The 55,908-nt window shown below is 74.8% G+C and carries 52 protein-coding genes, 3 pseudogenes and 1 riboswitch (1 of these 56 only partly in view); of the genes and pseudogenes, 30 read left to right on the forward strand and 25 right to left on the reverse strand.

The window, feature by feature from the left end; translation table 11 throughout:
- Positions 1–296: IS200/IS605 family transposase (gene tnpA, locus HCJ94_RS18545; protein WP_205801515.1), on the forward strand; the 296-nt coding region annotated here is incomplete at its 5' end.
- Between the two features lie 150 nt (positions 297–446).
- Entirely contained in the window at positions 447–962 is a 516-nt protein-coding gene (locus tag HCJ94_RS18550; RefSeq protein ID WP_168002294.1) for an FxsA family protein, read from the forward strand.
- 63 nt (positions 963–1,025) lie between these two features.
- On the opposite strand, the gene HCJ94_RS18555 is transcribed toward HCJ94_RS18550, so the two are convergent.
- Entirely contained in the window at positions 1,026–1,367 is a 342-nt protein-coding gene (locus HCJ94_RS18555) for an RNA polymerase-binding protein RbpA (protein WP_046564157.1), read from the reverse strand.
- A 224-nt stretch (positions 1,368–1,591) separates the two neighbouring features.
- Here HCJ94_RS18555 and HCJ94_RS18560 point away from each other — a divergent pair, with 224 nt between their 5' ends.
- The gene (locus HCJ94_RS18560; RefSeq protein WP_168002295.1) at positions 1,592–3,073 is read left to right on the forward strand and encodes a peptide MFS transporter; all 1,482 of its coding nucleotides are present in this window, start codon (positions 1,592–1,594) and stop codon (positions 3,071–3,073) included.
- A 109-nt stretch (positions 3,074–3,182) separates the two neighbouring features.
- On the opposite strand, the gene HCJ94_RS18565 is transcribed toward HCJ94_RS18560, so the two are convergent.
- The 4 genes from HCJ94_RS18565 to HCJ94_RS18580 all read right to left on the reverse strand — a co-directional run bounded on the left by HCJ94_RS18565 (position 3,183) and on the right by HCJ94_RS18580 (position 7,246).
- A complete protein-coding gene (locus HCJ94_RS18565) occupies positions 3,183–3,773 on the reverse strand; it encodes a pyridoxamine 5'-phosphate oxidase family protein (RefSeq protein ID WP_168002296.1) in 591 nt (196 codons plus the stop codon).
- 108 nt (positions 3,774–3,881) lie between these two features.
- A complete protein-coding gene (locus tag HCJ94_RS18570; RefSeq protein WP_168002297.1) occupies positions 3,882–5,051 on the reverse strand; it encodes a hypothetical protein in 1,170 nt (389 codons plus the stop codon).
- Between the two features lie 127 nt (positions 5,052–5,178).
- A complete protein-coding gene (locus tag HCJ94_RS18575) occupies positions 5,179–6,618 on the reverse strand; it encodes a multicopper oxidase family protein (protein ID WP_309227336.1) in 1,440 nt (479 codons plus the stop codon).
- 403 nt (positions 6,619–7,021) lie between these two features.
- Positions 7,022–7,246: a hypothetical protein gene (locus tag HCJ94_RS18580; protein ID WP_168002298.1), complete on the reverse strand. Its 225-nt coding sequence runs from the start codon at positions 7,244–7,246 to the stop codon at positions 7,022–7,024.
- Between the two features lie 190 nt (positions 7,247–7,436).
- Here HCJ94_RS18580 and HCJ94_RS18585 point away from each other — a divergent pair, with 190 nt between their 5' ends.
- Positions 7,437–7,934: a DnaJ family domain-containing protein gene (locus HCJ94_RS18585; protein WP_168002299.1), complete on the forward strand. Its 498-nt coding sequence runs from the start codon at positions 7,437–7,439 to the stop codon at positions 7,932–7,934.
- Between the two features lie 57 nt (positions 7,935–7,991).
- Here HCJ94_RS18585 and HCJ94_RS18590 read toward each other — a convergent pair whose 3' ends face one another.
- From HCJ94_RS18590 to HCJ94_RS18605, 4 genes are all read right to left on the reverse strand, one after another.
- Positions 7,992–8,474 carry a GNAT family N-acetyltransferase gene (locus HCJ94_RS18590; protein WP_168002300.1) on the reverse strand — a complete coding sequence of 161 codons (483 nt, stop codon included), beginning with the start codon at positions 8,472–8,474 and terminating at the stop codon, positions 7,992–7,994.
- A 136-nt stretch (positions 8,475–8,610) separates the two neighbouring features.
- Complete coding sequence (locus HCJ94_RS18595; protein WP_168002301.1) at positions 8,611–8,781, reverse strand: hypothetical protein; 171 nt, start codon at positions 8,779–8,781, stop codon at positions 8,611–8,613.
- A 159-nt stretch (positions 8,782–8,940) separates the two neighbouring features.
- Positions 8,941–9,282 (reverse strand): cupin domain-containing protein, encoded by a 342-nt coding sequence (locus HCJ94_RS18600; RefSeq protein WP_168002302.1) that lies wholly within the window; start codon positions 9,280–9,282, stop codon positions 8,941–8,943.
- A 134-nt stretch (positions 9,283–9,416) separates the two neighbouring features.
- Positions 9,417–9,983: a maleylpyruvate isomerase N-terminal domain-containing protein gene (locus HCJ94_RS18605; protein WP_168002396.1), complete on the reverse strand. Its 567-nt coding sequence runs from the start codon at positions 9,981–9,983 to the stop codon at positions 9,417–9,419.
- 124 nt (positions 9,984–10,107) lie between these two features.
- Between HCJ94_RS18605 and HCJ94_RS18610 the strand changes: the two genes are divergently transcribed.
- From HCJ94_RS18610 to HCJ94_RS18640, 7 genes are all read left to right on the forward strand, one after another.
- A complete protein-coding gene (locus HCJ94_RS18610) occupies positions 10,108–10,473 on the forward strand; it encodes a nuclear transport factor 2 family protein (protein ID WP_168002303.1) in 366 nt (121 codons plus the stop codon).
- Between the two features lie 272 nt (positions 10,474–10,745).
- Positions 10,746–11,576, forward strand: coding sequence for a nitroreductase/quinone reductase family protein (locus HCJ94_RS18615; RefSeq protein ID WP_168002304.1), 831 nt, complete (start codon positions 10,746–10,748; stop codon positions 11,574–11,576).
- A 244-nt stretch (positions 11,577–11,820) separates the two neighbouring features.
- Entirely contained in the window at positions 11,821–12,396 is a 576-nt protein-coding gene (locus tag HCJ94_RS18620; RefSeq protein ID WP_168002305.1) for a radical SAM protein, read from the forward strand.
- 103 nt (positions 12,397–12,499) lie between these two features.
- Positions 12,500–12,991, forward strand: coding sequence for a DUF6069 family protein (locus HCJ94_RS30800; RefSeq protein WP_255481087.1), 492 nt, complete (start codon positions 12,500–12,502; stop codon positions 12,989–12,991).
- 114 nt (positions 12,992–13,105) lie between these two features.
- Positions 13,106–13,531, forward strand: a complete 426-nt coding sequence (locus tag HCJ94_RS18630; RefSeq protein WP_168002307.1) for an Hsp20/alpha crystallin family protein — start codon at positions 13,106–13,108, stop codon at positions 13,529–13,531.
- 115 nt (positions 13,532–13,646) lie between these two features.
- Entirely contained in the window at positions 13,647–14,645 is a 999-nt protein-coding gene (locus HCJ94_RS18635; protein WP_168002308.1) for a tyrosine-type recombinase/integrase, read from the forward strand.
- Positions 14,646–14,939: 294 nt separating this feature from the next.
- The gene (locus tag HCJ94_RS18640) at positions 14,940–15,398 is read left to right on the forward strand and encodes an Rv0361 family membrane protein (protein ID WP_168002309.1); all 459 of its coding nucleotides are present in this window, start codon (positions 14,940–14,942) and stop codon (positions 15,396–15,398) included.
- A 4-nt stretch (positions 15,399–15,402) separates the two neighbouring features.
- On the opposite strand, the gene HCJ94_RS18645 is transcribed toward HCJ94_RS18640, so the two are convergent.
- The 7 genes from HCJ94_RS18645 to HCJ94_RS18675 form a co-directional block, all read right to left on the reverse strand.
- Positions 15,403–16,101, reverse strand: a complete 699-nt coding sequence (locus HCJ94_RS18645) for an ABC transporter ATP-binding protein (RefSeq protein WP_168002310.1) — start codon at positions 16,099–16,101, stop codon at positions 15,403–15,405.
- Positions 16,101–17,072, reverse strand: a complete 972-nt coding sequence (locus tag HCJ94_RS18650; protein WP_168002311.1) for an ABC transporter ATP-binding protein — start codon at positions 17,070–17,072, stop codon at positions 16,101–16,103. Before HCJ94_RS18650 ends, HCJ94_RS18645 begins: the two co-directional genes overlap by 1 nt.
- A complete protein-coding gene (locus HCJ94_RS18655; RefSeq protein ID WP_168002312.1) occupies positions 17,069–19,822 on the reverse strand; it encodes an FtsX-like permease family protein in 2,754 nt (917 codons plus the stop codon). Before HCJ94_RS18655 ends, HCJ94_RS18650 begins: the two co-directional genes overlap by 4 nt.
- Positions 19,819–23,010, reverse strand: coding sequence for an FtsX-like permease family protein (locus HCJ94_RS18660; protein WP_168002313.1), 3,192 nt, complete (start codon positions 23,008–23,010; stop codon positions 19,819–19,821). Before HCJ94_RS18660 ends, HCJ94_RS18655 begins: the two co-directional genes overlap by 4 nt.
- Before the next feature lie 150 nt (positions 23,011–23,160).
- Positions 23,161–23,880: a thymidine kinase gene (locus HCJ94_RS18665; RefSeq protein WP_168002314.1), complete on the reverse strand. Its 720-nt coding sequence runs from the start codon at positions 23,878–23,880 to the stop codon at positions 23,161–23,163.
- A 145-nt stretch (positions 23,881–24,025) separates the two neighbouring features.
- On the reverse strand, positions 24,026–25,414 hold the full coding sequence (locus HCJ94_RS18670; protein ID WP_168002315.1) for an MFS transporter: 1,389 nt from the start codon (positions 25,412–25,414) through the stop codon (positions 24,026–24,028).
- A 17-nt stretch (positions 25,415–25,431) separates the two neighbouring features.
- On the reverse strand, positions 25,432–26,202 hold the full coding sequence (locus HCJ94_RS18675) for a glycerophosphodiester phosphodiesterase family protein (RefSeq protein ID WP_168002316.1): 771 nt from the start codon (positions 26,200–26,202) through the stop codon (positions 25,432–25,434).
- Positions 26,203–26,340: 138 nt separating this feature from the next.
- Between HCJ94_RS18675 and HCJ94_RS18680 the strand changes: the two genes are divergently transcribed.
- From HCJ94_RS18680 to HCJ94_RS18690, 3 genes are read left to right on the forward strand one after another with little or no spacing between them, the layout of a single operon-like run.
- Positions 26,341–27,018 carry a hypothetical protein gene (locus HCJ94_RS18680; protein ID WP_168002317.1) on the forward strand — a complete coding sequence of 226 codons (678 nt, stop codon included), beginning with the start codon at positions 26,341–26,343 and terminating at the stop codon, positions 27,016–27,018.
- Positions 27,019–27,023: 5 nt separating this feature from the next.
- The gene (locus HCJ94_RS18685) at positions 27,024–28,709 is read left to right on the forward strand and encodes an AbeC-like domain-containing protein (protein WP_168002318.1); all 1,686 of its coding nucleotides are present in this window, start codon (positions 27,024–27,026) and stop codon (positions 28,707–28,709) included.
- Between the two features lie 10 nt (positions 28,710–28,719).
- A complete protein-coding gene (locus tag HCJ94_RS18690) occupies positions 28,720–29,073 on the forward strand; it encodes a hypothetical protein (RefSeq protein WP_168002319.1) in 354 nt (117 codons plus the stop codon).
- A gap of 29 nt (positions 29,074–29,102) precedes the next feature.
- On the opposite strand, the gene HCJ94_RS18695 is transcribed toward HCJ94_RS18690, so the two are convergent.
- Positions 29,103–29,867 carry a lysophospholipid acyltransferase family protein gene (locus HCJ94_RS18695; RefSeq protein ID WP_168002320.1) on the reverse strand — a complete coding sequence of 255 codons (765 nt, stop codon included), beginning with the start codon at positions 29,865–29,867 and terminating at the stop codon, positions 29,103–29,105.
- 188 nt (positions 29,868–30,055) lie between these two features.
- Between HCJ94_RS18695 and HCJ94_RS18700 the strand changes: the two genes are divergently transcribed.
- The 4 genes and pseudogenes from HCJ94_RS18700 (at position 30,056) to HCJ94_RS18715 (ending at position 33,821) form a co-directional block, all read left to right on the forward strand.
- Entirely contained in the window at positions 30,056–31,468 is a 1,413-nt protein-coding gene (locus tag HCJ94_RS18700; RefSeq protein WP_168002397.1) for a cytochrome ubiquinol oxidase subunit I, read from the forward strand.
- A 13-nt stretch (positions 31,469–31,481) separates the two neighbouring features.
- On the forward strand, positions 31,482–32,480 hold the full coding sequence (gene cydB / locus HCJ94_RS18705; RefSeq protein WP_168002321.1) for a cytochrome d ubiquinol oxidase subunit II: 999 nt from the start codon (positions 31,482–31,484) through the stop codon (positions 32,478–32,480).
- 148 nt (positions 32,481–32,628) lie between these two features.
- A pseudogene (locus tag HCJ94_RS31515) lies at positions 32,629–33,150 on the forward strand (nitronate monooxygenase); the annotation flags it as partial.
- A gap of 218 nt (positions 33,151–33,368) precedes the next feature.
- Positions 33,369–33,821 carry an OsmC family protein gene (locus tag HCJ94_RS18715; protein ID WP_168002322.1) on the forward strand — a complete coding sequence of 151 codons (453 nt, stop codon included), beginning with the start codon at positions 33,369–33,371 and terminating at the stop codon, positions 33,819–33,821.
- Between the two features lie 42 nt (positions 33,822–33,863).
- Here HCJ94_RS18715 and HCJ94_RS18720 read toward each other — a convergent pair whose 3' ends face one another.
- Both HCJ94_RS18720 and HCJ94_RS30940 read right to left on the reverse strand, forming a co-directional pair.
- Positions 33,864–34,547 carry a hypothetical protein gene (locus HCJ94_RS18720; protein WP_168002398.1) on the reverse strand — a complete coding sequence of 228 codons (684 nt, stop codon included), beginning with the start codon at positions 34,545–34,547 and terminating at the stop codon, positions 33,864–33,866.
- Positions 34,548–34,697: 150 nt separating this feature from the next.
- A pseudogene (locus tag HCJ94_RS30940) lies at positions 34,698–35,072 on the reverse strand (redoxin domain-containing protein); the annotation flags it as partial.
- Positions 35,073–35,096: 24 nt separating this feature from the next.
- Here HCJ94_RS30940 and HCJ94_RS18730 point away from each other — a divergent pair.
- The 4 genes from HCJ94_RS18730 (at position 35,097) to HCJ94_RS18745 (ending at position 39,714) form a co-directional block, all read left to right on the forward strand.
- Positions 35,097–35,825, forward strand: coding sequence for an SDR family oxidoreductase (locus HCJ94_RS18730; RefSeq protein WP_168002323.1), 729 nt, complete (start codon positions 35,097–35,099; stop codon positions 35,823–35,825).
- Entirely contained in the window at positions 35,825–36,556 is a 732-nt protein-coding gene (locus HCJ94_RS18735; RefSeq protein WP_168002324.1) for a class I SAM-dependent methyltransferase, read from the forward strand. The genes HCJ94_RS18730 and HCJ94_RS18735 overlap by 1 nt, the downstream gene beginning before the upstream one ends.
- Positions 36,557–36,674: 118 nt before the next feature.
- On the forward strand, positions 36,675–39,092 hold the full coding sequence (locus HCJ94_RS18740) for a PEP/pyruvate-binding domain-containing protein (protein ID WP_168002325.1): 2,418 nt from the start codon (positions 36,675–36,677) through the stop codon (positions 39,090–39,092).
- A 13-nt stretch (positions 39,093–39,105) separates the two neighbouring features.
- Positions 39,106–39,714: a TetR/AcrR family transcriptional regulator gene (locus HCJ94_RS18745; RefSeq protein WP_168002326.1), complete on the forward strand. Its 609-nt coding sequence runs from the start codon at positions 39,106–39,108 to the stop codon at positions 39,712–39,714.
- Between the two features lie 41 nt (positions 39,715–39,755).
- Here HCJ94_RS18745 and HCJ94_RS18750 read toward each other — a convergent pair.
- Positions 39,756–41,354: pseudogene (locus tag HCJ94_RS18750) on the reverse strand (FAD-binding oxidoreductase); the annotation flags it as partial.
- Between the two features lie 811 nt (positions 41,355–42,165).
- On the opposite strand from HCJ94_RS18750, the gene HCJ94_RS18755 reads away from it, so the two are divergent.
- Complete coding sequence (locus HCJ94_RS18755; RefSeq protein ID WP_168002328.1) at positions 42,166–43,170, forward strand: tyrosine-type recombinase/integrase; 1,005 nt, start codon at positions 42,166–42,168, stop codon at positions 43,168–43,170.
- Between the two features lie 133 nt (positions 43,171–43,303).
- Positions 43,304–43,388: riboswitch (ZMP/ZTP riboswitch) on the forward strand.
- 15 nt (positions 43,389–43,403) lie between these two features.
- Positions 43,404–44,279 (forward strand): bifunctional 5,10-methylenetetrahydrofolate dehydrogenase/5,10-methenyltetrahydrofolate cyclohydrolase, encoded by an 876-nt coding sequence (locus HCJ94_RS18765; RefSeq protein WP_168002330.1) that lies wholly within the window; start codon positions 43,404–43,406, stop codon positions 44,277–44,279.
- 29 nt (positions 44,280–44,308) lie between these two features.
- Here HCJ94_RS18765 and HCJ94_RS18770 read toward each other — a convergent pair whose 3' ends face one another.
- Positions 44,309–45,088, reverse strand: coding sequence for an endonuclease/exonuclease/phosphatase family protein (locus tag HCJ94_RS18770; RefSeq protein WP_168002331.1), 780 nt, complete (start codon positions 45,086–45,088; stop codon positions 44,309–44,311).
- A gap of 202 nt (positions 45,089–45,290) precedes the next feature.
- Here HCJ94_RS18770 and HCJ94_RS18775 point away from each other — a divergent pair, with 202 nt between their 5' ends.
- The 3 genes from HCJ94_RS18775 to HCJ94_RS18785 all read left to right on the forward strand — a co-directional run bounded on the left by HCJ94_RS18775 (position 45,291) and on the right by HCJ94_RS18785 (position 48,865).
- Positions 45,291–46,064: a sulfite exporter TauE/SafE family protein gene (locus tag HCJ94_RS18775; RefSeq protein ID WP_305070258.1), complete on the forward strand. Its 774-nt coding sequence runs from the start codon at positions 45,291–45,293 to the stop codon at positions 46,062–46,064.
- Positions 46,065–46,137: 73 nt separating this feature from the next.
- Positions 46,138–46,908, forward strand: coding sequence for a GNAT family N-acetyltransferase (locus HCJ94_RS18780; protein ID WP_168002332.1), 771 nt, complete (start codon positions 46,138–46,140; stop codon positions 46,906–46,908).
- A 379-nt stretch (positions 46,909–47,287) separates the two neighbouring features.
- The gene (locus tag HCJ94_RS18785; protein ID WP_168002333.1) at positions 47,288–48,865 is read left to right on the forward strand and encodes a VWA domain-containing protein; all 1,578 of its coding nucleotides are present in this window, start codon (positions 47,288–47,290) and stop codon (positions 48,863–48,865) included.
- A gap of 70 nt (positions 48,866–48,935) precedes the next feature.
- Here the strand turns inward: HCJ94_RS18785 and def are convergent, their stop codons facing one another.
- Both def and HCJ94_RS18795 read right to left on the reverse strand, forming a co-directional pair.
- Positions 48,936–49,445 carry a peptide deformylase gene (gene def, locus HCJ94_RS18790; protein WP_168002334.1) on the reverse strand — a complete coding sequence of 170 codons (510 nt, stop codon included), beginning with the start codon at positions 49,443–49,445 and terminating at the stop codon, positions 48,936–48,938.
- A 10-nt stretch (positions 49,446–49,455) separates the two neighbouring features.
- A complete protein-coding gene (locus HCJ94_RS18795; protein ID WP_168002335.1) occupies positions 49,456–50,268 on the reverse strand; it encodes a TetR/AcrR family transcriptional regulator in 813 nt (270 codons plus the stop codon).
- 76 nt (positions 50,269–50,344) lie between these two features.
- On the opposite strand from HCJ94_RS18795, the gene HCJ94_RS18800 reads away from it, so the two are divergent.
- Both HCJ94_RS18800 and HCJ94_RS18805 read left to right on the forward strand, forming a co-directional pair.
- Positions 50,345–51,319 (forward strand): ATP-binding cassette domain-containing protein, encoded by a 975-nt coding sequence (locus tag HCJ94_RS18800; protein WP_168002336.1) that lies wholly within the window; start codon positions 50,345–50,347, stop codon positions 51,317–51,319.
- Entirely contained in the window at positions 51,316–52,122 is an 807-nt protein-coding gene (locus tag HCJ94_RS18805) for an ABC transporter permease (protein ID WP_168002337.1), read from the forward strand. The genes HCJ94_RS18800 and HCJ94_RS18805 overlap by 4 nt, the downstream gene beginning before the upstream one ends.
- A gap of 90 nt (positions 52,123–52,212) precedes the next feature.
- Here the strand turns inward: HCJ94_RS18805 and HCJ94_RS18810 are convergent, their stop codons facing one another.
- Positions 52,213–53,388, reverse strand: coding sequence for a chorismate-binding protein (locus HCJ94_RS18810; protein ID WP_373684345.1), 1,176 nt, complete (start codon positions 53,386–53,388; stop codon positions 52,213–52,215).
- A gap of 147 nt (positions 53,389–53,535) precedes the next feature.
- Between HCJ94_RS18810 and HCJ94_RS18815 the strand changes: the two genes are divergently transcribed.
- The gene (locus HCJ94_RS18815; protein ID WP_168002400.1) at positions 53,536–53,736 is read left to right on the forward strand and encodes a DUF5999 family protein; all 201 of its coding nucleotides are present in this window, start codon (positions 53,536–53,538) and stop codon (positions 53,734–53,736) included.
- A gap of 125 nt (positions 53,737–53,861) precedes the next feature.
- On the opposite strand, the gene gcvP is transcribed toward HCJ94_RS18815, so the two are convergent.
- A protein-coding gene (gcvP, locus tag HCJ94_RS18820; RefSeq protein ID WP_168002339.1) for an aminomethyl-transferring glycine dehydrogenase crosses the window boundary here: on the reverse strand, positions 53,862–55,908 show its 3' portion. 770 nt of this gene lie beyond the right edge of the window; 2,047 of the gene's 2,817 nt are visible here — the last part of the coding sequence; its start codon lies beyond the right edge, outside the window — the gene reads right to left on this strand; it ends in the stop codon at positions 53,862–53,864.

A 55,908-nucleotide genomic window follows, 5' to 3' on the forward strand; every position in this document is an offset into this window, starting at 1 on the left:
TCGTGAACTTTCCGCCCAAGGTCGCCCCGGCCAAGCTGGTCAACAGCCTCAAGGGCATGTCCAGCCGCCGGATGCGGCAGGAGCTCCCCGACCTGCGGCGGCACTACTACCGGGCCAACAAGCTGTGGTCGGGCTCGTACTTCACCGGGTCCGTTGGAGGGGCGCCGCTGAGCGTCCTCCGGCAGTACATCGAGCAGCAGAACCGCCGGTCTAAGGCACGCTCGGGCCTAGCCGGCCCTCCCGCGCGGACCTTCACCCCCGCCGAAACGGCCAAGCACTGGCCCGCATCTTGGTAGCCGGGCCGGGCCGGGGCGCGACCGCCGCGGTCCCGTGGCGCGCGGGTCGGCGCGTGTCATGCTGGACAGGCGTGGACGACGCCCCCGGGCCGCGCGACAGCCGGCAGAACCGACATTCGGGGGCACCGCTACCGGGCGGGGTGAGGTGAGATGCGCCGAGGACTGAGGTTCGTCCCGTTGGCCCTGCTGCTGGCGGTCGTCGCGGAGCTGGCGGTGTTCGTGGCCGTCGGCCGGGCCGTCGGGTTCGGGGTGGCGGTGCTGGCGGTGTTCGCCGCGTCGCTGCTGGGGTTGGTGCTGCTGCGCCGCGAGGGCATGCGCGCCTGGCGGGGCTTCCGGTCCGCCGCGCAGGCTGGGCAGCCGCCGGGCCGGCAGGTCACCGACGGGCTCGTCGGCCTGGCCGGTGCGCTGCTGCTGGCCACCCCGGGCCTGCTCAGCGGGGCGCTGGGCCTGCTGCTGCTGGTGCCGCCGCTGCGGAGTTTGGCCCGGTCCGGGGTGCAACGCGCCGCCGAGCGCCGGGTGTCGTCGATGGTCGCCGGTGACCTGTTCGGCCCGCGCCGGGTCCGGGTCCACCGCGGCACGCCGCAGCCGCCGCCCACCACCGAGCCGACCGTGGTCGACGGTGGGCGGGCCATCGAGGGGGAGATCGTCGAGCGCCGCCAGGGCTGATCGCGTACGCGAAACGGCGCCCCCGGGGATTCCTCCCCGGGGGCGCCGTGTGTCCGGTGTCGCTCAGGCGCGACCGCGGCGGGTGCGGACCTCCTGCAGCCGCTCGGCGAGGATGTCCTCCAGTTCGGCGATCGACCGCCGCTCCAGCAGCATGTCCCAGTGGGTACGCGGCGGCTTGGCCTTCTTCTGCTCCGGCTCGCTGCCGTCGACCAGGCGGGCGACGCTGCCGTCGAACTTGCACTCCCAGGTCGTGGGGACCTCGGCGTCGACGGCGAACGGCACCTCGAACTGGTGGCCCTTGGCGCACAGGTACTCGCGGGTCTGACGCGGCGCGAGCTCCGTGTTGCGGTCGGACTCGTAGCTGACCGCCCCCAGGCGGCTTCCGCGCAGCATGCGCTCGCCCATGATCGTCTTCCCCTCGTTCGTGGTGCTGGTCTTCTCGGTGTAACGGTTGGTGTCCCCCGCACCATTCCCGCCCAGGGCGCGCTGCCGCGGCACGGGCGGGGCCGGAACAAGGGTAGCCGGCCATGACGACCGCCCGGCGGGGTCGTCCCCGGCCGGGCCGAAAGGGTGGAGTGTTTCCGCTGTCAACGGGGATGTTAGCCGCCCCAGCGACAGCGGAGGTTGCCATGGCCCGTGACGCGCCGGTCGCCGCCCGCCGACCCACCGGGCGGACCTTCTTCGGTCACCCGCCGGCGCTGGCCACGCTGTTCCTCACCGAGATGTGGGAGCGGTTCAGCTTCTACGGCATGCGGGCCATCCTCGTGCTGTACCTGACCGCCTCGCTGGCCGACGAGGGGCGGGGCCTGGAGGAGTCCACCGCCAACGCCGTCTACGGCACCTACAACGCGATGGTCTACCTGATGGCGCTGCCCGGCGGCTGGGTGGCCGACCGGCTCATCGGCGCCCGCCGCAGCGTCCTGTGGGGCGGCGTGGTCATCGCCGCCGGCCACTACGTGATGGCGATCCCCACCCGGTGGAGCGTCTTCGCCGGCATGACCCTCATCGTGGTCGGCACCGGCCTGCTCAAACCCAACATCTCCACCATGGTCGGCGACCTGTACGACCGGGACTCGCCCCGCCGCGACGCCGGCTTCGCCATCTTCTACATGGGAATCAACCTGGGCGCGTTCATCGCGCCGCTGATCTGCGGCTTCCTCGGCGAGAAGGTCAACTGGCACCTGGGGTTCGCGGCGGCCGCCGTCGGCATGACCTTCGGCGTCCTGCAGTACGTGCTGGGCCGGCGTGGCCTCGGCGAGGCCGGCGCCCGTCCGGCCGACCCGCTGCTCGGCGCCGACCGCCGCCGCGCCCTGACCCGCATCGGGATCGCCGCCGCCGTCGTGGTGCTGGTGGTGGCCGCGCTCGCGCTGGCCGGCCTGTTCACCGTCGACACCGTCGTCAACCTGCTCACCGCGGTCACCGTGCTCATCACCATCGGCTACTTCGCGCGGATCATGGTCGACCGGGAGCTCAGCCCCACCGAACGCAGCCGGATGAAGGCGTACGTGTGGCTGTTCGTCTTCGCCGCCGCGTTCTGGCTCATCTACGACCAGGCCGGGTCGGTGCTCAACGTCTTCGCCGCCGACAACACCGACCGGTCCGTCGCCGGGTTCACCTTCCCCGCGTCCTGGCTCCAGTCGGTCAACCCGATCCTCATCATCGTCGGGGCTCCGCTGGCCGCGCTGCTGTGGCTGCGCCTCGGCCACCGGGTCTCCACCCCGCTGAAGTTCGCCGTGGGTCTGGTGCTCAACGGTCTGTCGTTCGTGCTGATGGCCGCCGCCGCGCAGGCCGCCGTCGGCGGCGACCTGGTCTCACCGTGGTGGCTGGTGGCCGTGTACGCGATCCAGGTCGCCGGTGAACTGGCGCTGAGCCCGGTCGGCCTGTCCGCCACCACGAAGCTGGCGCCGGTCAAGTACGCCAGCCAGATGATGGGCCTGTGGTTCCTCGCGACCGCCGTCGGCGACGCGATCGGCGGTCAGGTCGCCCGGCTGGCCGACACGTGGGCGGCGCCCACCTACTTCCTGACCTTTGGTCTGGCGTCGGTGGCCCTCGGTCTGGGCGCGGTCATGTTCACCCGGCACATCGGCGACCTGATGGCCGGCATCCACTGACCCGCGCCGGGGCGCACCACCGCGGCGCGCCGAGCAGCCACGGCCGGCCCCTCGCACGGTCGACCTGGTGCCCCGTATGCCTCGGCGCCGGCCGCGACGCGCCGCCGGGTCAGCGGGCCGGGGTCGGCGGCAGCGGCAGCGGCAGCCCCGGCAACCCGTCGATGCTGGTCGCCACGTGCTCCTTGCCGGCGAAGTAGGCGTCCAGCGACGTGTCGTCCTCGCGGGCGAACCGCCGCGCGTGCAGATCCCGGTCGGCGTCGTAGCTCATGAACGGCACGGCGTAGCCGCACGTGTCCCGGATCAGCTCCGCCCGCACCACGACGATCGCCCGCAACCCGTGCAGCGTGGTGTCGATGTCCGGGAAGTGGCCGATCAGCTCCCGCCACCGCGGGTCGTCGCGGAACACCGGCTCGCCCCGCCCGTGCACCCGCACGATGTTCGGCGGGCCGGCGAACGCGCACCACATCAGCGTGATCCGGCCGTTCTCCCGCAGGTGGGCGACGGTCTCGGCGTTGCTGCCCGCGAAGTCCAGGTACGCCACCGTGCGCTCGTCCAGGACGGCCCACGAGCCGCGCAGCCCCTTCGGGGACAGGTTGACCGTGCCGTCGGCGGCCAGTGGCGCGGTCGCCGTGAAGAACATCGGCTGGTCCTCGATGAACGTCCGCAGGCGACCGTCGATCCGCTCGTACGTCTTTCCCATGCACGCCATCGTCCTCCCCGCCGGTCGGGCCGCGCTGCCCCGCCGGTGGTGACCCCGGTCGCTAGCGGCCCGACTGCGCTGACACCGCCGTTCCACGGGAGACGACGGTCAGCCGGCCGGTGTCGCGGCTTCGCGGTGGGCCAGGGCGGCGGCCAACTGGCCGACCTGGTCGGCGAGCTGGGCGACGCGCCGGTGCGCCTCGTCCCGGTCGGTCTCGGCGGCGCGCAGCCGTACCGTCAGCTCCTCCAGCCGCCCCTCGGCGGCGGCCGCGACCTGCCGGGCGGCGCCCAGCTCCGCGCGCAGCGCCTCCCGCGCCTCGACCAGCGCCGCCGCGTCCGCGCGGGCCCGCTCGGCGTCCGCCGCCACCTGCCGGCGTTCCGCCTCGGCCCGGTCCCGGTCGACCACCGCCCGCTCGCGAACCTGCACCGCCGCCTCCGCCTCGGCCCGGGCGCGTCCAACCTCCGCCCTGGCCCGGTCCGCGTCGGCCCGCGCCTGGACGGCCTCCTCACGGGCCTGTACGGCCTGCTGACGCGCCTGCGCCGCCTCGGCGCGGTGGCGCTGTGCCGCCTCGACCGCCTCGGCCGCCGCCCGGGTGGCCCGGTCGGCGTCGGCGCGGGCAGCGTCGCGTTCCCCGGCGAGGTCGGCGGCTCGCCGCCGCTCGGCCTCCAGGTCGGCGCGCAACGTCCGCAGCTCCGTCCGCGCGGCGTCGCGGTCCCGCTCCGCCTGCACCCGCAGCGCCTCGGCGGCGCCGGCCTCCCGGCGCGCGGCGTCCCGCGCCTGCTCCGCCCGGTCGGCCCGCTCCACCGCCGCGGTGGTCTCCTCGGCGGCGCGTACGGCCTCGGCGCGGGCGGCGTCCCGCTCGGCGGCGGCGGTCCGCGCGGCCTCCCGGGCGCGGACCGCGGACGCGGCGGCGTCCTCGGCGTCGCGGCGCGCCTCGTCCCGTTCGGTCTGGGCCGCCGCCACCGCCGTGGCCGCGTCGGCGCGGGCCTGGGCGAGCTGCCGCTCCACGCCGACCGGCGACAGTTCGGCGTGCAGCGCCTCGGTCAGGCTGTCCACGATCTGGTCGAGCCGGTCCACCGCCTCCCAGGTGCGGGCCACCTGCCCGGGCAGGCCCGGGGCGTTGCGGTGGCGCATCCGGCTGTTGCGGGCGGCCCGCTGGCAGGCGCCGTCGTTGTCCCGGCAGTAGCGGAACGGCCGGCCCGCGCCGGCCCGCTGCGGCACGTCTCGACCACAGTGGGCGCAGGGACGGGTGTCGGTGAGGGCGGCCTGCTCGTCCATGGGACCGGAAGTGTAGTCCCGCCGGGTCGGCCGGCCCGGCGGCCGCGCCCCGGCGGCACCCGGTGGTGGAGCGGGACGGATCCGTCCGCCGGCCCGGTCGTGGCGGTCGACCGGGCCGGCGGGTGGCTCACACCACCTCGAACTGCGCCATCATGCCGATCTGGGCGTGCTCCAGGAAGTGGCAGTGGTAGACGTAGCGGCCGGTGAACCCCGAGAAGGTGGCCTGCACGCGGACTGTCGACCCGGGCGGCACCGCCACGGTGTCCTTCAGCCCGGCCTCGCCGGGCCCGGGCGGCACACCGTCGCGGTCGAGCACCCGGAACTGCACCAGGTGCAGGTGCAGGTTGTGGGTGATGCCGAAGGCGGTGTCGGTGTTGGTGACCCGCCAGATCTCGGTGCTGCCGAGGGGGATCCGGGCGTCGACCCGGGAAGCGTCGAAGACCTGGCCGTTGATGGTGAACGTGGTCGAGCCCGGGTTGAAGCTCAGGGCCACGTCGCGGACGGTGGTGGGCGTGCCCAGCGGCGGCAGCGCGCGCAGCTGGTCCGGCAGCCGGCTGTCGTCGTCCGCCTCGGCGGCCACGTCGAAGGCGAGCACCGGACCGGACGTGTCCTCCAGCACCAGGCGGGTGCCGACCGGTTGCTGCCGGAAGTCCACGACGATCTCGACGCGTTCCGCCGGCGTCAGGGACAGCTCGGTCCGCGGCACCGGCGCCGGCAGCAGCCCACCGTCGGTGGCGATCTGCACCATGTCCGCGCCGGGCAGGGCCAGGCGGAAGATCCGGTGCGCGGACGCGTTGAGCAGCCGCAGCCGGTAGCGGCGGGCGGCCACCCGCAGCACCGGCTGGGGCTTGCCGTTGACCAGGATCGTCCGCCGGTCCGCCCACCGCGCCGGGTCGAACACCAGCGTGCCGTCGTCGGCCACCAGCGCGTCCCGGAGCATGATCGGGATGTCGTACCGGCCGGACGGCAGCCGCAGATCCCGCTCGGCGTCGTCGTCGACCAGGTAGAACCCGTGCAGGCCGCGGTAGACGCGCTCGGCCTCCATGTGGTGGCTGTGGTCGTGGTACCACAGCGTCGCCCCGCGCTGGCGGTTCGGGTAGTGGTAGGCGCGCCAGCCGCCCGGGGCGATCGCGTCCGACGGGTGGCCGTCGCTGGACGCGGGCACCACCCCGCCGTGCAGGTGCACGTTCGTCGCGTAGTGCATCTCGTTGCGTACCCGGACCAGCGCCGGCCGTCCACGCCTGGCGCGGATGGTGGGGCCGACGAACCGCCCGTTGTAGCCCAGTACCGGGGTGGTCAGCCCCGGCAGGATCTCCGTCGTCGTGTGCCGCACGGCCACGTCGTAGACCTCGGTGCCGCCCACGACGGCGGTCGGACGCAGCACCGGCGGCACCGGCATCGCGACCGTGAACGGGTCGACCGCCGCCGCGAGACCGGCTCCGCCGCCCCCGGCGCCGTGGTGGTGCGGCGCGGCCTGCCCGGCGGTGGTCCGGCCGCCGCAGCCCGGCAGCAGGACCGCGCCCCCGACGGCCAGGCCCCCGAGCGTGATGAGGCGTCGTCTGTCCACTGTCTGCTCCTCCCCGTGGGTGCCCGGCACCCGCTGATGGTCAGCGCCGGGTCGGGCCGGTGGCTCCCGGCCCGACCGGCCGGGGGCGATGCAACCAACCGGCGCCCGCGGCGCACTCGACGCACGCTCGGGGTCCCTGCTAGACGGGTACGCCGGGCGGTGTCCCGCCGGGGCGCGGCCGAGCAGGCCGACCTGCCGTGGCCCAGGCCGGCCAGGTGCGCGACGCAGAGGTCACCGGCCCGTTCGAAGTCGAGGTCCACACAGGTCAGTCCGGTGGTGTCGCGGGCAGGCCGACCCGCCCCGCCCGTCCACCGCGGTCATGGAGTTGTGGTGCCTGACAGAGCGGGCGAAATTGCGATGTTCCAGGCGCCACAACTCCATGATCGGCGCGGCCACGGGCGGGTCAGGTGGTGGGGAGGCGGCCGGACTCCACGGTGGCCAGTGCGGCGGTGGCGCCGCCGAGCGCCGCGGCCGTCGGGCCGAACGTGGACGCGTCGAGCCGGCCCGCCGGCGCCGGGGGCGTGGGTGCGGCCGGCCAGCTCCGGACGTCGACGCCGAAGCCGGGTTCGCGCAGCGCGGCGGCGAGGGGTACGTCCCGCCAGCCGAGGCGGGAATCCCGGCAAACCACGTACCGACCGCCAGGCACCCGCGACCCGCTCGCCCCGCCGTCGATCTTGCACTTGAGGTCCCTGATTCGCGGGTATCCGTCTGATCTGTCCGGGCGGAAAGTGCAAGATCGGCGTGAGGGGTCGGGCGGGGAGCGGGGTGGGCGGGTCTTGCGGCGGTCCGCGCTACCGTGGTCGGGGAGGTGAGGCCGGGTGGAGGCACGGTGGGAGGCCACGGTCGAGGCGCAGATCCGCGCCGCCCAGGAGCGGGGCGAGTTCGACAACCTGCCCGGCGCCGGCAAGCCCATCCCCGGCCGTGACCAGCCGTACGACGAGTCGTGGTGGATCAAGAGCTTCCTGGAGCGGGAGGCGCTGCCCACCGACCTGCTGCTGCCGACGCCACTGCAACTGCGCCGCCGGGTCGAGCAGGTGCCCGACGAGGTGCGGGACCTGCCCACCGAGGAGGCGGTCCGGGGGTTCGTCGGCGCCCTCAACGCGCAGATCGTCGCCTGGCTGCGCGCACCCACCGGCCCGCAGGTCGTCGTGCGGCCGGTCAACGTCGACGAGGTGGTCCGCCGCTGGCGTGCCGAACGGCAGCAGGCCGCCGCCCGTCCGGCGCCGCCGACCGTGGCGACGGCACCCCCGCGGCGGGCGCGTCGATGGTGGCGCCTGCCGTGGCACCGCCACGCGGACCAGGGGCGCCTCGGGTGAACGGCACGGAGCGGCCCGCCGCGGGACGGTCCCGGGCCCGTCCCGCAGCGGCTCCGGTCAGAGCTGCCGGTAGTAGACCGCGATCGGAAGCTTCGTGCAGCCGAGCCGCTCGTACAGAGCGCGCGCCGGCGCGTGGAACGGGTCGCTACCGGTGCCGATCTCGACCACCTCGGCACCCAGTGCCCGCATCTCGCCGAAGGCGTGCTCGCAGAGCGCGGTGCCCAGGTGGTGCCGGCGGTACGCGGCCGACACGGCGAGGATCGTGACGGTCCCGTCGCGCCGGGTCGGGTCGACGTTCCAGGCCACGTACCCGGCGATCGCCTCGCCGATCTCGGCGACCGCGACGTGCCGGTGCTCCTCGGGGGCGTGCAGCCCGGCGAGTTGCGTGCGGTAGTCGTCACGCCAGGCACCGTGCTGGTTGGCGAAGATCACCTCGCCCACGAGGGGACGGAAGTAGTCCTCGTAGAACGGCCGGAACGTCTCGATGGTCAGGTCGGTCAAGGGAGTCAGGTCGTCCTGACAGAACGCGCGGATGCGCATGGAAGTGCACCTCGTCACTGGAGGAATGAAGCCGGACAAGTAGGGCGTCATCCGGGCCTCGCGCGGCTGGTCACAGCGGCGCGGCGGCCCTCAGCGGCGGGTACGCGCGGCGGCGAAGCACTCCATGCACGCCAGCCTACGGCACGACGGCGGTACGGCTACCTGCTGCGCCGGGCGATCCGCACGCGACGGCGCCGACGACGAGGACGGCTCCCACGAGCTGGAGGCCAGGCGAGTCATCACCCTCTCCGTACACGATTGCGGCGACGCCGATCGCGACGGCGAGCAGGGCGACCAGGTACTTCACGGGCTCCTCCTTCCAGGCCCGAAGCAGCCGCCGGTCGTGCCGGTGAGCGGTTCGACGCGCTGCGGCGACGCATCGACTACCGCTCCAAACCTATCGAATGTCAATCGGTTCGGGGATCTCGGACCGACGCGCTGCCCGGTGATGCGGACGGCGGCCCGGTCAGCTCCGACCGTCCGCGCGGGAGCCGTAGGCCGGGCCGAACACGACCAGGAGCGCGAGGTTCTCGGTGACGTCCACGAAGCGGTGCTCCTCGCCGGCCGGCACGAAGATCACCGCACCCGGGCCGACCTGCGCCTCACCGTCCGGCGTCACGATCCGCGCCCGACCCGCGGTCACCACGTAGATCTCGTCCTCCGTGTGCGGGCTCTGGTCGTCGACACCACCGGCGGGGATGCAGTACGTCCCGACGGACAGGTCCGGCACGCGCAGGTGCTCGACCCAGTCGTTGCCGGCCGCCCCAGCCGGCGCCGCCCAGTCACCGGCGCCCTCGATGATCCGCATGGCCGCGACCCTATCCACCGGTCCACTCCGGCCGCGCCGGCCACTGACCCGCCGGTGGCCTGCGAGTGGACGGGACCACTCCGCGGGGCGCGAGTCCGGCTGGACCGGTACCGCCGGCCGTGCCGTCCGTCGTGTCACCGCACGGCCGCGCGCCAGGTCCACGATGTGCGCCGGGGCCGTCCGGGCAGCTCACCCCGCCCGGTGCACCACAGCAGCACCTCCGGCGCCGGCCCCTCCGGGGCGTCCGGGAAGAGGCGGTGCAGCACCGCCGTGCTCAGATCTTCCGGCGGCGTCCACGGCACCCCGAGCCCGCGCGTGATGTCGTAGGCGTGCAGGACGGTCTCGGCCACCCCCATCGCCGCGAACCCACCCGGGTCGCACGGCCCCCAGTGCCAGGCCCGCACCTGCGGCCTGGCCGTGTCCACGGCGGCGTGCAGCAGCGCCCCGCAGGCGGTCACCACCCGCAGGACCTCGGCCGGGCCCGCGGTGGGGGAGACCACCAGGTCGTACGGTAGGTAGCCGGAGTCCGGGCGGCCGGCGACCTGCCCGGCGTACGCCATCAGGTCGTGCGCCACATGCGCGGCGGTCGTCCAGCAGCTCCACTCCAGATCCCCGGCGGACACCGACCAGGCCCGGTCGGTGTGCGGACCGAGCACCGCGGTCATCTCCGCCACGGCGCGGGTGACGTCGGCGCCGGTCATCGCGATCATCGCCCGACCGTGACACAACGGTCCGGGCCCCGCAATCCGTCGGTGCCGGCCGGCATCATCCTCTGCGGACCCCCGGCGCCGCCGGGGTCGCCCTGGCGAGCGAGAGGTGCCCGGCATGTCGCGCAACACCGAGACGGTGAACACCTACCTGGACGGTTTCCGCACCGGCGACCACGCGAAGATCCTGTCCTGCCTGACCGACGACATCGAGTGGACCGTCTACGGCGCCTTCCATCTCACCGGCAAGGAGGCGTACGACGCGGCCATCGACGGCGTCGGGTTCGTCGGGCCGCCGCGCCTGGAGGTGGTGCGCATGGTGGAGCAGGACGACGTCGTCATGGCCGAGCTGACCGGGTCGGCGATCCGGGACACGGGCGAGGAGATGCGCATGTCGATGGCCGAGGTGTTCGTGATGCGCGACGGCCTCATCGCCGAGCGGCGGGCCTGGGTGATCGAGCTCAAGGAGAACGACTTCCGCTGACCGGTACCGACCGGCACGCGGCGGGGCTGTTCCGCGCCCGGCGATCTCGGTAGGCTCGGCCCGTGACTGCCGGGTCGGCCATGGGCCACGAGCGGACAGGGCACCCGGCGATTCGATGACGCCGGGGCGGGCCCGCGCCCCGCCCGCTCTCCGCACCCTCCTGGGTTCTCCGCGCACCAGTGATCGTCTTGGCGCCGCCGACGGCGGTGCTGTTCCTCCGTGCCCGCCGACGGCTCGGCGGGCACGCCGTGTCCCGCTCAGGAAAGCAGCGCATGCCCAACGACTTCAACCAGCAGATCATCGACGAGTTCCGGGCCAACTCCGGCCGGGTGGGCGGGCCCTTCGAGGGCGCCCGCCTGATCCTGCTCACCACCACCGGGGCGCGGTCCGGCGCCCCGCACACGACCCCGGTCGGTTACCTGCCCGACGGCGGCGAGCGCATCCTGGTGATCGCCTCCGCCGGCGGCGCGGACCGCCATCCCGACTGGTTCCACAACCTCGTCGCCGACCCGACGGTCACCGTCGAGGACGGCGTCTTCACCTATCCCGCCCGGGCCGAGGTGCTCACCGGTGTCGACCGGGACCAGGTCTTCGCCCGCGCCGTGGAGGCCGACCCGGGCTGGGCCGCGTACCAGGCGAAGACCGACCGGCTCATTCCGGTGGTGGCCCTCCACGCACAGGACGCGGGTCCACCGGAGGCGGCCTCCTGGGGTGAGGCACTACGGCTCATCCACGACGCGTTCCGGCGCGAACTGGCGCTGATCCGCGACGAGGTGGAACGGTCCGGCCCGACGCTCGGCGCGCAGCTGAGGGTGAACTGCCTGACCCTCTGCGGGGGCCTGCACGCCCACCACACCCACGAGGACGCCGGCATGTTCGTCGGCATCGGCGCGCAGCGCCCCGACCTGGCCGACGTGCTCGACCGGCTCCGCGAGGAGCACCGGCGGGTCGCCGAGCTGGTGGGCGACCTCCAGCAGACCGTCGCCGCCACCGACGCCGACCGGGACGAGGTCCGCGCGCGGGTCGCGCGCCTCGTCGCCGAACTGGAGGCCCATCTGGCGTACGAGGAGGAGCAGTTGATCCCCGTTCTCGACGCCGGCTGAACCCCGACCGTTCCGAACGGCAGGGGGAAGGCCTGCCCCAGGTTGGCAGGCCTTCCCCCTGCCATGCGCTCTGTCTCCGCCAGCCCACATCCGAATTATCGAAATACCAGCAACACCAATCCGGTAAATGACCGCGACAAAGGGGACGAATCGTCGGTACACCATAATGTCTGTTCTGTGCATCGCCGGGGACGCGAAACCCGACGGTCAGGTTTCCGGCGACACGGACCGGGCATGCGGCTACATGTCCGTTGACGTGGACGACCCACCGCTGCCGACGCACCTGCAACTGGAGGTCACCTCCGCCTGCAACCTGCGGTGCGTCATGTGCCTCGTCCGGTACCGGCCGCCGGTCAGCAAGCTCGCCGGTGCGATGCGGCCGGAGCTGTTCCACCGCCTGCTGCGGGAGGTGCCCGGACTGACCCGGCTCACCCTCCAGGGGCTGGGGGAGCCGCTGCTGTCGCCGTACCTGATGGAGATGATCGAGGCGGCGGTGACCCGCCGGATCGCGGTCGGCTTCAACTCCAACGGCACGCTGCTGACCGGCCGCCGCGCGGCGGACCTGGTCGCCAGCGGAGTCGACTGGCTGCACGTCTCCCTGGACGGCGCCGGACTCCGAGGTGATGCCCTCCTTGGTCTGGGCGTACTTCAGCGCGTTGTAGGTCAACTGGCCGAACGACGCGTCCGGGTAGAGCAGCGTCCTGCCCGCGGGCTTGAGGTAGCAGTCGTTCAGGGCCCACTGGAGGGCCAGCGTGCCCGGCCCGCCGTCGCCCCAGAGCAGCGAGCACGGCAGGACGCCGTAGGCGCGGCGACCTGGTAGCCCGCCTGGTTGCTGACGTACGTATAGGACTCGCACTCGGGTTGGCTGCGAGCGTAGGCGGGGTTGGCGGAGACGAGCGCGCCCGCGATCACGGCCGCGAGCAATGTGCACAGTGCCGTCAGTCGTTTCATGGAGTTTCCCTTCACCCTTGCGTCGACTCGTGCCCTGCTGTCCGGCTGGGCCGGGGCGAGGTTGTCCGACAGCGCGGGCGGCACCGGACAAACAACCGTCGGACGTCGACGTCGTCGCCGCTGTCGCCGTCTGCGTCCTCATCTGGCTCGTCGGCCGCTTGGCCGGCGTCGACTTCACGGTCAAGAACCCCGGGCAGCCGGAGATGGTCATCGGGCTCGCGCCGGTGGTCTTCGTCGCCTTCCTGGCGTCCCTGCTCGGGTGGGGCGTGCTCGCGCTCCTGGAGCGCCTCACGCGCCGGCGGGCCGCCGTCGTCTGGACCGTCCTCGCCGTCGTCGTCGCACTGGTCTCGCTCGCCCCGGTCGCCGCCACCGACGCCACGGCCGGCGCGAAGGTCGCCCTCGGCGCGATGCACCTCGCGGTGGCGGCGGTGCTGGTCGCGCTGCTGCCGACGCGGACCCGCTGACCCTCCACGCCGGACTTGACGCCGGATGGGTGACGCGCTATCACAGAAGAGGAAGTTGAGTCGCCCAGACTCAACCTGAGGACCTTCGGCCAAAGGAACCGAGGAGGCACGACCATGTTGATGCGCACCGACCCGTTCCGGGAGATCGACCGGCTCGCCGAGCAGTTCTTCGGCACCGCGACGCGACCGGCCATGATGCACCTGGACGCCTACCGCGACGGGGACTACTTCTACGCGGCGTTCGACCTGCCGGGCGTCGACCCGGACAGCATCGACTGCACGGTGGAGCGCAACGTGCTGACCGTCCGCGCCGAGCGTCGCCGCCCGACCGGCGACAACGTCGACCTCGTCGCCGCCGAGCGGCCGATGGGCACCTTCACCCGGCAGCTGTTCCTGGGCGACACCCTCGACACCGACAAGCTGGAGGCCGGGTACGACAACGGCGTGCTCACGCTGCGCATCCCGGTGGCCGAGCGGGCTAAGCCGCGCCGGGTGACCATCACCGCCGGGAGCAACGGCCACAAGCAGATCAGCGCCTGAATCCGGGCGGGAGACCAGCGGGACGGCCAGGATGGCCGTCCCGCTCGCGTGTGGAACGACACCCGCCGGGCGCGCCTCCGAGCGTTCGACGCGCCGTGCTGAGAACCTTTCGCACATGCTCCACTCAGACGCCCCGGTGCGGCACCGACCGTCGCCGCGGCCGGCGCTGCCCGCCGGTCCGACCGACTTCACCGAGGCGTGGCTGCGCAACCGGCGGCTGAGCGCGCACACGCGCGACGCGTACCGGCGGGACGTCGCCGGTTGGCTCGCCTGGTGCGCCGGCCACGACCTGGACCCGCTGCGGGCGACGTTCCTGCACGTCAACGAGTACGCCCGGGCACTCGAGTCGACGCTCTCCGCGCGCACCGGCAAGCCGCTCACCCCGGCCACCGTCGCCCGCAAGCTCTCCGCCCTGTCCAGCTGGTACGACTTCCTGGCCAAACTGCGCGCCGTCGACGCGAACCCGGTCGCCGGCGCGGACCGGCCCCGCATCGACCGGGACCACTCGGCGACCATCGGGCTCACCCCGGAGGAGGTCGACGCGCTGCTCACCGCGGCCGAGGCCGCCACCGGCCCGACCGCCGCCCGCAACCGGGCGGTGATCGCCCTGCTCGCCGACCTCGGACTGCGAGTGGGGGAGCTCGTCTCGCTGGACATCGCCGACCTGGGCGCCGAGCGCGGTCACCGCAGCGTCCGGTTCGTCGGCAAGGGAGGCAAGGCCCGCCGGCGCGCGCTCACCCCCGGCACCGCGTACGCGGTGGACGCGTACCTGGCGCAGCGGGCGGCCGGCCAGGGCGTGCCGGTGCAGCAGCTGACCGGCCCGCTCCTGGTCACCGCGACCGGTGCCCGCCTCGACCGGCACTCCGTGTTCCGGCTGGTGCGCCGCCTCGCCCGGGAGGCCGGCATCGCGGCCTGGGCGCGGCTGTCACCGCACTCGCTGCGGCACTCCTTCGCCACCACCGCCCGGGCCGAGGGGGTGCCGCTGGAGGACGTGCAGGACGCGATGGGTCACGCCGACCCGCGCACCACCCGCCGCTACGACCGGGACCGGTACAACCTCGACCGGGATCCCGCGTACGTGATCTGGGCGGCGCGCTCCCGCCGCCGCGGCTGACGCCGGCGGAACCGGTCGACACACCGGCGCGCCGTCAGCCGCTCCCGGTCGGCGGTGGGACGCAGCAGCACCAGCGGCTCGGCCGGCCGCCGCCCCGCCACGGTCCGCCACGCCCCGCCGTCCGGCCACGTCCACGCCGGCGTGCCGGTGTCCGGCCGCAGCGCCCACCGCTCGGGCCCGAGGTGCAGGCAGAGCAGGCCGGCGCAGCGGCGCACCGTCAACTCGCCACCGGGCAACGACCGCGACAGGGCGGACTTCCTGCGCGCGGGCCGGCCCGTTGCCTACGGTCGACAGGTGGGCGCTGAGCAGCCGTGGAGCCGGCCGGCCCGGCCGCGCCGACCGGTGCGCGCCGGGCTGGTGTTCGCCGGTGTCGGCGTCGCGCTGTGCTGCGTCGGCGTCGCGGGCCTCGGCGCGCGGAATCTGCAGGTGGTCACGCAGGCCAGCGGCCCGGTCCGGGAGACCGCCGACGGGTTCCTGCGGTCGGTGGCCGCCGGGGACACCGACGGCGCGTACGACCGGCTGTGCGCCGACGCCCGCACCCGCTGGAGCCAGCTCGGCTTCACCAGCTGGGTCCGTACCCCGCCGACGGTCAGCGACTACGAGATCGTCGACGTGTCGGTCGCCACCCGCCGCGGCCGTCCCCAGGGCACGGTCACCGTGCGGTTGACCCGCGACAGCGGCATGACCGAGCAGCGGGAGATGACCGTGGTGAAGGAGGACGGCGGCTGGCGGGTGTGCGGCGACCCCTACTGACGGATCAGGCCGGCACCGGCTCGCCCGCCTCGGCCAGCCGGCCGTCGCGCAGCACCAGCACCCGGTCGGCCAGCTCCATCAGCGTCGGGTCGTGGGTGGCCACCAGAGCGGTCATCCCCCGGGCGTGCACCAGCGCTCGCAGCAGGTCCATCACCGACCGGCCGGTCTCCGAGTCCAGCTGACCGGTCGGCTCGTCGGCGATCAGCAGCGGCGGGTCGTTGGCCAGCGCGCGGGCGATCGCCACCCGCTGCTGCTGCCCGCCGGACATCTCGTACGGGCGCTGCGCCGCGTGCCCGCCGAGGCCGACCAGCTCCAGCAGCACCGCCACCCGCTGCTCCCGCTCGGCGGCGGGCACCTTCGCCAGGCGCATCGGCACGCCGACGTTCTCCGCCGCGGACAGGATCGGGATCAGCCCGAACGACTGGAACACGAAACCGATGGTGTCCCGGCGCAGCGCCAGCAGTTCCCGCTCACCGGCGGACGTCACCTCGTGCCCGGCGACGTGGATCCGCCCGGCGGTGGGCATGTCCAGGCCGCCGATCAGGTTGAGCAGGGTGGTCTTGCCGGCGCCGGAGCGGCCCCGGATCGCCACCAGCTCCCCGCGTCCGGCGGTGAAGGACACCTCGCGTACGGCGTGCACCACCCGGTCGCCGCTGCCGAAGTCGCGGCTGATCCCCTCGACGCGTACCAGCTCGTCAGCCATCACTTGTCCTCCTCGTCCACGCCTGGGCGCACCTGCACGTGGTCCGGTTCCAGGTTCAGCCGCACCCGGTCGCGCAGCGCCAGGGCGTCGACGAACGCCGCCGGCAGCTGCATGCGGCCGGCCCGGTCCAGCACCGCGTACTCCTCGGTGACCAGTTCCTCGACACCGTCGGCGCCGATGCGGGCCGATCGGCGTACCTCCGAGGCGGTGCGGCCGTCGCGGATCGCGACGGTCCGGCGGACCTGCGAGGCCACCTGGTGGTCGTGGGTGACCACCACGATCGTGACGCCGAGCTCGGCGTTGATGGTGCGCAGCGCGGCGAACACCTCCCCGGCGGTCGCCTCGTCCAGCTCACCGGTCGGCTCGTCGGCGAACAGCACCTCCGGGTCGTTGGCGACGGCCACCGCGATCGCGCAGCGCTGCTGCTCGCCGCCGCTCATCTGGCCCGGCCGGCGGTCCGCGCAGTAGCCCACCCCGACCATGTCCAGCAGCTCGTCGGCGCGCCGGCGCAGCCCCCGCCCGCGCCGCCCGGCCAGCCGCATCGGCAGCTCGACGTTCTCCCGCGCGGTCAGGTACGGCAGCAGGTTGCGGCCGGTCTGCTGCCACACGAACCCGACCGTGTGGCGGCGGTAGCGCAGCCGCTTCTTCGCCGACATGGTCAGCAGGTCGTAGCCGGCGACGCGGGCGATGCCGGCGGTCGGCACGTCCAGGCCGGACAGGATGTTCAGCACGGTCGACTTGCCCGACCCGGAGGCGCCGACGATGGCCAGCAGCTCGCCCCGGTCGACCACCAGGTCGAGCCCCTGCAACGCGACGACCTCGACGCCCTCGGTGGTGAAGATGCGTACCAGCCCGTCGCAGACGATGTGCCCGCGCAGCCGGTCGGCGCCACCGGCGCGGGCGGCGGCGCGTTCGGCCGCACGCCGTTGCAGCGTCGCGAGATCCGGCGCCTTCTCCTCGACGGCAGTCATGCGTTCTCCTCTCCGACGCGGAGCACCTCGCCGAGGCGCATCCGCCGGTTCGCCAGATTCTCGACGGCCAGCCCGGCCAGCAGACCGACCACCACCAGGGCCAGCACCCCACCCACGACCAGCGGATCCAGGTGGGCCCGTGCCGTCACCCCGGGGGTGAACGCGTCCAGGCCGAGGGTCCGGCCGAGCAGCCACGGCAGGGCCACCCCGACCGCGCCGCCGGCCAGCGCCGCCACTCCCACCAGCGGCACCAGCTCGTACACCAGCAGCCGGCGGCCGTGGCCGACGGACAGGCCCATCGTCCGCAGCCGTGACAGCACCCGGCCGCGGCCCCGGACGTCGGCGACCACCGCGAAGCCCACGGCCAGGACCGCCAGCGCGGTGCCGCCGACCCCGCCCAGAACGAACGCCAGTGCCAGCACCGCGTTCGCGCCGGTGCGCTCCAACCCGTCCCGGTGGGCGGCCCAGGTGTCCAGCGCGGCGGGGATCTCCGGCTCGGCGACCGGCGTGCCGAGCACCGCCTCCTGCCGCTGCCGCTGCACGTCGTCGCCGACCCGCAGCAGCTTCGCCTCGGCGACGTCGGTGCCGGCGAGCAGGAACCGGTTGGGGATCACCGGGGTCTGCGCGTACTCGGGCAGCGCCTGCCAGGGCAGCACGATGAACCGTTCCACGTCCGTGCCCAGGCCGGGGAACGCGTCGGCGACCTGCGCCACGGTGAACGGGTACAGCCGGTTCTGCACGTCGGCGGCGGCGCCGGCGCCCACGTCGGCGGCGACGGCGGGCGACACCACCGCCGGCACCGGCCCGTCGCCGCGGGCGGCGGTCCGCAGGGCGGCCGGCACGTCCACGTCGACGCCGCTGCGCTCCACCACCCGGGCGAAGGCGGGGCCGTCGACCACCAGCACCCGGGCCTGGCCGAGGGTGCGGGCACCGGCGTCGGCGCCGGACAGCACCCGCCGGTTGGCCTCGGTCCACACCCCGGCCACCGCGTCCACCCCGTCCACGGCGGCGAGCCGGTCGGCGGCGTCCGGTGTGAACGCGTACCCGGTCAGCCACGCGTCCGCCGGCACGGCCAGGTCGGCGGCCCGGTCCCGGGCGGCGTCCACCGTCGTCGCGACGACCGCGCTGAACACGCCGGTGCTGACCGCGACGATCAGCACCGCGAGCGGTCCGATGGTGATCGGCGCGCCCCGGCCGGCGCGGGCCGCGCCGAGGAACAGCAGGGCGCCGCGCGCGCGGGCCGCGAGCCGGTCGACCAGCCGCAGTGGCCACGGCAGCAGCCGCAGCGCCACCAGCGCCGTCGCGACGGCCAGCAGCACCGGCACCGAGACGAGGTACGCGTCGACGCCGCCGTCGGTGTCCAGGCCGCGCCGGCGCAGCAGCAGCACCCCGGCGACGGCGGCGGCCAGCACCGCCGCCTCGGCGGTGAGCCGCCGGGCCGACGGGCGGGCCCGGGTGAGGTCCTGCCGACGGGCGACGAAGGTGACCCGCCGCTGCGCGTGCACGGCCAGCACCGGCACCACGGCGGTGGTGAGCACGGCGAGGGCCGGCACCGTCCACGGCACCCCGTCGGCGTGGCCGGGCGCGCGGGTGCCGAGCAACCAGCCGGCGGCCACCGCGGCCGGCTGCACCAGCACCGACTCGGCGCCGAGCCGGCGGGCGACGGCGGTGAGGGAGGCGCCGCGGGAGCGCAGCAACGCCAGTTCCTCCCGGCGGCGCTGCACGGTCAGGGCCGCGGCGAGGAGGATCAGCCCGAGCAGGCTCGCCACCAGCCCGGCCTGCACGACGGCCACCAGCGCGCCGACGGCGGCGAGCTGCCCGGCGAAGCGCACCCCGGCGGTGTCCAGCCCGGTCTGCACGGTGGAGGCGGGCATGAACTGCGTACGGCGGGCCTCGGTGACGGCGGTGGTCACCGCGTCGAGGATCGCCGTGTCGAGGCGGTCCTCGTCCAGCCGGTACCGCCAGCTGAACGTCAGCGGCGTGTCGGTGGCCAGCGACAGCGTGGCCGCCCCGGCGGAGTCGGTCACGGCGACGGCGATGTACGGCTCGCCGTCGACGGCCGGCACGAACGGGTCGAGGGCGTAGGGCAGGTCGTCCCACGCCGGGTCGGTGGCACGGCGGGGGGCGAAGATCCCGCTGACCACCGCCTCGCCTCTGGCGAAGCCGCGGCCGGCGAAGCGCAGCCGGTCGCCGGGTTTCAGGGCGAACACCTCGGCGACCCGCTCGGAGAGGGCCACCTGGGCCGGCTGCCCGGCGACGGTGCGCGGCCAGGCGCCGGCGCGCAGGTCGACCGCCTCGGCCAGCCCGGTCTGGGCGGTCACGCCGACCTGCTTGATCGCGCCGCCGTCCATGGGCGGGGCGTCGCCGGTGGCGGTGAAGTCGGCCGGGGCGATCGTGGCCGAGTGCCACCGCTGGTCCACCAGCTGCGGCAGCGGCGCGGGCAGCGTGGTGGCGAGCCGGTTGAGATGGCTGGCCTGGGCGACCGCGCCGTCCACCCCGTCGGGCAGCTGCCGGGTGGTGATGATGACGTCGCGGATCAGGTGCGGCAGCGCCGCCACGTCGGCGCGCAGGCCGCTGTCGGCGTACTCGGTGGACAGCCGGGGGCCGGCGGTGAGCAGCACGGCCGCGACCAGCCCGAGCACGGCGAGCAGGCCGGCCTGCGCCGCGAAGGCCCGCACCCGCCGGACCGGGCCGGCGCCCCGCCGCCGCGACGGCCGCCTGTCGTTCCCCTGCCGCATGTCGGCGCTCACCGGTCCTCTCCGATCCGCAGCTGTCCGGCGGCCAGGCGCCGCCGCAGGGTCGCCGACACGCTGGCGCTGAACGCCAGCGCCAGCAGCAGCAGGCCGACGCCGGTGGCGGCCACCGGCGTCCAGTCGACCTGCAGCAGCGGCTCCGGGGTGGGCCGGTCCGCGGACGGGGTGAGGATCACCAGCGGCGCCATCGTGGCGGCGACGCCGATGCCCACCGCGAGACCGACCAGTACGCCCAGTCCGGCGAGCAGCGTCTGCTCGGCCAGCAGCGAGCGGGCCACCAGCCGGTGCCCGGCCCCGAGGGTGTGCAGCACGGCCAGTTCGGTGGCGCGGCGGCGGGCGGTGGCGCTGACGTCGACGGCCACCCCGACGGCGGCGAGCAGCACCGCGGCGAGGGCGGCGGCGAACAGCGCACCCCGCGCGCCCACCCCGAACGGCTCCCGGGCCAGCTCGGCGGCGACGGCCTGCCGGTCGTGGACGGTGAGGCCGCCCAGCGCGGTTGCCTCCTGCACGGCCCGCTCCCGGTCGCCCGGCGGGACGGACAGCCACCACTCCTGCGGCCCGCGCACGATGCCGTGGTGGTGCAGCAGCAGGGTGCTCAGTGACGGCAGGTCGGCCACGAGCGCCGCCGGCTCGGTGCTGCCGGGTACGGCGTCGACAGTGCCGGCGATGCGGACGTCGACCTCCGCGCCGCCCAGGTACAGCCGGGTGCGGTCACCGACGTCGGCGCGCAGCACGGCCAGCGCCTGCGGGGTGGCCAGCAGCGGCACCGGGTCGGCGGCGGCCGGGCGGACCACGGCCATCTGCACCGCCGTGCCCCGGTTGAGGAACGGCAGGTTGTCGGTGTCGCGCGCGTACCGGGCGGACAGGCTGCCCGCGCCGCCGGTGGCCGGCGCCGTGGCGCCGGTGCGTTCGATCCACCGCCACGGCTCCCCGCCGAGGTCCACCGGCTGCCCGGCCGAGCCGTCGGTGGCGGCCCGCAGGTCGCTGATCCGCCAGTCCAGCCGCATCCCGGGCACGCCGACCGTGTCGACCGTGAACCCGGCCAGCCGCACGGGGCCGGCGCCGGCCGGCAGGTCGACCGCGAACCGGTGGGGTTCCCCGTCGCGGGTGGCGCCCAGCGGCAGCCGCCGGTGCCCGCCGCGCGGCTCGACCAGCACCGCGTACGTCTGCACGGCCGCGGCCAGGTCGGTGCCGGTGATCCGGGTCAGCAGCGTCCCGGTCAACCGGCGGGCGTCGGCGGGCAGCTCGACCGCCGGCACGGCCACCTGGCCGTCGCCGAGTTGCCCGAACACGTCGCCGTCGGCGAGGTCGGAGCGCAGCCGCACCACCTCGGAGGCCGCCCGGGCGTCGACGGCGACCAGGGACGCGGGCTCGGCCGCCGGTCCCAGCCGCAGCGCCTCCCGCCACGCGGCGAGCGCGGTGCCGGGCAGCGTGCCGATCTGGTCGGCCCGGTCGTCGGGGGCGGCGATGCCGGACTCGGTCAGCCGCAGGTCCGCGCCGACGGTGTGTTCGGCCTGGTCGGTCAGGGAGCGCTGGGAGGTGGCGGCGAGGCACCAGGCGAGGGTGCCGACGGCCACGGCGAGGGCGAGCAGCAGCACCGGGCCGGCGTGCGGGCGTCGCCCCGCCTGCCAGGTGCCGAGGATGGTGGCGGTCCAGGGTTTGCGGTCCACCCACCGCTCGGCCAGCCGGGTCATCGGCGGCAGCAGTCGCAGGGCGAGCACCGCGCCGGCCAGCACGCCGATGGTGGGCGCGGCGGCCAGCAGCGGGTCCACGTCCAGGGCGCCGGAGCGGCTGCGGGACAGCGGCGACGAGTACTGGCGCAGCTGGTACCAGCTCAGGACGGCCAGCGCCACCAGGACGACGTCGACGCCGGCGCGTTGCACCAGGCCGCGGCGGCTGGGCCGGGACCGGCTGGCCAGGTCGGCGACGTAGGTGCCGCCGCCGCGCAGGCTGGGCACCAGCATGGCCAGCAGGCAGCCGGCGGTGGCGAGGGCCGCGACCAGCCACAGCGCGCCGGTCAGGGTGGCGCCCGGCCCCGCCGAGACCGCGGCCAGCGCGGGCACCCGCTCGGCGTACGCGAGCAGCTGCGCCGCCAGCGGGGGCGCCAGCACGGCGGCGGGCAGGACGACCAGCCCCGCCTCCCGGGCGGCGAGCCCGGCGAGCTGGGCGCGGGCGGCGCCCCGGGCGCGCAGCAGCGCGGTCTCCGCGCGGCGGTGCTCGGTGAGCAGCAGCGCGACCAGCAGCAGCGCGTACCCGCCGAGCACCACCACCAGCAGCATGGGCGTGACCAGGGCGGACCGCCCGACCAGGGTGGCCCGTTGCAGGCGCTGTACCAGGTCGTCGAGGGTGGTGATGGCGGTTCCCGCGTCGCCGAGGCCGGCCTTACGGGGCGCGGTGGCGGCGACCCGGGTGGCGCCGGCGGCGAGCCGGTCCAGGGCGGCACCGCCGGTGACGCCGCTCAGGTCCGGCTCGACCAGCCACCCGGCGGACGCGTTGGTGCGGAAACCGACGAGGAAGTCGTCGCGGTGCACGGTGAACGGGCCGTACGTGGCCGACCGGGGCAGGGTGCCGGTGGCCACCTCGGGAGCGAGCCGCCAGTAGGTGTCCGCCGGGTCGACGGGCGTGAAGAGGCCCACCACGCTGACCTGGGTGACCCGGCCGGTGAAACCGTCGGTGACCGGCACCCGGTCACCGACGTCGACGCCCAGCACGGCGGCGGCGGGCGCGGCGAGGGCGGCCTGCACCGGGCCGGCGCCGGGTTGCGGCCAGGCGCCGGCGGTGAGCCGGGCGTGCGCGGCCAGGTCGTCGAGGAACATCACCGACGCGTAGACGGTGCCGCCCGCGTCGCCGACCGCCGAGCCGGTGTCGCCCCGCAACTGGCGGCCGGCGGCGTACCCGGCGGCGGTCACCGTCGGGTCCAGGCCGGTCAGTTGCGCGGTGACGTGCTCCCGCAGCGCGCTGTCCCGCTCTCGCAGGGCCTCGGCGGTGCCGCCGGCCGGGCCACGGACGAGGATCGAACGTTCCTCGGCGGTGGCTTCGGACAGCACGTTGGCGGTGCCGGAGGCGACGACGTCGTCGTTGTAGGCGGCGAGGCCGGTGAGGGCGGCGGTGGCCACCAGGGTCGCCCCGGCCGCGGCGAGGAGCAGACCCCTGGCCCCGCGGGCACGTCGCAACGCGAGCCTCATGTCGTGGTGTACCCCCGTACGCGCAGGGCGGAGCGGCGCCGGTCGCCGTCCCGTCGTGCGGGAGAGAGGGGCGAGGGCCCCGGAAAGGTTCGCGCCGTGATCAAATCGTGTCCCACGCGGTCCGCCCCGGCGCCGGGCGGCGGGCCCGGGTCAGCGGGGGCCGAGGTCCCCCGCCCGGTAGTGGCGGCGGCAGAGCACCTGGTAGCGGACCTCGGCGGTGTCGGCGGTGTCGACGGTGTCGCCGATGACGACCTGGGCGCCCTCGCGGGCCACCCGGCCGTCGACCACGCGGGCGTTGAGCAGCCCCTCCCGCCCGCACCAGCAGAGCACCTCGACCTGGATGCGGGCCACCGAGTCGGCGAGTTCGAACAGCCGCTGCGCGGCGGGGAACAGGCACGACCGGAAGTCGGTGGCCAGGCCGAACGCGTACACGTCGACGTCGTAGCTGTCGACGAGTTCGGCCATCTGCTCGACGTGCGCGACGCTGTAGAAGCTCGCCTCGTCGCAGATGAGGTAGTCGACGCGGACGCCCTCGGCCCACGTGTCGCGCACCAGGATGCGCAGGTCCAGGTCGTCGGTGACCTCGATCGCCTCGTGGGCCAGCCCGATGCGGGTGGTGACCTGCGGGCCCAGCGACCGGTCGATGCGGGTGGTGACCAGGCCCCGGCGGCCCTGCCGGGCGTGGTTGTAGTTCATCTGCAGCGCCATCGTGGACTTGCCGCAGTCCATCGGCCCCCAGTAGAACCGCAGCGCCGCCGCGTGCAGCGGGCGTCCGTCGACGGCGCGGGCGGCGGCGCAGCCGGCGGGTTGCTCGTCGGGGCCCGGCAGCGGGCGCGCCAGGCAGGTCGGGGCGGCGGCGTCGTCGGTCACGGTCGGGCAGCTTAATCCATCGACCGGTCTCGTCCGGCCGGCATGATCCAGTTTCCGGGGCCCGGGCGTTGGACCACGGCCGCCCCCGAGCGCCGCGTCACCGACCGGCGCGCTCCGGCGTCGGCCGGCCGGCCGGCCGTCGGCTCTACAGCACCCGCGGCGGGGTGTTCCCGGCGGCCACGATCGCCCGGCGCATCGGCACCGCCAGCAGCAGCACGAACCCGACCACGAAGAAGATCAGCAGGGAGACCAGGCCCACCCGGTAGGAGTTGGTGAGCTGGAACACCAGGCCGAACGCCAGCGGCCCCAGCCAGCTGGTGCCCTTGTCGCTGATTTCGTAGAAGCCGTAGTACTCGCCTTCCCGGCCGGCGGGGATGAGCTGGCTGAACAGCGACCGGCTCAACGCCTGGCTGCCGCCGAGCACCAGGCCGATGCCCGCGCCGAGGGCCATGAACGGCAGCGGCGCCTCGGCGGGCAGCCGGAACGCGGCGAGGATCACGCCGGTCCACAGCACCAGGCTCAGCAGGACCGTCTTCCACGCGCCGATGCGCCGGGCGAGCGCGCCGAGCAGCAGCGCTCCACCGAAGGCGAGGAACTGCACCAGCAGGATGGTGACGATCAGCGTGCTCTGCTCCAGCCGCAGCTCCTCGGTGCCGTACTGGCTGGCCAGGGCGATCACGGTCTGGATGCCGTCGTTGTAGACCAGGAACGCCAGCAGGAAGAACAGCGTCAGCGGGTACGCCTTCAGCTGGCGCAGCGTACGCCCGAGCTGCCGGAAGCCGTCGGTGAGGACGTTGCCGGTGCCGTGCAGCGCGGCCGGGGTGGGGTGCTCCCGCAGCCAGCGCAGCGGCACCAGGGTGAACAGCGCCCACCACAGCCCGGCCGACACGATGGACCACCGGGCCAGGTCGAGGGTGCGTTGCGCCGACCCGTCACCGAGGCTCTGCACCGCGACCAGGTTCAACGCGAGCAGCAGGCCGCCGCCGAGGTAGCCCAGGGCCCAGCCGCGGCTGGAGATGCCGTCGCGGTCGTCGGGGCCGCCCAGTTGCGGCAGAAACGAGTTGTAGACGACCACGCCGGCGCCGAAGGCGATGTTGGCGACGAGGAACAGCGCGCCGCCGAGCAGGTACCGGTCGCCGGTGACGAACAGCATCGCCACGGTGGCGCCCGCGCCGGTGAACGCCGCCGCCGCCAGCAGCCGCTTCTTGTGCGCCGACCGGTCGGCGACCGCGCCGACCACCGGCAGCACGAACACGGTGAGGAACACCGACAGCGACACCAGGTACGGGAAGTACGAGCCGGCCGCCACCTTGATCCCCAGCGGGTACACGTGCCCCGAGCAGGTGTCCGCGCCCAGTTCGCAGCCGGCGGCGAGTTCGGTGACCGTGGTGAGGAACGGCCCGAGGAACACCGTGATGACCGTGGTGGAGAACGCCGACATCGCCCAGTCGTAGAAGTACCAGCCGGTGCGTTCGCGGCGGGTGCTCGACGGTGCGGGAACGTCCTCGACGGCGGGGGTGGCGGTGGCGGCCATGTCGTCCTTCGGGCGGGTCAGGCGGCCCAGTGGCCGCGGCTGCGGTAGACGTCGCGCAGCACGCCGACGTGATCGGTCATGATGCCATCCACGCCGAGGTCCAGTAACTCGTGCATCTCGGCAGGTTCGTCGATCGTCCAGACATGCACCTGCAGCCCGATGCGGTGGCAGTAGGCGAGGAACCGCCGGTCGGTCACCCGCACCCGCCCGTACCGCACCGGCACCTGCGCGGCGATCACCGACTCCGGCAGCCGCAGCGGCCGGCCGGTCAGCGAGGCCATGCGCAGCCGGGCCACGCCGCGCATGCCGAGGCTGGTGGCCACCCGGCCCCGCGTGAGGGCCCGCATCCGGGCCAGCCGCGCGTCGCTGAACGAGGCCAGCAGCACCCGGTCGCCGGCACCGGCCCGGGTCACGGTCGTCACGGCCGGCTCGACGCCCCGGTCGGCCTTGACGTCCACGTTGAACCGCACCTGCGGCCACGCGTCGAGCACCTCGTCCAGGCGCGGTACGACGGCCGCCCCGCCGATCCGCACCGTCGCCAGGTCGGCCCAGCGCAGGTCGGCGATCCGCCCGGTCTCGCCGGTGACGCGCCGCAGCGTCGCGTCGTGGAAGATCACCGCCACCCCGTCGGCGGTGGCGTGCACGTCGGTCTCGACGTACCGGTAGCCGAGGTCGACGGCCCGGGCGAACGCCGCGGCGGTGTTCTCGTCGCCGTCGGCGGCGCCGCCGCGATGCGCGAACGCGAGGGGCGCGGGGGCGTCGAGGTAGGGGTGCAGGCCGGTCAGCACGCGAGGCAGTATGCCGGGCGCCGGCGGCGGGCCGGTGACCGGCCGGCGGCCGCGACGTGACGCCGCGGACGCCGGGGTGACTGCCGCATGTCGGACAGTAAGGATCACTGTGGCGGCGGCGCCGCCGATGATGGGCGCATGGTCTCGTGGACGCCGTCCGGGCCGGGCCGCGCGGAGCCGCCGACGCCACCCGGCCCGCTCACCAGAGCACCGCTGGATCCGCTGCCACCGCCGGCGGTGCCACCACCACCGCCGGTGGGTGGCGGGCTGCCGCTCGCCGCCCGGGTGGTCGTGCTGCTGGTCCTGGCGGCCGGCAATCCGTGGGTGTCCGGGTCGCTGACCGAGTGGCGCTTCGACCTGTCGGACGCCGAGGGCGTCGCCGCGCTCGTCGCCGCCCCCGGCGAGATGATCGTGTCCGCGCTGCTCGCGCTGCGCTGGGAGGTGCGGATCACCGACGACCGCCAGCTGCCGTTCTGGCTGGCGCAGAACGCCCGGACGCTGGTGTTCGTCCTGGTCACGGTGTGGCTGCTGCGCCGGCTGGCAGCGGCCGGGCCGGTGCCGTCGCCGGTGCACCGCGCGCTCGCCGTGTTCGCCGCGCCGGTGGCCGGTGGCGCGCTCGCGGCCGCCGGCGGAGTCGTCCTGCTCGTGCTGCTGGGCGCGGGCGACGTCTACGGCTACGACCGGGCGCAGTACGTGCGGGGCGCGCTGGTCGACGGGGTGCTCGCCGGCTTCGTGCTGGGTGTGCTCCTGGCGTGGGTGCTGCCCCTGTCGCGGCCGACCCCGACCGATGATCCTGCCACCGGGAAGCGGAGGTGACGCGCATGCTCCGGGAGGGCGTGCGGCCGCGGCGGACGGCCGCACCGCCGGAGGCGGGCAGCGAGGCGACCCGCTACCTGTGCGCGGCCGCGCACACCGACGAGGCCTTCGCCGAGCGGGCGCTGGCCGAGGTGCTCGAGGACGACCTGCGCGCCGTCGCGCCGTCGGTGGGTTTCGACCTGTCCTCGGTGCTGCGCCACTGCCTGCAGGCCCGCGGTCGACGCGTGCGTCGGGACGGGTGGCTGCTGCTCGCCGGCGGCGCCGCGGTGCTGCTCTCGCCGCTGTGGACCCTGCTGGCCGGCGCGGCGATGGTGCTGGGCACGCGGCTGGCCCCGTTCCGGCCGACCCGGCACGGTGCGCTCGCGCCGGTGCTGGCCCTGGTCTCGGTGGCGTTGATCGCGTTGATGCTGCTGGTGCAGCTGCAGGGCGTGACCGGGGCGGAGGAGGAGCGGACCGGGCTGCCCGGTTGGCTGGTCGGCCGGCCGGTACTGGCCCTGCCGTTCGTCGTGGCCGCCTACCTGGTGGTGGTGGTCCACCTGCTGGGCACGCGGCGGCTGCTGGTGACCCGGCTGAGGCGCGGCCGGTTCCGCCCGCCGTCCCCCGACAGGGACGGCCGGTACGCCGCCCGGCTGGCCGCCATCGACGAGGCGCAGCGGGGCAACGTCACCGTCTACGGCGGGTACGTCCCGTTCGTGGGGCACGGCACGCCGGTGGCCGGGTGGTCGTTCGCCCTGCCGATCGTGCCGGCCGGGCCCGGGTCCGTGCTGCCCGGCGCGCCGGCCGGGGCCGCCCCGGCGGACGAGCCGGTGCCGGTCGCGGTGTTGGACCTGATCGACCACGTCCGGTCGCGGCTGGCGGCGGTGGGGCGGGACGGCCCGGACGCCGACCGGCTGCCGGACCTGCTGCTGGAGGACCGGATCTTCGTCGGCGGGCGGATGCTCACCGACGACGCGCGCCTGCTGCCCGACCGGGAGCGGACGCCGCGGCAGCACTGGACCGACGAGGAGGTCCGCCAGGTGGCGGCTCGTCCCCGGGGCGCGGCCCGGCACTACCTGTGCGCGCTGGTGCCGTCCTGGGGCGGCGAGGTCGTGGCCGGCACGTTCCTGCACTTCTCCACCGACGGCCGGGTGCTCTACCTGGAGTGCGCGCGCACCCTTCTGGAGCCGCCGCGGTGGGAGCACCACGACGTGGACCGGCTGACCGAGTGGCTGCCAGCGAGCCAGTTCGCGCAGTTGCTCGCCGCCGGCGCCGAGGGGCTGCTGCGGACGGCGCTCGGTGCGCCGCTGCGGCTGACCGGGGACGCGGTCCGGGTGCTGCGCCACCACCGGAGGCGGGCGCGGGCACGGCGGCTGGCCCGGGAGGATCTCGGCTACGACTACGGTGCCCGGGCCGGGGTGCGGGAGCTGGCGGCCGGGTCCGGGTACCACAACTACTTCCAGGTGCTGGACGCCGCCAAGCACCTGAAGGTCGTGGAGCGGCACGTGCTGGCCGCCATCGTGGACTTCCTCGACGAGCGGGGCGTGGACACCGCCGAGTTCCGTAGCCGGCAGACCATGATCCTCAACCAGGGGGTCATCCAGACCGGCGGGCTCAGTGTGGTCGGCAACCAGGCGGTGGGCACGGGGGCCCGGGCCGAGCAGCGGGCGGAGCCGGTGTCCGCGCCGCGCGGTGGCCGACCCCGCAGCGAGTGAGGGACGGGACATGACAGAGATCAACTACGGAATCCAGCAGTCCGGCGGGGTCAGCCAGGTCGGCAACCAGGCGGTCGGCCCCGGGGCGTACGCGTCCGGAGGGAGCCTGCACGCCACGGCGCCGGCGGCCGTCGACGTGGCCGCGCTGGTGCGGCACCTGGTGGAGGTGGTCGACCGGCACCGCGGTGACCTGCCGGAGCCGGCGGTGGGCGTCGCGGCGCAGGTACGCGACGAGCTGTCCCGGCCGGATCCGCAGCCGGCGCGTGTCGAGGCGCTGCTGCACCGCCTCGCCGCCCTCGCCGCACCGGTCGCGCCGGTCGCGGTGGCCGTGACCGAGGTGATCCGTGCGGTGCAGGCGTCCTGAGGGCGAGCCGGTCCCGGGGTGGACCGCGGTCAGGCGCGGCGGCGGTGGGAGCGGCTGGTGTCGACCGGCCGGCCGGGGTCGACGTGGCGCGGCCGGTCGGGCTCGTCGGGCCGCAGCGGCGCCAGGGCGTCGCTGATCGCGTCGATGATCCGGTCGGTGCCGCGGCGGGCGGCGCCCGGCGTGCCGTGAACGAGGTCGCCGAGGTCGATCGGTTCGCCGAAATGCACCCGGACGACCGGGCGGCGCGCCATCGCCCGGGCGATGCCCTTCAGCAGGCCCTTGGGGGTCCGGTAGGGCAGCACCTCGTGGGAGCCCCACTGGGCGACGGGGACGACCGGCGCGCCGCAGGCGAGGGCCAGCCGGGCGGCGCCGGTCTTGCCGCGCTCCGGCCACAGCCCCGGGTCCAGCCCGATGCGGCCCTCGGGGTAGACGAGGATCACGGAGCCGCCGGCGACCGCGGCGGCCGCGTCGTCGAGCGCCCTGTGCACCGCGGTGGTGCCACGGTCGACCCGGATGTGCCCGGCGTGGCGCATGGCCGGTCCCACGACGGGAGCGCGGAACAGCCCGCCGGTGGCCATGATCCGGGGGGAGACGCCGACGGCCCGGCAGGCGGCGGCCATCACCACCGGGTCGAACGGGCTGATGTGGTTGGCGGCCAGGATCAGTGGCCCGCGCCGCAGGTGCGCGGGAACGCCCCCGGTGACCTCGAAGCGGGCGAGGAGCCCCACGATGAGGCGGGCGAGCAGCTGGGCGGCGCGCCAGATCAGCGGCGGCTGCCAGGTGGCGGTGTCCATCAGCGCGCAATGGTCGCACGCGCGGGCACCTGCGCGGGGCAGCGGGGCGGCCCTGATCGGGCCGGCCGGCCGGGGTGATCAAGGTCATTGGTCCCGGGCCGCTTCGGGACCCTCGACCCTGCCGAATTTTCTACGACGAGCAGTAGTATTTACTACGTCTCGTAGTACGCATGGCTGGGGGTTTCCAGGTGGACGCGTTGGACGTCGCCCGCTGGCAGTTCGGTGTCACCACCGTCTACCACTTCCTCTTCGTACCGCTGACCATCGGCCTGTCCGTGCTGGTCGCGATCCTCCAGACGCTGTGGCACCGCACGGGCGACGAGAAGTACCTCAAGCTCACCAAGTTCTACGGCAAGCTCTTCCTGATCAACTTCGCGATGGGCGTGGTCACCGGCATCGTGCAGGAGTTCCAGTTCGGCATGAACTGGAGCGACTACTCCCGCTTCGTCGGCGACGTCTTCGGCTCGTTCCTCGCCATCGAGGCGCTGGTCGCGTTCTTCCTCGAATCCACCTTCATCGGCCTGTGGATCTTCGGTTGGGACCGGCTGCCCAAACGGCTGCACCTCGCGAGCATCTGGGCCGCCGCCATCGGCACCAACCTGTCGGCGTACTTCATCCTCGCCGCGAACTCGTTCATGCAGAACCCGGTCGGCTACCGCGTCAACCCCGAGTCCGGCCGCGCCGAGCTGACCGACTTCGTCGCGGTGCTCACCAACAAGGTCGCCCTGATCACCTTCCCGCACACGATCGCCGGCGCGTTCCTCGTCGCCGGGTCGCTGCTGGTCGCCGTGGCCCTGTGGCACCTGATCCGCAACCGCGACTCCGCCGACACCCCCGCCTACCGGTTCGCCGCCAAGTTCGGGTCCTGGGTGACGCTTGTCGCCGCCGCCGCGGTCGTCATCACCGGCGACATCCAAGGCAAGATCATGACCCAGGTGCAGCCGATGAAGATGGCCGCCGCCGAGGGCCTGTACGCCACCGAGAGCCCCGCCTCGTTCTCCGTGCTCACCGTCGGCAGCCTCGACGGCACGCGCGAGCTGTTCGCCCTGAAGATCCCGTACCTGCTGTCGTACCTCGGCACCGGCGACCCCAACGGCACCGTCCAGGGCATCAACGACCTGCAGGCCCAGTACACCGCCCAGTACGGCGCCGGCAGCTACACCCCGATCATCCCGGTCACCTACTGGAGCTTCCGGTTCATGATCGCGTTCGGGTTGGCCGCCGCCGCGATCGCCCTGCTGGTGCTGTGGACCCACCGCAAGGGCCGTACCCCCGGCAGCCGGTGGCTGCTGCGCGCCGGCCTGGTCATGCCGCTGCTGCCCCTGGTCGCCAACTCCTTCGGCTGGATCTTCACCGAGATGGGCCGCCAGCCGTGGATCGTCTTCGGCGAGATGCTCACCCGCGACGGCGTCTCCCGCAGCGTGTCGCTGGCCGAGGTCCTCACCTCGTTCACCGCCTTCACGCTGATCTACGCCACCCTCGCCGTCATCGAGTTCAAGCTGCTCGTCCGCTACGCCAGGGCGGGCGTACCCGACCTGACCCCGGCCCCCGAACCCGACGACACCGACGACGCCGAGCGCCCGCTCGCCTTCGCCTACTGACCCGGAGCCCCACGTGGAACTGACGACCGTCTGGTTTCTCCTCGTCGCCGTCCTCTTCACCGGCTACTTCGTCCTCGAAGGCTTCGACTTCGGCGTCGGCATGCTGCTGCCCGTCCTCGGCCGCGACGACCGCGAACGCCGGGTCCTCATCAACACCATCGGTCCGGTGTGGGACGGCAACGAGGTGTGGCTGATCACCGCCGGCGGGGCCATGTTCGCCGCGTTCCCCGAGTGGTACGCCACCCTGTTCTCCGGCTTCTACCTGCCGCTGCTGCTCATCCTGCTCGCGCTGATCGCCAGGGGCGTCGCCTTCGAGTACCGCCACAAGCGCCCCGAGGCCGCCTGGAAACGCCGCTGGGACCGGGCCATCTTCTGGGGCTCCCTGCTGCCGGCGGTCCTGTGGGGCGTCGCGTTCGCCAACATCCTGCGCGGCGTGCCGCTGACCGCCGACCACGAGTACGCCGGCGGCCTGCTCGACCTGCTCCACCCGTACGCCCTGCTCGGCGGCGCCACCACCCTCGCGCTGTTCCTCACCCACGGCGCGGTGTTCATCGCCCTGAAGACCGTCGGCGACGTCCGCGAGCGTGCCGGCGCGCTCGCGGTGCGCCTCGGCGTGGTCACCGCCGTGCTCGCGGTCGCGTTCCTCACCTGGACGCTGGCGATCCGCTCCAGCGCGGCCGCCGTCGTCCTCGCCGTCGGCGCCGCCCTCGCGCTGGTCGGTGGTCTCGCCGCCGCCCGGGTACGCCGGGAGGGCTGGGCCTTCACCGGCACCGCCGTGGCGATCGGCCTGGCCGTGGCGACCCTGTTCGCCGCGCTGTTCCCGAACGTCCTGCCCTCCACGCTGGACGCCGCCGGCACGCTGACCGCCGCCAACGCCGCCTCCACCCCCTACACCCTGAAGATCATGACCTGGGTGGCGGTGGTGTTCACCCCGATCGTGCTCGCCTACCAGGGCTGGACGTACTGGGTGTTCCGCAAGCGCATCGGCGTCGCGCACATCCCGCGGCACTGACGGCGCGGCCCCGGCCCGCCACACCGGCGGGCCGGGAGACTCACGGCTCGTCCCCGGGGGAGGCGTCCGGCGGGCCTACGCTGGGACGGTGAGCGGGGACGCGTGGACGGACTTCTTCGGCAGCGCGACGCCCATCGTGGGCGCGCCGATGGCCGGGGGCGCCACCACCTGCGCCCTGGTCTCGGCCGTAACCGCGGCCGGCGGCTTCGGCTTCCTCGCGGCCGGCTACAAGACCCCCGAGGCGGTCGCCGCCGAGCTGGCCGAGCTGCGGGCGGCCGGCACGCCGTGCGGGGTGAACCTGTTCGTGCCCGGCCCGCCCGAGATCGGCGAGGCGGAGTTTCGCCGGTACGCCTGTGACATAGCCGCCGAGGGCGGACCGTACGGCCTCGACCTGGCCGCCGCCCCGCTCGCGCACGACGACGACCACTGGCACGACAAGATCGATCTGCTGGTGGCCGACCCGGTGCCCGTGGCCAGCTTCACGTTCGGCCTGCCCGACCCGGCGGCGCTGGCCGCGCTGCGCCGCGCCGGCACCCGCGTGCTCGTCACCGTGACCTCGGTCGCCGAGGCCCTCGCCGCCCGCGCCCTGGGCGTCGACGGGCTGGTCGCGCAGGGCACCGAGGCCGGCGGGCACAGCGGCACCCACACCCCGGCGCGGCCCGCCCCGCCGACCGCCACCCTGCCCCTGGTCCGTGACGTCGTGCGGGCCACCGACCTGCCGGCACCGGCTACCGCAGCGCCACCACCGGCCCGGCCGGCGCCGTCGTCGACCGGCTCACCGCCGCGCTCTGAACCCCGACACCCGGCCCCGGCCGGCGGTGACCGAAGCCGGTCCGCGCGGCCCCCGGCCGCTGGTGGCCCGTCACACCCGCCCGGCAGACTTTCCCCATGCGCGAGCACCACTACCGCACCACCGTCACGTGGGCCGGCAACCGCGGCACCGGCACCAGCGGCTACCGCGACTACGACCGCGACCACCTGGTCACCGCGGACGGCCCGCCGCCCATCCCCGGCAGCTCCGACCCCACCTTCCGGGGCGACCCCGCCCGGTGGAACCCGGAACAGCTGCTCGTCGCGTCGCTGGCCCAGTGCCACATGCTGTGGTACCTGCACCTGTGCGCCGAGGCCGGTGCCGTCGTCACCGACTACACCGACACCGCCTCGGGCACCATGGCCGGCGGCCGGTTCACGGAGGTGGTCCTGCGCCCCCAGGTCACCGTCGCGCGGCCGGACATGGTCGAGACCGCCGTGGCGCTGCACGCCGACGCCCACCGCGCCTGCTTCATCGCCAACTCGGTGAACTTCCCGGTACGCCACGAGCCCGCCGTCACCACCGGCTGACCCGATGCGCGGCGGCGACCGCCTGCCGGGCGCCGCGCCGGCTCAGCCGGCCTCGCGCAGCTCCGCCAGCCGGGCCTCCACCTCCGCCAGCTCCGCCCGCAGCTTCTCCGCCTGCCGCTCCGCCTCGGCCCGCTCGGCGGCCAGGATCTGCTCCACCGCCTCGTGCACCCCCGGCACGTCCACCAGCGCCACCATCCGCAGCGCCTCCGCCGGCTTCACCACGTACGGCTTCGCGAGCACCTTGGCGCCCTGCTGCGCCGCGACCGTCCACTCGCCCTCGGCGTACGCCAACGTCACGGTCAGCCCCGCGGGCCCCTTCGGCTTGGCGGCCTTCACCGCCCGCCGCGCCGGTTTCGCCGCCTCCACCTGCGGCGCCGCCTCCGGCTCGGCCCGGCGTGGCGCCGGCACCGCCGGGGTGTCCAACACGAACTCCGGCTCCGCCGGCGCCGCGGGCTCCTCGGGGCCGGTCTTCGGCTCCGCCGCCTTCCGGCCGGCGCCCCGCGGCACCACCGCCACATCGGCGGGGGAGAAGGGCAGCTCGTCGCGCCCGAACCGCACCACCACGAACTCGTCCGATTCCGCCGCGTCGGTCAACGACACGACCTGACCCACCTGCCCGGCGATCTGACCCGCCGACGCCGTGAACACCACCTTCGGCTTCCGGCCCGCGGCCAGCGCCTCCCGGATGCCCGCCACCTCCTCGGTGGACAAACCCTGACCCGCCATCACGCCCTCTTCCGTACACCTGTCCGACAGCAGCCCTTGATACCAGCCGGCTGCGACAGACCGACGATCAACCCCCCCCAGCGCCCGCAACGCCCGGTCGGCGTGGTCGTTCATGCTGACCTCCGAGTGGATCACCTCGATCACCCGCCGGTCGGTCCCGATCACGAACGTCATCCGCCGCGTGCTCAACGGACCCAGCGGCAACCGCCGCCGCACCCCGAACCGCCGCGCCACCGCACCGTCGACGTCCGACAACAGCGGATAGTCGAACCCGTGCGACCGGGAGAACTCCGCCTGCCGCGCCACCGGATCCCGGCTGATCCCCACCCGCTGCGCGCCCACCACCGACCCCGCCGACGTCCCCACCACCAGGTCCGCCGCGTCCAGCGCGACGCCCCGCTCGGCCAACCCGGCGAGCAGCCCGAGCTCCCACGCCACCCCGGTGACCCCACCGCCGCCCAGCACCAACGCCCGTGACACACGCCACTCCCTCCGCAAGCTGCCGGTCACGGTAACGTCGGGCATCCGCGCGGACCAGGGGAGAGGGCATTGAGTCCCGTCACCGTCATCACCGGCGGCAGCCGCGGCATCGGCGCCGCCACCGCCCGCCGCCTCGCCCACGCCGGCCACCACGTCGCCTTCTCCTACCGCCGCGACCGGGCCGCCGCCGACAAGGTGCTCGCCGAGTTGCACGCCACCGGGGTACGCGCCGTCGCCGTCCCCGCCGACACCCGCGACCCCGACCAGGTCACCGCCCTCTTCGACGCCGCCGCCGACCTCGGCCCGGTCACCGGCCTGGTCAACAACGCCGGCGTCACCAGCCCCATCGGCCCCTTCGTCGACCTCGACCCCGACGACCTGCGCCACGTCGTCGACGTCAACCTCGTCGGCTACGTCCTCGCCGCCCAGCAGGCCGCCCGACGGATGAGCACCGGCGGCGCGATCGTCAGCGTCTCCTCCGTCGCCGCGACCCTCGGCAGCCCCGGCGAGTACGTCCACTACGCCGCCGTGAAGGCCGCCACCGACACCCTCACCGTCGGCCTCGCCAAGGAACTCGCCCCCCGCGGCATCCGCGTCAACGCCGTCGCCCCCGGCATCATCCGCACCGAGATCCACGCCCTGTCCGGTCAACCCGACCGGCCCGACCGCGCCGCCGCCCGCATCCCACTGGGCCGCCCGGGCGAACCCGACGAGGTCGCCGCCGCCATCGCCTGGCTGCTCGGCCCGGACGCCAGCTACACCACCGGCACCGTCCTGCGGGTCGGCGGCGGCCTCTGATGGACGTGTTCGGGGAGGTCGCCGACAGCTACGACGACGTCCGCCCGGGCTACCCGCCGGAACTCGCCGACGCCATCCACGCCTACCACGGCGGCCGCCCCGAGACCGTCGTCGAGATCGGCGCCGGCACCGGCAAGGGCACCGCCGTCCTGCTCCGCCTCGGCGCGCCCGTCACCTGCCTCGAACCCGACCCGCGCATGGCCGCCGTGCTGGCCGACCGGCACCCCGGGGTCACCGTCGTCGGCGAGACGTTCGAGCGGTGGCGGCCACCGGCCGGCGGCGTACCCCTGCTGGCGGCCGCCCTCTCCTGGCACTGGCTCGACCCCGCCACCCGCAACCGGCGCGCCCACGACGCGCTGACTCCCGGCGGCACCCTCGCCGTCCTCGGGCACTGCTACGACTACGCCGACCCCGACCACGCCCGGGCGATCGACGCGGCCCTGCGCGCGATCGACCCCACCGCCACGCAACGACCCCTCGACTGGTTCCGCGACGACATCGCCGGCAGCGGCCTGTTCGCCGACCTGAAGACCCACCGTACGCACCGCGACCTGCCGCTGAGCACCGAGCGTTACCTGCGGCTGGTCCGCACCTTCGGCCCGTACCGCCTGCGCCCGCCGGAGCAGCGGGCCCGGGGGGACGCCGCCCTGCGGTCCCTCGTCGACGGCCTCGGCGGCACCGTCGTCCTCCGGCTGCGCACGACCCTCGTCCTCGCCCGCCGCCCACGCTGACCGTCGCCCCGGCCGGTGCGGGCGACCCACGTCACCCCCATCGCATTGCGGTTGCATCGTGAACCGGATACGGTCGGATGCAGTGCAGTCGTATTGCAAAAGCCCGGGGAGGCGTCCCATGCAGGTCGTTCCGCTGTCCGACATCACCGCCGACATGGTCGACCTCGTCGGCGGCAAGGCAGCGGGCCTGGGGGAGTTGATCCGCCACGGTGAACGCGTCCCACCCGGCTTCTGCGTCACCACCGACGCCCTGACCGGCGACCTCCCGACCGCGGACATCACCGAGGCGTACCGCCGCCTCGGCGGCGGCCCCGTCGCCGTACGCTCCAGCGCCACCGCCGAGGACCTGCCCGACGCCAGCTTCGCCGGCCAGCAGGACACCCTCCTCGACATCACCGGCGACGCCGACCTCCTCGCCGCCGTCGACGCCTGCCGGGCCTCCCTGCACAGCCCCCGCGCCACCGCCTACCGCGACGCCCACCACATCGACCACGACACCGCCCGGATGGCCGTCGTCGTGCAGCGCATGGTCGCCCCCACCGTCTCCGGCGTGCTCTTCACCGCCAACCCGCTGACCGGCAACCGCACCCAGATGATGGTCGACGCCGCCCCGGGCCCCGGCACCGCCGTCGTCGACGGCGCCACCACCGTCGACCACTACCTCCTCGACGGACCAGACCACCCCGACACCGGCTGCCTCACCCCGGCACGACTGGCCGAACTCCACGCCCTCGGCCACCGCCTCCAGCACCACTTCGGCAGCCCGCAGGACGTCGAGTGGGCGTACGACCAGGACGGCACCCTCTGGGTGCTCCAGTCCCGACCCATCACCACCCTGTTCCCGCCGCCCCCACCCACCGACAAGCCCGAGCCCCGCGTCTACCTCGAGTTCGGCCACGTCCAGGGCATGCTCCAACCCGTCACCCCGATGGGCATGTCGTCCCTCAAGGCGGTCATCGCCGCCATGCTCGCCGCCCTCGGCGTACGCGTCGAGATCGTCGACATCGGCGGACGCCTCTACGGCGACCTCACCGACCTCGCCCGCGACCCCGCCACCCGCAAGCGGCTGGTCAAACTCATGGCCGTCGACTTCGGACCCCGGGCCCAGGCCGTCATGCGGCACGTCCTCGCCGACCCCCGCTTCGCCCCGCAGCCGCGACACACCCGGCGCGCCCGCACCGCCGGCGGCCCCACCGCCCGCACCGCCGCGCGCGCCGCCACCGGCGTGCTGCGAGCCCTCGCCCGACCCGACGCCGCCCGCGAGCGCATGGTCGACGCCATCGACCGGATGCGCCGCACCTCCGCCGCGCCCACCACCCTGACCACTCCCGCCGACCGGCTCCGCTTCGTCCGCGACCTGGACACCACCGACAGCCCTGACGAGATCATCTGGCCCATCATGGCCGGCATGCTCGCCGCCGCCCTACCCCCGTACCTGCTCAAGGGCATCGCCGCACCGGACGAGATCCAGACCGTCCTCGGCGGCATGCCGCACAACGTCACCATCGAGATGGACCTCGCGCTGTGGCGCCTCGCCCAGCACGCCACCGACCACCGCCGGCTCCTGCTCGACACCCCGCCGGCGGACCTCGCCACCCGATACCGGCAGGGAACACTGCCCGACATCGGCCTGGCCGGGTTCCTCGACACCTACGGCCACCGTGGCGTCGCCGAAGTCGACCTCGGCGTGCCCCGCTGGGACGAGGACCCCACACCCGTCTTCGCCATGCTCGCCAACTACCTGCGGCTGACCGACCCCGACCAGGCCCCCGACCGGCGGTTCACCCGCGCCGCCGCCACCGCCGAAGCCACCCTCACCGACCTCGCCACCCGCGCCCGCCGCCGGCCCGTACGCGGCCGCATCGCCGTGTTCCTGCTGCGCCGCGCCCGCGCCCTCGCCGGCCTGCGCGAGGCCGGCAAGTTCGCCGGCCTCTACCGACTCCGGGAGATGCGGCGGCAACTGCTGCTCATCGGCGCCGACCTGACCGACGCGAAACTGCTGGACCGGGCCGACGACATCAAGTTCCTCACCCTCGACGAGGTGCACGACGCCGTCCACGTCGGCACCGACCACCGGGACACCGTCGCCGCCCGCGCGGCCACCCACCGCCGCGAACTGCGCCGCCGCACCGTACCGGTGGCGCTGCTCTCCGACGGCACCGACCTGGAGACCGTCCTGCCGGCCGTCCCCACCGCCGAGGGCGCGCTCCGCGGCGTCGGCGCCGCCCCCGGACGGGTCACCGGCCCCGCCCGCGTCGTCCACGACCCGGCCACCGCCCGCGTCGAACCCGGCGACGTCATCGTCGCCGCGACCACCGACCCCGGCTGGACGCCGCTGTTCCTCACCGCCGCCGCCCTCGTCACCGAGACCGGCGCCGTCATGGCCCACGGCCCCACCGTCGCCCGCGAGTACGGCATCCCCGCCGTCATCTGCGTCCCCGACGCCACCCGCGCGATCACCGACGGGCAACTCGTCACCGTCGACGGCGCGGCCGGCACCGTCACCGCGCTCCCTCCCGGTGCGACCGCATCGTGAAAGCATCGACACCATGCCGAAGAAGGTGGACCCCCGGCAGCGCCGGACGCTGATCGCCGACGCGCTGATGCGGGTCGCCGCGCAGCAGGGGCTGGAAGCCGTCAGCCTGCGCCACGTCGCGGCGGCGGCCGGCGTCTCGGCCGGAATGGTGCAGCACTACTTCCGCACCAAGGACGAGATGATGGCCTTCGCGCTGTCCGTGGTCCGCGACCGCAGCCAGGCCCGGGTGACCGACGCGGTCGCCGCCCTCGGCGACCGACCCGCACCACGGCAGCTGCTGCGGGCGATGATCGCCGCGCTGCTGCCGCTCGACGAACAGTCCCGCGACGACGGACGGGTGGCCCTGGCGTTCCTCGCCTACACCGCCGTACGACCGGAGGCCGCCGCCACCCTGCGCAAGGACAACAGACAGCTCGTCGACTTCGTCGCCGGCCTCCTCCCGGGCCCGGACGCCGACGCCGCCGCCGCCGGCCTGCTCGCGCTCATGGAGGGACTCGGCGTCCACCTGCTCGGCGGCAACTACACCCCGCAGCAGGCGCTGCGCGCGCTCGACCACCACCTCGACCTGATCTTCGAAGCGACCGGTGGGGCAGGGGAGAGACCCCCGGTCACCCCGACGTGAAGATCCAGTACGGTACGGCCATGCCGCCCATCGTCCCCGTGGTCGACGAGGACGCCCGGATTGAGCACCCACGACGGGTCCAGCGCGGCCTTCGCGGCCCGCAGCGCCAGCGCCACCGGCTCCGGGCGCTGCCGGTCGTACCAGGGACGATGGTCGCGGCCGACCGCGTGGTGGTGGGTGATGGTGCCCCCGGCGGCGAGCAGCGCCTCGGAGACGGCGTGCTTGATCTGATCCCACTGGGCGAGCATGCCGTCCCACCGGCCCACCGCGTAGACACCGAAGTAGGGGGCCGGTCCGTCCGGGTAGACGTGGGTGAACCGGCAGGTGACCACACCGGTCGCACCGACCTCGGCCAGCGCCGCGCCGGCCGCGCCGATCACCGCGGCGCGTAGGTCGGGATAGCGGTCCCAGGTGCAGGCGGTCTCGAAGGTCTCCACGATCATCGACCGCGCGGCCAGCGCGTCCCGCTGGTACGGCATCCGCAGGAACGACGACCGCCACGTGTCGACGGCGCCGCGCCCCCGCGCACCGGACACGTCGCCGTGGCGGGGCGGCTCCGGCAGCGTCCCACCGTGGTCACGGCACAGCTCCACGGCCCGGTCCAGCGCCGCCCCGACCGGGTGGTCGGCGGACTCGAAGCCCAGCACCAGCACTCCACCGCCGGTGGCGGCGCCCGCGTTCAGCAGCGCCTCCGCCGGGTCGAGCAGCCGGCAGTTACTCGGGTGCAGCCCGGATTGGGCGACCGCCCGGGTGGCCGCGACCGCCGCGTCGTGGTCGTCGAAGTGCACCGCCGCGTCCGCCCGCCAGCGCGGCCGGTCCTGCAGGCGCAGCCACGCCTCGGTGATGACCCCCAGTGCGCCCTCCGAGCCGAGGAAAAGCCGGTCAGGTGACGGCCCCGCACCGGAGGCGGGCAGCCGCCGGGACTGGCTGACGCCGGACGGAGTGACCACCCGCAGCGACTCCACCAAATCGTCGATGTGGGTCAGCACGGTCGCGTAGTGCCCGCCAGCCCGGGTGGCCAGCCAGCCGCCCACCGTCGAGAACTCGAACGACTGCGGAAAATGCCGCAGCGTCACGTCGTGCCGGCGCAGCTGGTCCTCCAGCGCCGGGCCGAAAACCCCGGCCTGGATGCGCGCCGCCCGGCTGGTCCGGTCGACCTCCAGCACCCGGTCGAGCCGGCCGAGGTCGAGACTGACCGCCCCGGAATAGCCGTCGTCCACCCGCGGCTCCACACCGCCCACCACCGACGAGCCGCCCCCGTAGGGAATCACCGCGACCCCGTCCCGCGCGCACCAGTCCAGCACGTCGACGACGTCCTGTTCGGACGCCGGCCGGACGACCAGGTCCGGGGGGTGCCGCACATCACCGTGCAGGTTCCGGACGACGTCCCGGAACGCCTTGCCGTGCGCGTGAGCGGCCCGGTCGGCCGGCGCGGTCGAGCACAGGTGCGCCAGCGCCGCCGGCGGGGCGACCCGGGCCGGCCGCAGGCCCAGCTCGGCCACCGGCGGCGGGTCGTGCGGGGTCAGATCGGCCTCGGGCAGCAGCGCGCGTACCCGGCCGGTCAGCGCGTCGGCCTCCGCGCCGGTCACCGCGTCCTCGACGTGGCCCCAACCCCACCACGAACGGTGCTTGCCGACCATGCGGCCTCCCGTCAACCAGCCCGACTCCCCGGTAACCTACTCGTGATCGCTCGCGGCGGCGGAACCCGGCTGGTGACCGAGGCCCGCCGGCTCGCCACCGCGCTTGCCGCCTGATCCGCCCGCCGGACCGGAGCGACCCGGCAGCAGCCGGGTCACGAAGATCAAATGACGGCGGGGGAGCGGCATCGGCCCATGCCCAGCCGGCCGACCTCCGGCGCCCCATCGCTTTCCGATCGGCCATCGGGCGCCGGAGGTCGGCGCGCAGCCGGGCCAGGGCTCGACAAGAATCCGGTACGCGATGCGCGGTCCTGGCCGTCGACCCGCATGGAGCCGCTTCTGTGCCGTTCGAACTCGCCCCACCGCACATTCGATAATCCACATTATGTCAAGTAAGCCGGGTTGGACCCTCCCTCAGCTGGCCACCGGCTCCGCCTGTGCCCGCTCGGGGTCGGGACTGGGCAGGCCGGCCATCGCGACGAGCGCCCTCCACAAGTCGAGCCCGCGCGCCCGTACGCGGCCGCTGGCAGAGCGACGGCGTCGCGGACGGTCCACCGGTCGTCGCCGACGACGTACGTCCACGCATCACCAGGTCGCAGGCAGGGATCACCGACGCAGGACGCCCCGACGTCGATGACCGCAGGCAGCCTTCCCCGGGGTGGCCGGCAGGTTGTCGACGGCGACGGCACCGTGCACCCACACCGGCGCGGTCAGGGCTTCGGTCCACACGTCCGGGCGGTTGAGCGCCCGGCAGCGGCCGTCTGCTCCCCCTCTCCCCTCCTGGTGAACATGAAAACCATGCATAATAAGGCTTATGCATGACAAAGAGGACGAATCGGTACTGCAATTGATCGAGGAGTTCCTGACCGACCGCACCACCCGCAAGCCCTCCCCGCACACCCTCGAGGCGTACCGTCGGGACCTGCGGACGGTGGCGGCCCTCGCTGCCGAGGAGGCCACCCCTCCCCTCCCCCTCGACGCCCTGCCTCTGCACGCCCTCTCCCCCCGGGTCCTGCGGGCGGCGTTCGCGCGGTTCGCCGCTCCCCGATCCGCCGCGTCGGTGCACCGGGCCTGGTCCACCTGGAACAGCTTCTTCTCGTTCCTGGTCGCCGACGGGATCGTCGGCGGCAACCCGATGCCGGCGGTGGGGCGGCCGCGCGCTCCGCTCCCCCGGCCCAAGCCGCTGCGGGGCGCGGACACCCCGGAGCAGTTGCTGGCGGCGGTTGCCCGTGCCGACGGGCGGCAGCGCGACCCGTGGCCCGAGCGGGATCTGGCGGTGCTGGCCCTCGCCCTGTGCGCGGGGCTGCGGTTGTCCGAGCTGCTGGCGCTGCGGGTGGCGTCGCTGGCCGGGCGGGCCGGTGAGCGGCGGCTCGACGTGGCCGGCAAGGGTGGGCGGCCGCGGGTGGTGCCGGTGGAGCCGGAGCTGGACGTGGTGCTGGTGGACTATCTGGACAGCCGTCGCCGCCGCTTCGGCGCGCGCAGCGTACGTCCCGACTCGCCGTTGCTGGTGGACCGGCGGGGTGAGGCGTTGCGCCGGGGCGGGCTGCAGTACCTGGTGGACTCCTGTTACCGGCGGGCCGGGATCGGTGACCGGGTGCCGCGCGGCGCGCGGTTGCACGCGTTGCGGCACACGTTCGCGACGCGCCTGGCCGAGGACGGTGCGAGCGCGGCGGAGATCATGCGGTTGCTGGGGCACGCGTCGTTGGCGTCGTCGCAGGCGTACATCGAGGTGACGGCTGGTCAGCAGCGCGCGGCGGTGCGGGCGAACCGGACGCACCGGGCGTTGGCGGGGCTGCTTCCGGCTCAGGGTGGCGGTTGAGCGGTGAGGATCGCCGGGAGGACGGTGGCGATCGCGGTGGTGGGGTTGAAGGCCGGGTCCTGGTTGTGGAGCAGGCCGTCGACAAGGGCGAGCAACAGGCGTACGGCGGTGGCGGCGCGGGGTATGGCAGGCTGAACTCGGACGCGACTGGCGGCACCGGGGATGGGAGTGACCATCGGGGAGCTCGTCGCGGAAGGTCGACCGCCTGGGCCTTCCGCGGTGCGAGGTGAGCCATGTCCCGATCGACGACCACCGCCCGGCTGCTGCCGGGTGGCCCGGTGGCGGATCAGATCCTGGCCGAGGTGGCCGGGGACGTGCGGGCGTTGCGGGCGGCGGGGGTGAATCCGTCGCTGGCGACGGTGCTGGTCGGTGACGACGACGCGAGCGCCGGCTACATCCGGATCAAGCAGCGGCAGGCGGCGGACCTGGGGTTCGCGTCGCCGCACGTGCACCTGCCGGCGTCGGCGTCGCAGGCGGATCTGCACGCGGTGCTGGCGGATTTCAGCGCGGACGGTTCGGTGCACGGGGTGCTGGTGCAGCATCCGATCCCGGCGCATCTGGACTACGACCGGGCGTTGGAGGTGCTGGCCCCGGACAAGGACGTGGACGGGATGCACCCGGTGAACATGGGTCGGCTGGCGCTGGGGTTGCCGGGGCCGCTGCCGTGCACCCCGGCGGGCATCGAGGCGTTGCTGGCGTACCACGGGGTGCCGGTGGCGGGTCGGGAGGTGGTGATCCTGGGCCGGGGTGCGACGTTGGGCCGGCCCCTGGCGATGCTGCTGGCGCAGAAGCGGCCGACGGCGAACGCGGCGGTGACGGTGGTGCACACCGGGGTGGCGGACTGGCCGCGGTACACGCGGCGGGCGGAGATCCTGGTGGCGGCGGCGGGGGTGCCGGGGATCGTGCGGCCGGAGCACGTGCGTCCGGGTGCGGTGGTCGTCGGTGGTGGGGTCCGCTACGAGGGGCGGCGGTTGCTGCCGGACGTGGACGAGTCGTGCGCCGAGGTGGCGGGGGCGATCACGCCACGGGTCGGTGGGGTGGGGCCGACGACGGTGGCGATGCTGTTCCGCAACGCGGTGCGCGCCGCCGGCCGGGCGGTCCGACCCTAGGGTCTGCGGCTCCGCCTCGACTGGGGCGGCTAGGCCAGGTCGACCACGAGGGGCCGGTGGTCGGAGATGGTGGACAGGGGTGTGCGCACGGCGGTGACCGGTGGGAGCTGGTCGAGGCCCTGCCGGTCGGCGAGGACGTGGTCGAGTTGGACGCGGGGCTGTCCGGCCGGGTAGGTGGGGCGGCGGCCCAGGGGGCGCCAGCCGCTGATCAGGCGGGCGGCCCCGGCGGGCAGGTTGAGGTCGCCGAGGAGGATCCGCGGCGCGGGCAGGGTGCGCAGCGCGCGGACGGTCTGCCGGAGCTGCCTCGCGTTCCAGCCGGGGACGAACGACAGGTGGGTGGCGGCGACGGTGAGCGGGCCGCGGGGGGTGTCGAGGACGGCGGCGAGCACGACGCGGGGTTCGTCGCGCAGCAGGATGAGCCCGCCGCCGGGGCCTGGCACGTACACCGGTGAGCGGACCGGCGCGGGTTTCAGGCGGGTGACCCGCCACATGGTGACCGGGTGGCGGGTGACCAGGCCGACGCCGTAGCAGGGTTCGCCGTGGCCGTCGTCGTCGTGGGTGAGCGGGCGGAACTGTTCGCCGGGGGTGCCGACGACGGCGGCGGCGAAGCGGTGTTCGGGGGCGCCGAGGGCGCGGGCGGCGATGGCGGTCAGGTCGAGCTTGCCGCTGCGGCTCTGGTCGCGGTCGACCTCCTGCAGGGCGAGGACGTCGGCGTCGAGGGCGCCGACGGCGGCGGTGAGCCGGTCGGGGTCGACGAGACCGTCGGTGAGGGACCGGCCGTGCAGGAGATTGAAGGTGGCCAGGCGCACCTGGTCACTGTATGCCGCCGTGGCATGGTTGCCGGGTGCTGAAGGTGCTGTTGTGTTCGGTGCTGGTGTTCGTGGCGGTGGGCGCGGTCGGCGTGTGGTTGCGGCGGCGTCGCGGCGGGTGACGCGGCCGCACCGCTGGTGAGGCTGGCCACAGCGGCCCGCGTCGCCGGGTCAGGGGTGGGCAGAATGGCCGCCCGTGGACCTGGACCCCTTTTCCCTGACCACCCTGCTTGCCGTCGCCGCGATGGCCGGGTGGGTGGACGCGGTGGTCGGCGGTGGCGGCCTGCTGCTGCTGCCGGCGCTGCTGGTGGGAGCGCCGGGGATGCCGGTGGCCACGGCGTTGGGCACGAACAAGCTGGCGGCTGTCGCGGGGACGACGACGGCGGCGGTGACGTACGCCCGGCGCACGAAGCTGGACTGGGCGGTGGCGGGACCGGCGGCGGGCCTGGCGGTGCTGTGCGCCGGCCTGGGTGCGGCGCTCGCCGGGGCGGTGCCGGCGTCGGCGTACCGGCCGGTGGTGCTGGCGGTGCTGGTGGCGGTGGCCGTGTTCGTGGTGGCGCGGCCGCGGCTGGGTGTGGTGGCGCAGCCGCACCGGCGGACCCGGGCCCGGATGGCGGCGGCGGTGGCGGTGGCCGGGGTGGCGATCGCCCTCTACGACGGCCTGGTCGGGCCGGGCACCGGCACGTTCCTGGTGCTGGCGTTCACCGCGCTGGTGGGGGCGGACTTCGTGCACGGGTCGGCGATGGCGAAGATCGTCAACGCGGGCACCAACCTGGGTGCGCTGGTGGTGTTCGCCGCCACCGGGCACGTGTGGTGGCTGCTCGGGGCGGCGATGGCGGTGTGCAACATCGCCGGGGCGGTGCTGGGGGCGCGGATGGCGCTGCGCCGCGGCTCCGGGTTCGTACGCGCGGTGCTGCTGGTGGTGGTGCTGGCGCTGGTGGGCAGGCTCGGCTACGACCAGTGGCTGGCCGGCTGAGCGAGCCTCGGGCGAGCGGGACCGGCGCCGACCCGCACCCGGCGGCCGCGCACCCCCGTGTGATCATCGGCGGGTGGCGGTGAGGGCGGAGCACGACCGGGCGGTGCTGGCGGACCTGCTGGGCGCGGATCCGGTGCTGCACGCGTACCAGCTGGGCGATCTGGACGACTTCTTCTGGCCGTACACGTCGTGGTTCCGCCGGGGGGAGGCGGTGGCGCTGCTGTACCACGGGGCGGTGCCGGCGACGCTGCTGGCGTTCGCGGCGCCGGCCCGGGTCGCGGAGCTGGCGGCGCTGCTCGGTGAGCTGGCGCCGGTGCTGCCGGCGCGGCTGTACGCGCACCTGTCCCCCGGCCTGGAGTCGGCGCTGGCGGGCGCGTTCACCGTCGAGACGAGCGGTGGCCACCTGAAGATGGCGCTGACCGATCCGGGGCGCCTGGCGGGGGTGCCGCCGGGCGGGGCGGTGCTGGGCGCGGCGGACCTGCCGGCGCTGCGGGAGCTGTACGCGGACGCGTACCCCGGCAACTGGTTCGACCCCCGGATGCTGGACACCGGCCAGTACGTGGGGGTGCGCGACGGCGGTGGCCTCGTCGCGGTGGCCGGGGTGCACGTGTGGTCGCCGCGCTACCGGGTGGCGGCGATCGGGAACGTGACCACCCACCCGCGGGCGCGGGGCCGCGGCCTTGGTGCGGCGGTGGTGGCGGCGTTGTGCCGGCGGCTGCGGGCCTCGGTCGGCCACGTGACGTTGAACGTGAAGGCCGACAACGGGCCGGCGGTGCGGCTGTACGAGCGGCTCGGCTTCACCCGCGTCGCCGAGTACGGCGAGTTCACGTTGACCGCGCGCTGACACCGGGCCGCGCGCGGACACCGGGCCGCGTGCTGACACCGACCGGCCACGCGATCCGGTCGGCCGGCTCCCGCCGGCCCGCCGGCGTCGTTGCACACCCGGGCGGACGGGACGGCCAGCCGGTCGGGGTCGCGTGCGGCGCACTCGGCCGGATCCGCCCGCCCGGCTGGGAGCGGCTGCCGGGCGCTCGGTCGGACCCGACGGCACCGGCGGGTGGAATGGCCGCCGTCCCCGTCACCGCGGGGCTGTCCAGCGACGCGCCGGGTCGAAAACCCGACCGTGAGCAGGGCGGATGTCGGACCGTCCGGGGTGGTTGCCGCCCCTAGCGTCTGCTGGCGAGGCCGCGCGATCCACGTGCGGCGGAGCTGAAGGAGTACGCATGGCAGCAGCAGCGGTGCCGTGGCGGCGTGGGGCGGTGAGCGCGGTCGCCGCCGTCACGGCGGTGGTGACCGGGCTGGCCGGTCCGGCGCTGGCCGCGCCCGGAGTGAGCCCGCCGGCGGTCGACCAGGCCGCCGACCCGGGCACCACGATCGACGTGGACAAGGTGGTCTCCACCCCGCCGATCCCGCCGAAGCCGGACGTGGTGCTGCTGGTCGACACGACCGGCAGCATGGGCGGGGCGATCGCCAACGTCCGTGCCAACCTCCAGCAGGTGATCACGGACGTGCGGAGCGCCCAGCCGGGCGCGCAGTTCGCGGTGGCCTCCTACCGGGACACCGGCGACGGGGCGGAGCTGTTCCGGGTCCGGCAGGACCTCACCGACGACGCGACCGCCCTGCAGAACGCCGTGAACGGGCTGGCCGCCGGCGGCGGTGGGGACGCCCCGGAGGCGTGGGTGAACGCCCTGTTCGAGGTCTCCGACGGGGCCGTCACCTACCGGTCGGGCAGCAGCCGGCTCGTCGTGCTGGTCGGTGACGCGCCCAGCCACGACCCCAGCAACGGCCGCACCCTGGCCCAGGCCACGGCGGCGTTGCAGGCCGACGACGCGCGGGTGCTGGCGGTCGACGTGACCGGCGGCGCCGGCGGTCTCGACGCCACCGGGCAGGCCACCGCGGTGACCACCGCGACCGGCGGGCAGCTCGTCGGCAGCTCCCCCAGCACGGTGACCGCGGCGATCCTCGCCGGCCTGCGCGACCTGGACGTGACGGTCACCCCGACGGTCACCTCCTGCGACGCGGGCCTGTCGGTGAGCTTCGACGCGGCGTCGCGGACCCAGCAGTCGGGCACCGACGTGCCGTTCGCCGAGACCATCACCGTGGCGGCCGGCGCGACGCAGGGCGCGGTGCTGCACTGCACGGTGGACTTCCTGCTCAACGGCCTGTCCGGCGGGTCGGCGTTCACCCAGACGATCACCGTGCGGGTCAACGACGTCACCCCGCCGACGGTGGTCGTCGACGACCGGACGGTGGAGGCGACGAGCCCCGCCGGCGCGGTCATCGACTACCCGGCGTCGGCGACGGACAACGTGGACGGGCCGCTCACCCCGACCTGCGTGCCGCCGCCCGGGTCGACGTTCCCGCTTGGCGACACCACGGTGACCTGCACGGCCACCGACGCGGCCGGCAACACCGGCAGCGACACCGCCGTGATGCGGGTGGTCGACACCACCGCGCCGGACACGGCGTGCGTGCCGACGAACAACCCCAGCGGGGACAACGAGCCCGGCTCGTACAACCCGGACGGGTTCTACCAGTTGACCTCGACGGACGTGGTGGACACGGCGGTGGAGGTGTTCATCGGTGACTCGGCGGACCCGAGTGTGCGGTTCGGGCCGTTCCCGGCCGGCACCAAGATCAAGCTGGTGCAGGCGCCGGGCGCGCAGTCGAAGGTGAAGGACGGCACCGGCGACGTCGACTACAAGGTGACGTTGAACGGTGACGCGGTGATCACCGGCGTCGACAACGCCGGCAACGTGTCCGACCCGGCGCTGTGCCTGGTGGCGCCGCCGCCGAAGTGACCCGTCGGCGGTGACGCGTCGGCCGCCGGGCCCGTCGAGGGTCCGGCGGCCGACTCGCGTACGGGTGGGCTCAGCCGGCCCGGCGGGGTGAGTCGAAGCGGCCGGCGCGGATCTCCCGCAACGCCCGGCGGCGGGTGTCGCCGCGCAGCGTGTCCACGTAGAGGCGGCCGGCGAGGTGGTCGGTCTCGTGTTGCAGGGCGCGGGCGAGGAACCCGGACCCGGTGATGGTCAGCGGTTCGCCGTGCTGGTCGAAGCCGTGGGCGGTGGCGTGCATGGCGCGCGGGGTCGGGAAGTACAGGCCGGGGATGGACAGGCAGCCCTCGTCGTCGTCCTGGAGTTCCTCGGACAGCTCCAGCGTGGGGTTGATCAGGTGGCCGCGGTGCCCGTCGGCGTCGTAGACGAACACCTGCGCGCTGACGCCGATCTGCGGTGCGGCGACGCCGGCCCGGCCGGGAGCGCCGAGCAGGGTGTCCATCAGGTCCGTGACCAGGGCGCGCAGGTCGGCGTCGAAGCTGGTCACCGGCTCGGCGGGGGTCCGCAGCACCGGGTCACCGATGATCCGGATGGGGCGCATCGTCATGCGGGCAAGATTATCGGTCGGATCCGGCGGCGGTCGCCGGCCCGCCGCCGTCGCCGGTGGGGCGGTCCCGGACGAGGACCTCGATGCCGTCGAGGATGCGGGCCAGGCCGAACTCGAACGCCCGCCGGGGGTCACCGGCGGCCTGGTACTCCTCCCCCGCCGCGGTGCCGACGCGGGCGGCGAGCGGGAACCGGCGCGGGTCGAGGGCCTTCTCCAGGTACGGGGCGTGCGCCGCCCACCACTGCTGCTCGGTCAGGCCGGTGCTCGCGGCGGCCTGGGCGGCCTCCACCGCGCTGCGGACCGCGCCGTGGACGAACCCGTCGACGAGCGTGACGACGGCGTCCATCTCCAGGTCGGTGAGGCCGATCCCGTCGACCGCGCGCAGTTCCTGCTCGTAGCGGGCGATCAGGTGGGGGCCCAGCGGCGGGCGGGTGGTGGCGACCTGCAACAGCCACGGATGCCGCAGGTAGCGGGCCCAGTTGTCCCGGGCCACCCGTTCCAGGCGGGCCCGCCAGCCGGCGGTCGGGTCGTCGGTCGCGGCGTCGACGGTCTCCCCGTAGACGGTGTCGAGCATGACGTCGAGGAGTTCGCCCTTGCCCGGCACGTACGTGTAGAGGCTCATCGTGCCCACGCCGAGGCGCTCGGCGACGCGCCGCATGGACAGGGCGGCGAGCCCTTCGGCGTCGGCGACCTCGATGGCCGCCCGGACGATGCGGTCGACGGACAGGTCGGGCCGGCCCTTGCGGCCGACCCGCTCCCGGGTGCGCCACAGCAGGGCGAGGCTGCGCGCCGGATCGCCGGTGCCGCTGTACTCGGTCGTCACCCGCTCACCTTACCGTCCGCCGTACCGTATGGTGTACGGTACGGCGTACGGGAACCGGGTTTCGAGGGGGTGCGGCATGCCAGTGAACGGGCCGACGATCGACGCCGAGGGGCTCCGCAAGCGCTACGGCGACATGCGGGCGCTGGACGGGCTGGACCTGACCGTCCCCGCCGGCGGGGTGTGCGGGCTGCTCGGCCCGAACGGTGCGGGCAAGACCACCGCGGTGCGGGTCCTCACCACCCTGCTGCGGCCGGACGCGGGCCGGGCCACCGTCGCCGGCGCCGACGTGCTGCGCCACCCGGACCGGGTCCGCGCGCGCATCGGGCTGGTCGGCCAGCACGCCGCCGTCGACGAGGTGCTCAGCGGCCGGCAGAACCTGGTGCTCTTCGCGCGCCTGCACCACCTGCCGGTGTCCCGGGCGCGGGCGCGGGCGGCGGACCTGCTCGACCGGTTCGACCTCGTCGACGCCGCCGACCGTCCGGTCGGCACGTACTCCGGCGGCATGCGCCGCCGCCTCGACCTGGCCGCCGGGCTGATCCTCGACCCGCCGGTGCTCGTCCTGGACGAGCCCACCACCGGGCTGGACCCGCGGGCCCGGGCGCAGGTGTGGGATGCCGTGCGCGGGCTCGCCGCGGCCGGCACGACCGTGCTGCTGACCACGCAGTACCTGGAGGAGGCCGACCAGTTGGCCGACACCCTCCGGGTCGTCGACCGGGGCCGGGTCATCGCCGCCGGCACCCCCGACCAGCTGAAGACCGCCCTCGGCGGTGACCGCGTCGACGTGGTGCTGTCCCGCCCCGACGACCTCGACCGGGCGGTACGCCTCGTCGGCGTCGCCGTCGGCGCGGCCCCCGACGTCGACCCGGCGGCGCTGCGGCTCAGCGTGCCCGTCCCGCAGCGGGTCACCGCCCTCGCCGCCGTGCTGCGGGCGCTCGACGACGCTGGGCTCGCCCCGGCGGACGTCGCGGTGCGCCGCCCCACCCTCGACGAGGTGTACCTGCGGCTCACCGCCCGGGACGCCCCCGACACCGACCGGACGGTGACCGCATGACGACCCTGCCCGCCCGGCGGCTGCGCTTCGCCGTCTCCGACAGCCTGGTGCTCACCGGCCGCGCGCTCGCGCACGCGGTCCGCCAACCGGTGCCGGTGCTCGTCGGCCTCCTCTTCCCGGTGCTGCTGGTGCTGATGTTCGGCTACCTGTTCGGCGGCGCGATGACCGTTCCCGGCGGCGGTGACTACCGGGAGTTCCTGCTGCCCGGCATGTTCGCCATGACGGTGGCCTTCGGCATCGAGGCCACCTACACGGCGGTGGCCAGCGACACCGCCCGGGGCGTCACCGACCGGTTCCGGACGCTGCCGATGGCGCCGTCGGCGGTGGTCACCGGCCGCGCCGCCGCCGACCTGCTCCACTCGGCGGCCGGCCTGGCCGTGATGCTCGCCTGCGGGCTGGCGGTCGGCTGGCAGTGGCGGGCCGGGCCGGCGCGGGCGCTGGCCGCGGTGGGGCTGCTCCTGCTGCTGCGGTTCGCGCTGATCTGGGTGGGCATCCACCTGGCGCTGGTGCTGCGCCGCCCCGAGTCGGTGGTGGCGCTGCAGATCCTGGTGTGGCCGGTCGGGTTCACCTCCAACGCGTTCGTCGCACCCGAGACGATGCCGGGCTGGCTCGCGGCGGTCGCCGAGTGGAACCCGCTGTCGGCCACCGTCGCGGCCTGCCGCGAGCTGTTCGGCAACCCGGGCTGGGGCGGCGACTCCTTCGCCGCGCAGCACGCCGTCGCCCTGGCGGTGGTGTGGCCGGTGCTGCTGATCGCCGTGTTCCTGCCCCTGTCGGTGCGCCGCTGGCGGCACCTCGGCCGGTGACGCCCCGGCACGCGCCGATCATGGAGTCGTGGTGGTCGTTTCGCCCTTTTCGCGGCCTTCAGCCGCACCACGACTCCATGATCGACGGGGCTAGGGCCGGGGCGCGGCGAGGGTGGCGCGGACCGGGGCGGTCTTCGCGGCGGCCTCGGCGACCTCGGCGTCGGGGTCGCTGCCCCAGGTGATGCCGCCGCCGGCCCACACGTGCAGCCGGTCGGCGTCGGCGGCGGCCGTGCGGATGGTCAGGCCCAGGTCGACCCGGCCGGGGGCGACCCAGCCGAGCGCGCCCATGCTGGCGCCCCGGCCCACCGGTTCCAGGGCGGCGATCCGCTCCAGGGCGGCGAGCTTCGGCGCGCCGGTGACCGACCCGCCGGGGCAGACGGCCCGGAGCAGGTCGGCCAGGCCGACGCCGTCGGCGACGGCCGCCGACACGGTGGACTCGGCCTGCCACAGGTCGCACCAGCGGCGGACGGCGAACAGCTCGTCCACCCGGACGCTGCCGGTGCGGGCGACACGGGCCAGGTCGTTGCGTTCCAGGTCCACGATCATGACGTGTTCGGCGCGTTCCTTCGCGCTGGCCAGCAGCTCGGCGCGGCCGGCGGCGGTGGCCGGCCGGGTGCCCTTGATGGGCCGGGTGAGCACCCGTCCGCCGGTGACCTCCACCAGGGTCTCCGGGGAGGCGCAGCCGATCGCCCAGCCGGCGCCGCTGAGGGTGCCGCCGTAGCGGGCGCCGGGCAGCGCGCCCAGGCGGGCGAGGGCCGGCAGCGGGTCGCCGGTGTAGGGGGCGGCGGCGTGTCCGACGAGGTTGACCTGGTAGACGTCGCCGCGGCCGATGGCGTCGCGGACGGCGCGGACGGTGCTGGCGTGTTGCCGCGGCGTCCAGCTCTCCGCCCAGTCGCCGAGCCACCAGCCGGCGGCCGGCCGGCGGGCGGGCGCGGGCACGTCGGCGTGCCGGTAGACGACGACGGCGACCTCGGGCAGCGCCGGTGCCGGGTTGGGGGCGCCGGCGGCGCCGCCGGCGATGGCCGCGCCGGCGGCGGCGGAGACGTACAGGGCGGCCCCGCACACCCCGTGGGGGCGGTGGGCGCGGGCCGGGCGGGCGAGGTCGTCCAGGTGGAGGCCGTGGGCGGCGAGGAAGTCCTGCGCGAGCGCGGCCGGGTCGCCGCCGTCGGCGGGCCGCCATTCCCAGCGGGCGGCCTCGGTGAGGGTACGGCGGCAGCCGGCCGGCGCCGCGGGGACATCGACCGCAATCCGTGGGAGCGTTTCCACGCCGTGTGGCCCTATCTGCCTCGTCCGTTCAGTGGATTTCGTGTCCCGCACGCGCGTACCTGCTCGATGCCGGCCACTTTCGCTTGGTACTGTGCGTCACTGGTCATGTGAACCATGACACAGTGCCCCCACAGTCCGGAGAACCCGATGTGCCAGCACCAACCCACCTGCCCCTCCGCCGAAGCGACCGACCGGGACGCCGCCCGGGTCCTCGCCTGCTTCCCTGAGCAGGGCTGGAGCCTGCTCTGCAACGGTGTCATCCTTTTTGAGGACACCGGCGAGCTGCTGCCCGACGGGCGCACCATCGCCCCGCACCGCGGCCCCGCCCGCCACGCCCTCGTCGCCTGACCGGCCACTCAGCGTCACGTTCCTGTTCACGTCGGCCCCAGGCTAGTCCCCCGGGCGGGGACCGGTGGCGGTGGAGTCGACGTGAGCGGCCGGGGCGGCCCACGACCGCCCCGGCGGCACCCTCGTCAGCTCTCGAAGGCCTCCGGTGCTGGGCACGAGCAGACCAGGTTCCGGTCGCCGTACGCGCCGTCGATGCGGCGCACCGGCGGCCAGTACTTCCCTACCCGCTCCTGGGCCGGGTAGGCGCCCACCGACCGCGGGTACGGGTGCGGCCACTCGTCGCCCGACACCATCGCCGCGGTGTGCGGCGCGTTGGCCAGCGGGTTGTCCCCGGCCGGCCACTCCCCCGACCCCACCTTGTCGATCTCCGCCCGGATCGCGATCATCGCGTCGCAGAACCGGTCCAGCTCGGCCAGGTCCTCGCTCTCGGTCGGCTCCACCATCAGCGTCCCCGCCACCGGGAACGACATCGTCGGCGCGTGGAACCCGTAGTCGATGAGCCGCTTGGCCACGTCGTCGACGCTCACCCCGGTCGCCTTCGTCAGCGGCCGCAGGTCCAGGATGCACTCGTGCGCGACGAGGCCCTTGTTGCCCGCGTACAGCACCGGGAAGTGCCCGCGCAGCCGCGCCGCCACGTAGTTCGCCGCGAGCACCGCCACCCCGGTGGCCCGGGTCAGCCCGGACGCGCCCATCATCCGCAGGTACGCCCACGGGATCGGCAGGATGCCCGCCGACCCGTACCGGGCCGCGGAGATCGCCGGCCGGCCGGCGGCGGCGGTGAGGGGGTCACCGGGCAGGAACGGCGCCAGGTGCGCGCGCACCGCCACCGGACCCACCCCGGGGCCGCCGCCGCCGTGCGGGATGCAGAACGTCTTGTGCAGGTTCAGGTGCGACACGTCCGCCCCGAACTTCCCGGGCTTGGCGAACCCGACCAGGGCGTTGAGGTTCGCCCCGTCCACGTACACCTGGCCGCCGGCGTCGTGGACCTTCGCGCACAGCGACGCGATACCCGTCTCGTAGACGCCGTGCGTCGACGGGTACGTCACCATGATCGCGGCGAGCGCGTCCCGGTGCTTGTCGATCTTCGTGTCGAGGTCGACCAGGTCGACGTTTCCGTCGGCGTCGCAGCCGACCACCACCACCCGCATACCCGCCATCACCGCCGACGCGGCGTTGGTGCCGTGCGCCGACGACGGGATCAGGCACACGTCCCGGTGGCTCTCGCCACGGGACCGGTGGTACGCCCGGATGGCCAGCAGGCCGGCCAGTTCGCCCTGCGACCCGGCGTTGGGCTGCACGCTGACCGCGTCGTAGCCGGTCACCTCGGCCAGCCAGCCCTCCAGCTGGGTGATCATCTCCCGGTAGCCGGCGGTCTGCGCGTCCGGCGCGAACGGGTGGATGTGCGCGAACTCCGCCCAGCTCACCGGCTCCATCTCGGTGGTGGCGTTGAGCTTCATCGTGCACGACCCCAGCGGGATCATCCCCCGGTCCAGGGCGTAGTCGAAGTCGGCCAGGCGCCGCAGGTAGCGCAGCATCGCCGTCTCCGAGTGGTGGGTGCGGAACACCGGGTGGGTGAGGAAGTCCGACGTGCGCGCCAGCGCCGCCGGCAGGGCGGCGTCCACGTCGCCGGCGTGCGCCGCCACCCCGAAGGCCGCCCACACCTTCTCCAGGTGCGCCGGCGTGGTGGTCTCGTCGCAGGAGATCCCGACCCGGTCGGCGTCGACGAGCCGCAGGTTCACGCCGCGCTGCGCGGCGGCCGCGACGACGTCGGCGGCCCGGCCGGGCACGGTCGCGGTGACGGTGTCGAAGAACGCGACGTCCGCGACGTCGACGCCGCCGGCGCGCAGCCCCGCCGCGAGCCGCGCGGCCGCCTCGTGGGTACGCGCCGCGATCGCCCGCAGCCCGTCCGGGCCGTGGTACACGGCGTACATGCCGGCCATCACGGCGAGGAGCACCTGCGCGGTGCAGATGTTGCTGGTGGCCTTCTCCCGCCGGATGTGCTGCTCACGGGTCTGCAACGCCAGCCGGTACGCCGGGTTGCCGTCGGCGTCCTTGGACACGCCGACCAGGCGGCCGGGCAGCATCCGCTCCAGGCCGGCGCGTACCGCCAGGTAGCCGGCGTGCGGCCCGCCGAACCCCATCGGTACGCCGAACCGCTGGGTGGTGCCGGCG

The organism is Micromonospora thermarum (genome assembly GCF_012034245.1).
Taxonomy (GTDB): Bacteria; Actinomycetota; Actinomycetes; order Mycobacteriales; family Micromonosporaceae; genus Micromonospora; species Micromonospora thermarum.

Excerpts from the sequence above, each read along its gene's own strand:
- HCJ94_RS18550 (WP_168002294.1), top strand. The coding sequence starts at position 447 with ATGCGCCGAGGACTGAGGTTCGTCCCGTTGGCCCTGCTGCTGGCGGTC.
- HCJ94_RS18555 (WP_046564157.1), bottom strand. The coding sequence starts at position 1,367 with ATGGGCGAGCGCATGCTGCGCGGAAGCCGCCTGGGGGCGGTCAGCTAC.
- HCJ94_RS18560 (WP_168002295.1), top strand. The coding sequence starts at position 1,592 with ATGGCCCGTGACGCGCCGGTCGCCGCCCGCCGACCCACCGGGCGGACC.
- HCJ94_RS18565 (WP_168002296.1), bottom strand. The coding sequence starts at position 3,773 with ATGGGAAAGACGTACGAGCGGATCGACGGTCGCCTGCGGACGTTCATC.
- HCJ94_RS18570 (WP_168002297.1), bottom strand. The coding sequence starts at position 5,051 with ATGGACGAGCAGGCCGCCCTCACCGACACCCGTCCCTGCGCCCACTGT.
- HCJ94_RS18590 (WP_168002300.1), bottom strand. The coding sequence starts at position 8,474 with ATGCGCATCCGCGCGTTCTGTCAGGACGACCTGACTCCCTTGACCGAC.
- HCJ94_RS18600 (WP_168002302.1), bottom strand. The coding sequence starts at position 9,282 with ATGCGGATCATCGAGGGCGCCGGTGACTGGGCGGCGCCGGCTGGGGCG.
- HCJ94_RS18605 (WP_168002396.1), bottom strand. The coding sequence starts at position 9,983 with ATGACCGGCGCCGACGTCACCCGCGCCGTGGCGGAGATGACCGCGGTG.
- HCJ94_RS18610 (WP_168002303.1), top strand. The coding sequence starts at position 10,108 with ATGTCGCGCAACACCGAGACGGTGAACACCTACCTGGACGGTTTCCGC.
- HCJ94_RS18615 (WP_168002304.1), top strand. The coding sequence starts at position 10,746 with ATGCCCAACGACTTCAACCAGCAGATCATCGACGAGTTCCGGGCCAAC.
- HCJ94_RS18620 (WP_168002305.1), top strand. The coding sequence starts at position 11,821 with ATGTCCGTTGACGTGGACGACCCACCGCTGCCGACGCACCTGCAACTG.
- HCJ94_RS30800 (WP_255481087.1), top strand. The coding sequence starts at position 12,500 with ATGTGCACAGTGCCGTCAGTCGTTTCATGGAGTTTCCCTTCACCCTTG.
- HCJ94_RS18630 (WP_168002307.1), top strand. The coding sequence starts at position 13,106 with ATGTTGATGCGCACCGACCCGTTCCGGGAGATCGACCGGCTCGCCGAG.
- HCJ94_RS18635 (WP_168002308.1), top strand. The coding sequence starts at position 13,647 with ATGCTCCACTCAGACGCCCCGGTGCGGCACCGACCGTCGCCGCGGCCG.
- HCJ94_RS18645 (WP_168002310.1), bottom strand. The coding sequence starts at position 16,101 with ATGGCTGACGAGCTGGTACGCGTCGAGGGGATCAGCCGCGACTTCGGC.
- HCJ94_RS18650 (WP_168002311.1), bottom strand. The coding sequence starts at position 17,072 with ATGACTGCCGTCGAGGAGAAGGCGCCGGATCTCGCGACGCTGCAACGG.
- HCJ94_RS18660 (WP_168002313.1), bottom strand. The coding sequence starts at position 23,010 with ATGAGGCTCGCGTTGCGACGTGCCCGCGGGGCCAGGGGTCTGCTCCTC.
- HCJ94_RS18670 (WP_168002315.1), bottom strand. The coding sequence starts at position 25,414 with ATGGCCGCCACCGCCACCCCCGCCGTCGAGGACGTTCCCGCACCGTCG.
- HCJ94_RS18680 (WP_168002317.1), top strand. The coding sequence starts at position 26,341 with ATGGTCTCGTGGACGCCGTCCGGGCCGGGCCGCGCGGAGCCGCCGACG.
- HCJ94_RS18685 (WP_168002318.1), top strand. The coding sequence starts at position 27,024 with ATGCTCCGGGAGGGCGTGCGGCCGCGGCGGACGGCCGCACCGCCGGAG.
- HCJ94_RS18690 (WP_168002319.1), top strand. The coding sequence starts at position 28,720 with ATGACAGAGATCAACTACGGAATCCAGCAGTCCGGCGGGGTCAGCCAG.
- HCJ94_RS18695 (WP_168002320.1), bottom strand. The coding sequence starts at position 29,867 with ATGGACACCGCCACCTGGCAGCCGCCGCTGATCTGGCGCGCCGCCCAG.
- HCJ94_RS18715 (WP_168002322.1), top strand. The coding sequence starts at position 33,369 with ATGCGCGAGCACCACTACCGCACCACCGTCACGTGGGCCGGCAACCGC.
- HCJ94_RS18720 (WP_168002398.1), bottom strand. The coding sequence starts at position 34,547 with ATGGCGGGTCAGGGTTTGTCCACCGAGGAGGTGGCGGGCATCCGGGAG.
- HCJ94_RS18735 (WP_168002324.1), top strand. The coding sequence starts at position 35,825 with ATGGACGTGTTCGGGGAGGTCGCCGACAGCTACGACGACGTCCGCCCG.
- HCJ94_RS18740 (WP_168002325.1), top strand. The coding sequence starts at position 36,675 with ATGCAGGTCGTTCCGCTGTCCGACATCACCGCCGACATGGTCGACCTC.
- HCJ94_RS18745 (WP_168002326.1), top strand. The coding sequence starts at position 39,106 with ATGCCGAAGAAGGTGGACCCCCGGCAGCGCCGGACGCTGATCGCCGAC.
- HCJ94_RS18755 (WP_168002328.1), top strand. The coding sequence starts at position 42,166 with ATGCATGACAAAGAGGACGAATCGGTACTGCAATTGATCGAGGAGTTC.
- HCJ94_RS18765 (WP_168002330.1), top strand. The coding sequence starts at position 43,404 with ATGTCCCGATCGACGACCACCGCCCGGCTGCTGCCGGGTGGCCCGGTG.
- HCJ94_RS18785 (WP_168002333.1), top strand. The coding sequence starts at position 47,288 with ATGGCAGCAGCAGCGGTGCCGTGGCGGCGTGGGGCGGTGAGCGCGGTC.
- def (WP_168002334.1), bottom strand. The coding sequence starts at position 49,445 with ATGACGATGCGCCCCATCCGGATCATCGGTGACCCGGTGCTGCGGACC.
- HCJ94_RS18800 (WP_168002336.1), top strand. The coding sequence starts at position 50,345 with ATGCCAGTGAACGGGCCGACGATCGACGCCGAGGGGCTCCGCAAGCGC.
- HCJ94_RS18805 (WP_168002337.1), top strand. The coding sequence starts at position 51,316 with ATGACGACCCTGCCCGCCCGGCGGCTGCGCTTCGCCGTCTCCGACAGC.
- HCJ94_RS18815 (WP_168002400.1), top strand. The coding sequence starts at position 53,536 with ATGTGCCAGCACCAACCCACCTGCCCCTCCGCCGAAGCGACCGACCGG.